Source organism: Poseidonocella pacifica, from assembly GCF_900111875.1.
Classification (GTDB): Bacteria; Pseudomonadota; Alphaproteobacteria; order Rhodobacterales; family Rhodobacteraceae; genus Poseidonocella; species Poseidonocella pacifica.
Genome location: NZ_FOJU01000002.1, coordinates 402,470 through 457,915 on the forward strand (window position 1 = coordinate 402,470; position 55,446 = coordinate 457,915).

Sequence of the window (55,446 nt, forward strand, 5' to 3'; positions counted from 1 at the left end):
TTGCTGAAGCGCGCAGCACCGGTGGATCTGATCTTCCAATCTGTCGCTGGTACCCAAGGGGCCAATGAGGGCTTCGGCGTTACTCTCGATATTCTGCAAGAGGCGTGGGAGGCTGGTTTGTCCGCGCAGCGCGGCACCATTGGCAACAACCTGATGTATTTCGAAACCGGTCAGGGAGCGGCGCTGTCTGCCGACGCGCATCACGGTGTGGATCAACAAACGCTGGAAGCGCGGGCCTATGCCGTTGCCCGCGCCTATGACCCTTTGCTCGTCAATACGGTCGTCGGGTTCATCGGTCCGGAGTATCTCTATGACGGGCGTCAAATCATCCGTGCCGGGCTGGAAGACCACTTCTGCGGCAAACTGCTTGGCCTGCCGATGGGCGTAGACGTGTGCTATACCAACCACGTTCAGGCGGATCAGGATGACATGGATGTGCTCGCCACCTTGCTGGCCAGCGCGGGGGTAAACTTCCTTATCACGGTCCCCGGCGCGGACGACGCGATGCTGGGGTATCAAAGCCTTGGATTTGAGGATCTCGCCTATCTGAGGGAGATAACCGGATCGCGCGCCGCTCCTGAATTCGAGGCATGGCTCGAGGCCGCCCATGCAGGGGGTGGCCTACTGGAAGGTCCCGGCGGCATTCTGGAAAACATGGGTTTGGTGGCATGACCCGGACCCTCTCCAAACTGTCGGAACTCACGCCCGCCCGCGTCAGGCTTGATGCGAAGGCGACCCCCTTGCCACTTCGTAACCTTCTGAACTTTCAGGAAGACCATGCCAGCGCACGGGACGCGATATTTGAAAAGGTGGATTGGACGCAACTCGAAGCGACCGTCGGCCCCTTGCACCACGTCAGGTCTCGGGCTCACTCCCGTGAGGAGTACCTGCGCCGCCCGGACCTCGGCCGGACACTTTCACGCGATGCATCGATTCCTTCAAGCAGGCCAAAATTGGCAATCGTGCTGGCGGACGGTTTGTCGCCGCCCGCTCTTGTCAGACAAGCCCCACTGGTGATCGCCGCCCTGCGGGAGCAGAATGAAGATGCCCGCGACGCCCCAGTGTTCGCGGCCTCTGAGGCCCGCGTGGCGCTTGGCGACGCGGTCGGCGAGGCCGCCGGGGCTGAAATGGTGCTTGTCCTGATCGGCGAAAGACCGGGCCTGAGCGTTTCAAGCAGTCTCGGCGCCTACCTGACATATGCTCCCCGTCCGGGCACCAGAGACAGCGCGCGCAACTGTGTCTCCAACATTCACGACAAGGGCGGATTGACAGCGGAAAAAGCGGCGTCGCGTCTCTCTTGGCTCATCGTGGCGGCCCAGAGAGCTGGCCAGACCGGAGTGGCCCTCAAAGACGAAAGCCCGGTCGATCCGTCGCTTCCCTCGCCCACGCAAGATATCAAAGAGACCTGATCCTCTGACGGGTCATACCAAGAGGGATCTCTCGATGCCGGCTCAAGGCTTGGCTCAATCGCTGACCAAGCCACAGATTCATTGATCCAACGATTTGGTATTAGACACCCAAGTCGTGCCCTCGGTTCGTCAGTCAGCCAGAGAAGATCGCCTCCTACGTCGCCCGAATCTTAAGGGCCTTACTCAGCCTGTCGCCCAAACCAATGGGTTCAGAGCCTCATCTCCCGAAGAAATCGCTCGGCTGAACCTCACGGCCCTTTCGGTCGGAACGTGATCCCGATCTACTGCCCTAGTGGGTCCAGGCGCCTCGGCGGTTGGTGGCGAAGTTTTCGCCATAGCCCATGGGCCGCACGTTAGGTTTGCGCCGCTTGGGTTCCATGACCTGAACCTCGATGCCGTTTTCCTTGGCATAGGTCAGCGCTTCTTCCTTGGTGTCGAAACGGATGCGCACCTGAGAATCCATGTCGCTGGAGGAGGTCCAGCCCATCAGCGGGTCGATATCGCGCGGCTCCTGCGGCGCGAACTCCAGGATCCATTGCCGCGTGCGGGCCATGCCCGATTGCATGGCGTTGCGGGAAGGCTGATAGATGCGCGCGTGCATGGCTGGCTCCTGCTCAAATGGACCTCGGCTGTTATCGGCAAAAACCGCCCGCGCGGCAAGGGGGTTCCACCGCTGCGGGAAGTTTACGGTTGAAGCCCGCCCGGAACGCCCCAATCTAGGGACAAACAAGGAACTCCGCCCATGCCCTATAGCCACTCCGACAAATCCATGCCGTTGATGCACGCCCCGGCGCCGGACGTGAAAGAGCGGGACAAGCTCGAAGGCGGCAAAGCGTTCGTCATGGCCACCGATTTCGAGCCAGCCGGCGACCAGCCAACCGCCATCACAGAGCTTGTGGCCGGCGTGCGCGACGGGGAGCGGGATCAGGTCCTTCTCGGCGCGACGGGCACGGGCAAGACCTTCACCATGGCCAAGATCATCGAGCAGACCCAGCGCCCCGCGATCATCCTCGCCCCTAACAAGACCCTCGCGGCCCAGCTTTATGGTGAGTTCAAGAACTTCTTCCCCGAGAACGCGGTGGAATACTTCGTTTCCTACTACGACTACTATCAGCCCGAAGCCTACGTGGCGCGTTCCGACACCTTCATCGAGAAGGAAAGCCAGATCAACGAACAGATCGACCGGATGCGCCACTCTGCCACCCGCGCCCTGCTGGAGCGTGACGACGTGATCATCGTGGCCTCGGTCTCCTGCATCTACGGCATCGGTTCGGTCGAGACTTACGGCGCCATGACGCAGGACCTGCACGCCGGCAAGGAATACGACCAGCGCCAGATCATCGCCGACCTCGTGGCCCAGCAGTACCGCCGCAACGACGCAGGGTTTCAGCGCGGCTCCTTCCGGGTGCGCGGCGACGTGCTGGAGATCTGGCCCGCCCACCTAGAGGACCGCGCGTGGCGCCTGTCGTTCTTCGGAGAGGAGTTGGAGGCGATCACCGAATTCGATCCGCTCACCGGCCAGAAGACCGGCGATTTCGACCGCATCCGCGTCTATGCCAACTCGCACTACGTGACCCCGAAACCGACGATGAAACAGGCCGTCGTGTCGATCAAGAAGGAGCTTCGCCAGCGTCTCGACCAGCTCGTGAACGAGGGGAAACTGCTGGAGGCCCAACGGCTTGAACAGCGCACCAATTTCGACATCGAGATGCTGGAGGCCACCGGCGTCTGCAACGGAATCGAAAACTACTCGCGCTATCTGACCGGCCGCGCCCCCGGCGAGCCGCCCCCCACCCTGTTCGAATTCATCCCCGATAACGCCATCGTCTTCGCCGATGAAAGCCACGTCTCCGTCCCCCAGATCGGCGCGATGTACAAGGGCGACTACCGCCGCAAGTTCACCCTCGCCGAGCACGGCTTCCGCCTGCCGTCCTGCATGGACAACCGCCCCCTCAAGTTCGAGGAATGGGACGCGATGCGCCCGCAGAGCGTCTTTGTCTCCGCCACCCCCGCCGCGTGGGAGCTTGAACAGACCGGCGGCGTCTTTACCGAACAGGTCATCCGCCCTACCGGCCTGCTCGACCCCCTTATCGAAATCCGCCCCGTAGAGACCCAAGTCGACGACCTGCTTGATGAGATCCGCAAAGTCACCGCGCAAGGCTTCCGCACGCTCGTGACCACGCTCACCAAGCGCATGGCCGAGGATCTGACCGAATACCTGCACGAACAGGGCATCAAGATCCGCTACATGCATTCCGACATCGACACGATCGAGCGGATTGAGATCCTGCGCGATCTGCGCCTCGGCGCCTTTGACGTGCTGGTGGGCATCAACCTGCTGCGCGAGGGGCTCGATATCCCCGAATGCGGGCTGGTGGCGATCCTTGACGCGGACAAGGAAGGCTTCCTGCGCTCCGAGACCTCTCTCGTCCAGACGATCGGCCGCGCCGCGCGCAACTCCGAAGGGCGCGTCATCATGTATGCCGACCGCATCACCGGCTCCATGGAACGCGCCATGGCGGAAACCGACCGCCGCCGCGAAAAGCAGATCGCCTATAACGAAGCGCACGGCATCACGCCCGCCACCATCCAGAAGAACGTCGAGGATATCCTGCAGGGCCTCTACAAGGGCGACGTGGATATGTCCCGCGTCACCGCCAAGATCGACAAGCCGCTGCACGGGGCCAATCTGGAGGCCGTGCTCGACGGGCTGCGCACCGATATGCGCAAGGCCGCCGAGAATCTCGAATTCGAAGAGGCCGCCCGCCTGCGCGACGAGGTCAAACGGCTCGAAGCAGTCGATCTGGCCATCTCCGACGACCCGCTGGCGCGACAACAGGCAGTGGAGAAGGCGAGCGAAGAGGCCACCAAGGGTCGCGGCCGCTCAACGGCCGGGCGGGCCGGGCAAAGGGGCGGGAACAAGAGGCGGGGGAGGTAAGGTAATGACCGACAAAGAAACCATTCGAGCCATTTCAGAAGCGTCAAAAGAAATTGCTAAAACAACCGGCAAAGCGTTTGAACTAGCTGCTAGCTTTGGTCAATTCCTTCATCGAGTTGTAGGCGAACCCGTCGAGGTTGCATCAAGCACATTTTTAACTGATCCCCTCAAAGAATATAAGGTCCGACGACTGCATAGACTGCAAATTCGAACTGAAGAGATTCTTTCCAGCAAAGCAATACACGAGACCCTCTCTGTATCACCCAAATTGGCAAATCGGATATTCGAACAAGCCTCGATTGAGGACACTGATGAAATCCATGATTTCTACGCAAAACTTCTTTCCGAGTCGATGATACCTGGCGGTGAGGATGTAGATATTCGGTTCATTTCAGCGGTCCGCGAGTTCACCCCGGAATGCGCGCGCATGGTAAAATACATTTACCAAAATAGATATGGTGGGCAAGATCACACCTTGGGCGAAAAAGAGATAGAAAAACGTTTCGATGAAGAATCATGGCGCCCATTTCGGCGAAGCGAATTCGTTAGAGAGGGTTTCGATGTTTCACATGCTGACTACTTGGTACGGTTGGGCATTCTGGAATACCCACATGGGCCAGTTGCGAATCCAGAAGTAGTCAGCAGGCAGCGTCATCCTGAGATAGAGGTCGTATTTAGAGTACCTCCAGACAACACGGATCGTGATACCTTTGACGTGGCTGATTTTGGTCGGAAATTGATTTCGGCACTGGAAAGCCCGTAGGTTACAATCGATCTGCCTCGCAACATTGTTGGCTTGGAGAGTTCTCTTATTGCCCGGGCGACCAGCCCGGGCCGCGCCCTCCCCTCCCCGCGGGAGGGCGCATGGCGATGCCGCGCACCGCTAAGCCCTCGTCCGGGGCTTTCGAGATAAACCGCTGACCACAGGCCGCTCGAAGCGCCCACCCCAGGTGAGGGCGCGCCCCTTTTCTCCCATGTCCAACTGCCCCCTGCGCTTCGCGCGCTCGAACCTCGATCCGTCCACAGGCCACCTCACCGCTGCGCGGACCGGCTCCCACCCCAAGCGAGGGCGCGGCCCTTTTCTCCCATGTCCAACCGCCCCCGCCCTTCCACGCGTTCCACCCTCGATCCGTCCACAGGCCACCTCACCGCTGCGCGGTCCGGCTCTCACCCCAAGTGAGGGCGCGGCCCTCGTCGCTCCGACCCAATCGTCCCCAGCGCTCCGTGCGTTCCACCCTCAATCCGCCTAAAGGCCACTTCGCCACCACGCGGGCGAACTCTTGCGATGACCCGGGCCGCCCCAGCGCCCCCTGACCACCGGCGCGGCGCTCTCTGCTCCCGCGCCCTCCCGGCCCTCCGCCCGCCCAGTTAACCCGCCCCGTGGCATACGCGGCGTGTGCACAGGAGTCATACAAATGTCATACGCGAGTCATACGCCCCGAAACGCCGCCAATCCCTTGTTAATCAAGGCGTAGCGCCGCGATTCGCCCCCGGCCCGCCCGGTCCCGGTGCGCCGCGTTTACCTTCCGAAAATTCGCCCTCTCGAAAAATTTCACGGCGCACTCAAATACCCACTTGAACGACTCGATGTTCGGGCGCATATGCGAAAAATCCGGCGCGTGAGGCTCCGCCCCGGAGGCCGCAAGGAGTGGTCCCCAAGGCGTCCCCTCGACATTTGGAACCCGCCCATGCGCGCCCTTCTCGCCGCTCTCGTTGCGCTTGCCGCCACCACCGCCACCGCCGATCAGACCACCGGCAAGGTCGTCTCCTTCGATGCCCGCTCCAAGGTGCTCGTCATGGCCGACAAGACCGTCTGGGAACTGGGTTCCGTGGCGCTTCTGCCCGAGGGCATCACCACCGGCGACACCCTGCAACTCACCTATGAGACAGCGGGCGAAGACGGCCTCACCTCCATCGATCTCGTGGAAAAGATCGGCGGCTGATCCCAGACGCCCACCCGGAGGCACGTTCTTGCCGAGCGCCACGGCCTCCGGGGATTTTTTCCGGCAAACTTGCACGAAACGGGAGGTTTTCCCGTGAAATTCCCGTGCATTTGGGGATTACAGACTCCATTCTGACCAAAACAGTAGGAGCGGCCCCATGAGTCGACACGATGTCGCGCTCACCTCAGGAAACTTCCTCATCGTGCTGCGGCAATTGCTCGTCGCCGAGGATATCGCCGACACGCTCTGCGACCGGTTCCCCGGCGCGCAGGTAGAGCGGACACGGGGCGCGGAAGAGGCGCTGCAGAGGATCGAGGCGGGCCTGCGCGCCGACCTCGCCTTTGTCGAAATGTCGCCCGCTGAATTCGACCGCTCAGACTTGAAGCAAGCCTTGCTGCTGCAAGGCGCGCGCATCATCCTGCTCGGGGACGCGGCCGAACTGGCAGAGGAGGCCGAGGGGTTTCCCGTGCTCAGGCGTCCGTTTTCAACGGTGGCTCTTCTGAGGGTGATTGACGGTCTGGATCTGCGCCGAGATCCCTGATCCGGCCTTCCCACTCGATGCGGGTCTTCTCCCACAGGATGAACATCTGCGGCAGCAACGGATCGATCCCCTCCCCGCCCGCCTTGCAGCAGGTTTCGATCTCCTTGAGCGCCTGATGAAACTTCAGGGCGCCGTACATCCCCGTCATACCGCCTACCGCATGGGCCCGGCTCGCCAGATGATCGAGATCGGAAGTATCCGTGAACTCCGGCAGCGCCTCTTCGACCTCCGCAATCACCAGTTTCAGGCGATCTACAAAGGTCTCCTCCCCCACCAGATCGATGAGATCGGAGAGTTGCCGCTCATCCAGCACCCCCTCCGCGGCCTTGGTCGCCGGGGCCGCGCTTTGGCCCGCAAAGACCTCCGCAAGGCACTTGGCCAGATCGGCGAGGCTGAGCGGCTTGCCAAGGAAATGATCAAGCCCTGCGGCCAGAAATTCGGCACGTTCCTCCGGCATCGCATGGGCGGTTACGGCAACCACCGGCGTGCGCTTGTTCGGCCCGTCTTCCGACCGGATCGCGCGGGTCGCCTGTATGCCGTTGATGCCCGGCATGGAGATATCCATCAAGATCACGTCGAAGGGCGTGCTGCGGGCCGCTGTAACGGCCTCCGCCCCGCCTTCGGCCAAGACCACCTCGTGGCCCTGACGATGCAGCATCGCCTCCAGCAACTCCCTGTTGATGGCGTTGTCATCGACCACCAGAACGGACTTCGAAGGAATCCGCGGGCTAGGAGAGTTGCGCGCCTCAGGCAGGGACGCCGGCGCGTTCGCAGGCTCCACCGGAAGAGCCACGACAAAGCGCGCGCCCCCCATTTCCGCCGCCTCACAGCACACCTCGCCGCCAAGCTGCTCGACCAGCCGCCGCACGATCCCAAGACCAAGCCCCGTGCTGCTCTCCCTCCGGTCGAGCCGCGCCTCCAGCGTGACAAAGTCCCGAAAGATACGCGTCCGGTCGGCTTCGGGAATGCCAGGGCCGTTGTCCTCGACCTCCAGCATCAGCAGCGGCTTTTCCCCTTCGGCCTTGTGACAGACAGCGCGCAGCTTGACCTGTCCACCGGGGGTGAACTTGATGGCGTTGCTCACGAGGTTGACGACGATCTGTTGCACGGCGCGCGGATCGGTCACCACGGTGCAGGCATCGATCCCGTCGGTCTCCACAGTCAGACGCGTCCCCGAGGTGCGCGCAAGTGGGTCCAGCACGTTCTGAAGCCCCGTCGTCAAAGCCTTGAGATCCACCGCCTTGGGCCGGACCATCGGCGCGCCCACCTCGTCACGCTCCAGCGTGAGCACATCAGTGATATGGTCGAGCAGGATCTCTCCCGAAGTGGTCGCCGCCGTCAGAAATCCGCGCTGTTCGGCATCCAGCGTGGTGCCCTCAAGCAGTTGCAGCGCTGAGAGCACCCCGTTGAGCGGGGTCCGCATCTCGTGGCTCATCACGGCGAAAAAACGTGATTTATCGCGATAGGCGGCAAGGGCGGCATCGCGCGCCATCATGATCTCGCCCTCGCGTTCCTTCTTCTCGGTAATGTCTCGGATATAGGACACGATCACCGGGCCAAGCGATGTGCGGGTGAAGGACATCGACAACTCGGCCGGGAACCGCGTCCCGTCCTGTCGAATCAGCTCGCCCTCGCGGCGGCCTCCTTCGGCATCCGTGCCGTCCCCCGCCCGCCGCAGACGCTGCAACCCGCGGGACCGGCCGATCCGCTGCGCTTCGGGCACGAACAGCTCGGCGAAGCTCCGACCGTACGCATCTTCCCGCCCGATACCAAAGATGTCTTCGGCAGAGCCGTTGAAATCGAGGATGCGGTCGTTCTCATCCGTCACGACAATCGCATCGAGCGAGGCCCGCAGCGTGGTCCGCTGGCGCAGCAGGCTCTGCTCCGCCTCGCCCGACGCGCGGTGCAGCGCCTTTGTCTGGACCCAGAGCCACAGAACCGCTCCGATCAGCGCGAGGGTCACCAACAGGATCACCGCCGCCAGAACCTTGACCAACCGGGCCACCCCGTGACGTTCCGCCTCCACCCGCTCGGCCCATGTGGCGATGGACGACAGTGCGATTTCGCGGGGCATGTCGGACACCCGCGCAATGGCCGCCGTCAAATCGTCGAACTGCGCCATCAGGCGGGCATCGCTGGAATCGATGATCGGGATCATCTCGTCGAGGGACCGGCGAAGCTGCAGGATGTCTTCGGAGTCGGAATCGGTCAAACCTTCGATGATCCGGGCGCGGCTGTAGAAAATGTCGAACCGCTTGCGCAATTCCTCCAGATCCTGCGTCACCCCGACCCGCGCCTGCGTCAACGCCTGTTCGAGCTTCAGGAAATCCACTTCCAGCTGCGAAAAGGCCCAATCGACGTTGTCGCGCGACGAGGTATCCAGCCACACCGCCCGCTGCCACAGCGCATTCCCGAGATAAAGCGAAAGCGCCACCCCGCCCACCAGCACGGCGACCAGCAGGTTCCGCAGCCAGATGCGCCCGGCGTCGCTGCCGGGTTTGGTATCGGGCTGAGGGGTCATTGCACGTCCAGACGTACCAGCTGCCAGATGGAGCGGCTGTAGATGGTTTCGGTCTGATAGGCCGGGATCATATCATAGGGATAGACGATCCAGAGCGGCCCCTTTTCGCGTCGGGGCATCGGCTCCCCGTCGATCTCATAGGCGATGATCGGACCGGGGGTGACGGCATCCTCCAGCGGTATGGTGATGTGATAGTCGTTGATTGCCGTCGCCAGAAGCTCACCCGTCACGATCCCCAGATGCGCCGCGAGATCCGCGAGCGACACGCCGGTGAACCTGTGCGACCCAACGGTCCAGATCGTGGAGGTTTCAAAGCTCGTCACCGGCAGCAACTCAAGCTGCGCCAACGTGAAGCGGTGTTCAGTCTCTCCGACCTGCACCGTCAGCAGGGCCTCGTCGGCCTGCACGCTCGACGCACCGATCCAGAGCGCCACCGCGATGAGCCCCGAACGGAGAAGTCTGGTCATCAAATTCATCTTGGTTCCTCGGCGTACGACAAGCAAGCGTTCGGGCCACGGCCCCGACATATCGGCCGAATTCTAACTTGTGGGTTGCAACTTGCCAGAAATCGGTAGCACATCACCTATATACGCAAGAATAGTGAGACATTCTGGCACACTAGGCCAAAGTTCCGTTTGCACCCGGCACCGCGGCCTGTGAGACTGATGTTCCGGACGGGGAGCCACGGGAAGCTGAGACGATGCTCAAGATCCTGATAGCGGATGACCATGACCTGGTACGCGAGACAATCGCCCTGTTTCTGGAAGCCGACGGCGGTTGCCAGACAGAAGCCGCGCGCGATCTTAAAGAAGCGCTGAAGACGATGGAGGCCGAGGGCCCGTTCGATCTTGTGCTGCTCGACTACACCATGCCCGGCATGAAAGGTCTCGAGGGGCTCGACGCCGCGCTCAAGGCCTCCGGGGGGCGTCCCGTGGGGCTGATCTCCGGTACCGCCACCCGCGATGTGGCCGAAGAGGCGCTGGCGCGCGGCGCGGCGGGTTTCCTGCCCAAGACCCTGCCTGCCCGATCATTGGCCAATGCTGTGAAATTCATGGCAGCAGGAGAGGTGTTCGCCCCGCTCAGCTTCATGTCCGCCGCCGAGGGCCCCGGGGAGACCCCCTTCGCCGAAGTGCTTTCCCCGCGGGAGAAACAGGTGCTTCGCGGCCTCATGAAGGCACAGTCCAACAAGGAAATCGCCCGCGACCTCGACCTGCAGGAAGTGACCATCAAGCTGCACGTCAAGACGCTCTGCCGCAAGCTGTCGGCCAAGAATCGGACCGATGCGGCCATGATCGCGCGGGACGCCGGCTTCGCCTGATCGTTCACGGTTGCGCGCGTGCCGGTGGACATTCGCCGTTCCAAGTGTATCTCCGAAAGCGACAGGAAAAGGAGCGCAACATGAGTGATACTGGCTGGACCCCGCCACGCATCTGGACTTGGGACGCGGAGAATGGCGGCGAATTCGCCAAGACCAACCGCCCCATCTCCGGACCGACCCACGACAAGGAGTTGCCCGTCGGCAAGCATCCGCTACAGCTTTATTCGCTGGCGACCCCGAATGGCGTAAAAGTCACGGTCATGCTCGAAGAATTGCTGGAGGCCGGTCACGACGCGGAATATGACGCGTGGCTCATCCGCATCGGCGAGGGCGATCAGTTCGGCTCCGGCTTCGTGGACATCAACCCGAATTCCAAGATTCCCGCCCTGATGGATCACGGCACCGGAACGCGGCTTTTTGAGTCGGGTTCGATCCTGCTCTACCTCGCGGAGAAGTTCGGCGCGTTCCTTCCCCAAGATCCCAAGGCCCGCACCGAGGCGTTCAACTGGCTCTTCTGGCAGATGGGATCGGCCCCCTATCTTGGCGGCGGCTTCGGGCATTTCTACGCCTATGCCCCTGAAAAGATGGAATACCCGATCAATCGCTTCACCATGGAGGTCAAGCGCCAGCTCGACGTGCTCGACAAGCGTCTGGCCGATAGTGAATGGTTGTCCGACAGCTATTCCATCGCCGATATCGCCAACTGGCCATGGTACGGACAGCTTGTGTTGGGCCGTCTCTACGACGCGGAGGAGTTCCTCGATGCCAAGAGCTACACCCATGTGAACCGCTGGGCGCGCGCGATCGACGAACGCCCCGCCGTGCAACGCGGGCGCATGGTCAACCGCACATTTGGCGAGCCTGAAACCCAGCTTCACGAGCGTCATTCCCCCGAGGATTTCAAGACGCGCACGCAAGACAAGCTCGACGCGGCGGAGTGATCCAACAGAATCCCTGTTGACACCGGGTGCCACACCTTTAGAAGGCGGGCTTCAGGATTTTCGGAACGGGCCACCGGGCCCGCGACCAGGAGAGTGACAATGGCGAAGCCGACGACCATCAAGATCCGTCTGAACTCGACCGCGGGCACGGGCCATTTCTACGTGACCAAAAAGAACGCCCGCACGATGACGGAAAAAATGTCGATCAAGAAATACGACCCCGTCGTGCGCAAGCACGTCGAGTACAAGGAAGGCAAGATCAAGTAAGCCTTCCTTGATCGACCGGATTTGAGGGCCGCGCCGAGGGTGCGGCCCTTTTCTCATTCACGCGCCAGCTTTATGATCGGTCCATGTCCCAGAACCCGCCCGACCTTCGCCCCGACCTTGCCCCGCGCGCCCGGATCACCGGCGCGCCTCGCTCCGGCCAGCCGACCATCGGCATGGTCTCTCTCGGCTGCCCCAAGGCGCTGGTCGACAGCGAACGCATCCTGACGCGCCTGCGCGCCGAGGGATACGGCATTTCCCCCGACTACACCGGGGCCGACGCCGTCATCGTCAACACTTGCGGGTTTCTCGACAGTGCCAAGGCCGAATCCCTCGATGCCATCGGCGAGGCGCTGACCGAAAATGGCCGCGTGATCGTGACCGGCTGTCTCGGGGCGGAGCCCGATTATATCCGGGAGCATCACCCCAGGATTCTCGCCGTGACCGGCCCGCACCAGTATGAGCAGGTGCTCGATGCCGTGCACGTGGCCGTCCCGCCAAGCCCCGATCCCTTCATCGACCTGTTGCCCGCCGCGGGCGTCAAGCTGACCCCGCGCCACTACAGCTACCTCAAGATCTCCGAGGGCTGTAACCACAAGTGCAAGTTCTGCATCATCCCCGACATGCGCGGCCGCCTCGCCTCCCGACCGGCGCGCGCCGTGCTGCGCGAAGCCGAAAAGTTGGTCGAGAGCGGCGTGAAGGAATTGCTGGTCATCAGTCAGGACACCTCCGCCTATGGCACCGACTGGAAAGACCGCGAGGCGAAATTCCCGATTCTCGACCTCGCCCGCGATCTGGGCCAACTCGGCGCGTGGGTCCGGATGCACTACGTCTACCCCTACCCCCATGTGCGCGAGTTGATCCCACTCATGGCCGAGGGGCTCGTGCTGCCGTACATGGATATCCCGTTCCAGCATGCCCACCCCGACACGCTCCGCCGCATGGCCCGCCCGGCCGCCGGATCGCGCACCCTTGATGAGATCGCCGCCTGGCGCGCGACCTGCCCCGACATCACCCTGCGCAGCACCTTCATCGTCGGCTATCCCGGCGAGACGGAAGAAGAGTTTCAGACCCTGCTCGACTGGCTGGATGAGGCACAGCTCGACCGGGTCGGCTGCTTCAAATACGAAAACGTCGAGGGCGCCCGCTCCAACGCGCTGCCCGACCACGTGGCCGAAGAGGTCAAGCAAGACCGCTGGGATCGCTTCATGGAAAAGGCGCAGGCCATCTCCGAAGCAAAGCTTGCCGCCAAGGTGGGCCTGCGTATGGAGGTACTCATCGACGATATCGACGAGGACGGCATCGCCACCTGCCGCACCAAATCCGACGCCCCGGAGATAGACGGCAACCTCTTCATCGACGAGGGCACCGAGGGACTCTCCGTCGGTGATCTTGTCACGGTCGAAGTGGACGAGGCGGGCGAATATGATCTGTGGGGTCGCACACACCGCTAAGCAAGCTGGTGGTTTTGTCTAGTTCTTCATCGTCTCTAGCTGCGTTCTTAAAGCGCGGATGCGCTCCTCAAGCAGCGTCTGAGAATAGGCATTGTCTCGCATTAGATGATCTGGTTGCATCACGAACTGCACTTCGACAGACGCGTCGTCTTTATCCTTGGCTAGTTGAACCAAACGCTGAATCTCACGAGCAGGTCGCCCCTTCAAGTAATCTAGCTCGATGCTTCCGTACGCGGTATCCCCGATACGATATACGTAGGTGTCAGACCCCGGTTCCATTGCAAGCTGCTCGAACCGCTCGAACAACTCACTCTCAACCCGCATGTTTGCCAGCCGCACAGTGAGGTTTTCAGTGGCTCCATCCAATTTCGAAAGTGCCATGACCACTTCGTCGGTTCTAGCTTCTAGCCCGCTGCCGACGATCGACTTAATCTCGCTCGAAAGCTCCGAAAAGGCAGTCTGCAAATCGTTACGCTCCCGAGACCCGACGGAGCTAATGCTCTCTATCTGGCCATCGAGTCTCGCTTCCGATGCTTCGATTTGAGCTTCAGAAATCAAGTAGTTGGAGCCTGTCACAGCCAACATCAAAGCGGCTAACGCTGCGTAGTCTCCTAATGAAAGATTGAACGCTGCCATTGCAAAAACCAAACGCAGGACTCTAAGTGTGTAGTAAACACCACGTTATGAATATGTGCAAGAGAGCCAAAATCACAACGGTTTGAAGGCCAAGTCTTGTCACTCTCAGTCTCCACGTCGGGATCAGGTTTAGTCTCACGAACTATCTGCGAAACTAGTTTACAGATTCTTACGACAACCGCGCGCCCTCTTAATCCCGGCTCCGATCATACGGGCGTGTGACACAAAGTCATACATATGTCATACGAAAGTCATACCCGCTTTTCAGCGACTTGGCCCATATTAACCTGACCTTCGGGCCGATTCGGGATGATGCCGGACGCGGCGGCCCGATCCGGCTCTATCCACCGCGACCTTGAGGCCACATATGTCTGTGATGAAGCCCTATCCGATCTACACCCGCGCCGAGCGGGTCGCCGATGTCGCCGTGCACCTGTTGGGGCTCGCAGGCGCGATCATCGGCATCATCCTCGTGTTCTCCCATCTGGGCGAGAGGATGGGCTGGGGCGCGCTGAGCGCCACGCTGGTCTATTTTGTTGGGCTTATCCTGATGATCAGCGCCTCCATGGCTTATCATCTGGGGGCCTATACCGCCGCCCGCCCGATCCTTCGGCGGCTCGATCATGCCGCGATTTATCTCAAGATAGCGGGCACATTCACGCCCCTTTCCGTCCTGCTCGGCACCGCCTTCGGCTATGCCGTTCTGGCCTGTGTCTGGGCCGCGGCGATCGTCGGTGTGGTCTTGAAATTCCTGACGGCCGCGCATCGCTTCGGGCATTCGTGGCTGCCCTATGTGGCACTCGGCTGGGCGGGGGTTCTGCTGTTCATCCCGCTGGTCCCGATCCTGCCGTGGTCAAGCCTCCTGCTGCTCTCTTCGGGCGGCCTGCTCTATACCGGCGGCGTCGTCTTCTATGTTGCTGAAAGCCTGAAGTTTTCCAACGCGATATGGCACAGCTTCGTCATCTGTGCCTCGGCCTGTTTCTTCCTCGGAATCGCCCTCGCGCTCGCCGCGCTTCTCTGACTGCGAGCCACCCTTTGACCATGCTTCAACGCAGCGCCTTTTGGCGGGCAGAGAAGGGCGCGTCGCCCCCTGAAGCAACACTCGGTTTACCATAGGTCAGGGTTTCCCGACCTGCGCCAATACTTGCTCTCGTGATATGGCTGTTCTTGTTTTCAGACCAATCAAATTCCCGGAGTCGCTAATGGCGCAAAATCTTTTCCCTCACGCGACCCTCTTCGAAGTCGCTGGCATGGTGGGTTTTTTCTGCTACGTGACGAATTACCTGCGCCTGACCTTCAACCGCGTGTCGAGCGCATCCCGCAGTTACTTCGCGCTCAACATCATCGCCTCGGCCCTCGTGCTCGCAAGCCTGACGGCGAACTTCAACCTGCCTGCAGCAATGCTTCAGAGCTTCTGGTTGGTGGTGTCGACCTTGGGTTTTGGGCTTCGCTCTCGGCGCGGCCCCGCGACCTAAAGCCCGCGCGCGGTTCTACGCACCGTATCCATCCGCGCCGCGTTGGGCGGATGGGTGCCGAGGAAGCGGTTGCCGGGATCGGGGATGCGCGCAAAATACTGGGCACCACGTACGGGATCAAATCCCGCATTATGGGCGATGATCGTGCCCAATGCATCGGCCTCTAGCTCGTAATCCTTTGAAAAGGTTCGAGCTCCGACCGTGGCACCAAGATCTTGCGCCGTCTTTACCGCGCTGGAATCCGCCCCCGTCGCGCTCGCGAGGCTGCCGAAAACGATGGCCCCGACTGTTGCGACACCTCGCTGCCGATCAATATGACCTGCGATATGGTGCGAGGCTTCGTGCCCCATGACAAAGGCCAACTCATCGACGTTCTCCGCCTCTGCGATCAACGCCTGCGTAAACGCGATCACCGGACGATCGTTGGCGTCACGCGTCTGATAGGCGTTCGCAGGCTGGTCCGGGCGACTGTCCACCACGATCTGGAAATCGCAGTTCACGTTGCGCGTGCGCGCTTCGCATTCCCGTTCCGCCACAGGCTCCATGATACGCACAACATCCGCAAACGTACGCGCAGAAGGACGGGTTGGAGTTGAGATTTGCGAACCGCTCTGGCTCGGCAGCGGAGCGGGAGAAGTGACCGGCACGCAGCCGCTCAGGGCCAGGCCGAAGAGGACGATGGGAGCGGTCAGACGCAAGAGTTTTCTCACTTTTCAAAATTCGGGCGCTTGCGCTCACACATAGTCCCTCCCTCCCGTCAAGACCAGTGCCGAGCAGATCTCCGTTTGCATCCGGCGCCGGCGCGCTTAGTCTGCAATCATGTTCAGCATCGAGCACGAATTTGATTCCACCGTTGTAACCCTCGTCGACGAAGGCCCCGCCCCCTTGCAGGAGGATGTGGCCATCAACGCATTTGAGGAATGCATCACGATTGAGCAATACGACCCGAGGACCGACAGGATGCAGAAGATCACCCTGTCGATGAGTCAGTTGCGAGATCTCGGAGCGGCGCTCGACCTGCCCGAAGGGGTTTACAAGTTCGCCGAAGCGGTGCGGTAGAGGCGGCGCTCACGCCGCAATTTTGTTTGGCCGCGACCCTCGCCAAGCGCCTGATCCGCCCCTGAAAGTCGAGAAATGGCCGCCACGCCTTGACGCCGCGCGGCCAACAGCCGACATCTCCCGCAGACTGATGAAAGGCTACCCATGACCAAGACCGGCTCAGACGCGCTCGATTTCCTGCTTACCCGTCGCTCCCGACCCGCCCGTATTATCGGGGCGCCCTATCCCACGAAAGAGGATCTGCTGCCACTTCTGACCGCTGCCGCCAGAAGCCCCGATCATGGCAAGCTGGAGCCTTGGCGCTTCATCGTGCTGAGCGGCGGCGCCCTGTCCCGCCTCGCGGATGAGGTGAAGGTCGCCGGCGAGCGTTTGGGGGAGCCTGCGGAGAAGATTGCGAAATCTGCCGAAGCCTTCTCGGATGCAGGCCTCGTGGTGGCCGTGATCGAGATCCAGAAGGAGTCCGACAAGGTTCCAGCGCTGGAGATGACCTACTCAACCGGTGCCGTTTGTCTCGCCCTGTTGAACGCTGCACTTGCGGCAGGTTGGGGAGCAAACTGGCTTTCCGGCTTCGCGGCCCACGACCGGGGTTTCGCGACCGCCGCGCTTGGCCTTGCACAAAACGAGCGCGTGGCGGGTTTCATCCATATCGGCACTGGCAAATCGGTTCCGCCGGACCGCCCGCGCCCGGAGCTTGACGCGATTACGGAGTGGGTGGAGGCATGATCCTCCGCGCGATCCTGCTCTCTCTGGGGCAGATCGGCGATCCACGCTTTAGGCGCGTGCTTTTCCTTGGCGTCGGGCTGACGCTGGCCCTGCTACTTGCCGCGTATCTGGCCGTTTTCTGGCTGGTGGGGTGGCTGGTGGGCGATGCGATCAGCCTGCCGTTTCTGGGGGAGGTGTCATGGGTCGACGACGCGCTGAGTTGGTCATCGCTCCTGCTGATGATCGTGCTGTCGCCGTTCCTGATGATCCCGGTCGCCTCGGCTTTCACGTCGATCTTCCTTGATGACGTGGCACAAGCGGTAGAGGACCGGCACTATCCCGGATTGCCGAAGGCGCGCTCTACCTCATTGAGCGCAGGAATTCGCGACTCAGTGGGGTTTCTCGCACTTCTGATCGTGGTCAACATCGCCGCGCTGATCCTCGCCCTGATCTTCGCGCCTTTCGCCCCGTTCATTTTCTGGGGCGTGAACGGCCTGATGCTCGGACGCGAGTATTTTCAATTGGCCGCCATGCGCCGGCTCGGACGCGAAGAGGCCCGCGCCCTACGCCGCGAAAATCAGATTTCGATCTGGATTCTCGGCACCCTCATGGCCGTCCCCCTGACCATTCCGATCATGAACCTCGTGGTTCCCATCATAGGCGCCGCAGCCTTTACTCACCTCATCCATCGACTGCCAGAGGCGCCATCCGCCCGAACCAATCCATATCCCGAACAGTGATCATTCCCGATAGGATGATCCATGCGATGATGACCCACAGCACCGTTGTCACGGCTGTCGTGACAATGGCCTTGCGGCGGATTTTCGGATCCGAAGGTGAGGAGGAATGTGTGCCGGGAACAATCTCTCCCGCTTCTCCTTGCGTCACGAGCCGCAGGGGAAGCACGATCAGAAAGACCATGAACCAGATCACGGCATAGAGGACGATTGCGGACGTAATTCCCATGAGAGATCCTTGTTGCTTGCCTCAGTCAATTGTGTCCGATTGCACCCCGGCGCAACCCCGTCAAACCTCTTCCAACTCGACAAGACACCCCTGAAAGTCTTTTGGATGGAGAAACAATACTGGTTTGCCATGCGCCCCGATCTTCGGCTCCCCGCTCCCCAGGACACGCGATCCGCTCGCCACAAGCTGATCGCGGGCGGCGCGGATATCGTCCACTTCGTAACAGATGTGGTGAATGCCTCCCGATGGGTTCTTCTGTAAAAACCCGTTGATCGGGCTGTCCTCGCCCAAGGGATGCAAAAGCTCGATCTTGGTGTTGGGCAGCGTGATGAAGACGACCGTGACCCCATGCTCTGACTCGTCCTGCGCAGGGCCGACCTCCGCACCAAGCGTGTTGCGATATTGCTCTGCCGCGGCCTCTAGGTCAGGCACCGCGATCGCCACGTGATTGAGCCGTCCGATCATTTTCATCTCTCCCCTGCCACCCGTCTCTTATCCTGTCAGAGACCTGTTGTGGCAAGCGGACACAAGGCCGCGTCAGGTAACGTTAACGGCTCGTTAGGCATGGCGGGATACCTCTTGAGTCGTAACCTTGTTTGAGGACTGTGCCATGGACGATCTCGATCCACTCGCCCTTACCCGTACGCCGACCCCCGCTCGCCCGCTTCTCGGGCTCACGGTCCTCGTCGTCGAAGACAGCAGGTTCGCTTGCGAAGCAATGCGCCTGCTCTGCCTACGAAGCGGCGCACGGATCAGGCGGGCCGACAGCCTCACCTCCGCCCGGCGCCACCTTCAGGTCTACCGTCCTTCGGTCGTTATCGTGGATCTCGGCCTCCCGGACGGCGCTGGCGAGGATCTCATCGAAGAGATGGCCTCCATGCCCGGCCGGACCTGTGTCATTCTGGGGATCAGCGGTGACGAAAGCGGATCGACCCGCGCCATGAGTGCTGGTGCCGATGGGTTCCTCGCGAAACCGGTCAAGAGCCTTGCGGTTTTTCAGGAAGCCGTTCTTGCCCATATCCCCGCAGAGCATCACCCCCGCGGCCCGCGCGTCATCAGTGAAGATGTCATCTCGCCCGATCCCATCGCCTTTCAGGACGATATCGCCCACGCGGCTGAGGTCCTTTCGGGTGCGGATGGAGAATACGTCGTGGACTACGTCTCTCAATTCCTCGCGGGCCTCGCGCGCACGGCGGAGGATGCCCCCCTCGCCAATGCTGTTGCCCAGCTCGAAGAAAAGCGTCAGGCCGGACAGCGATCCGGTCAGGATGTTGAGTTGTTCGCATCCTTCCTCAAATCCCGCCTTGATCGCAAGATCGCGATCTGAGGCTAGCTGAAGTCGGGATAGGTCGCGAGGATTTCATACTCCGCGCCTTCCCGCCTCAGATGCGATCGATAAAGCGCGATCTCTGCAATCTCCGTCGCAGATAGCGATACATCCCCGAACGCTTGAATATCCCTGCCGACCCGTTGTTGTTGCTCTGGTGTCGCCGCGCTACTCATGCGGGCGACGGTCACGTGCGGGCGAAATCGCCGTCGGGGCAAATCGACTCCCGCCATACGGACCGCCTGCGCGACGCGCCCTTGCAGCGCCACGAGGCCCGGACCCGCGGTTGCACGCAATGCAACCGCGGGCCCGAACAGATCAAGCCCGCCAAGCTGCAACGTGATCGGGTATATCGCAAGGCTGCGAAGCATCTCATCGACGTCCTGCGCCAGCGGAATTGAGCACTCCCCGAGAAAGGCCAGGGTCAGATGCAGGTTGTCTTCGTCAACTGGCCGCCCGCCACGGAGCCTGCTTTGGAGCGCAACGACAGGCTGCAACAGCTCTTCGGGTAGCGGCAGACCGACGAAGAGCCGCAAATCACCCGATCCCCGCTGCCGTCAATCGCGCCGAAAGACGCAAGGCATGAACCGGGTCATCTGTCACGCCGGGCAGAACCGGATCGTACGCCGCCCGCAGTAGCGCGGCAATGTCCGGGCGCAAAACCTCGTTCCCTTCGAAGCGACCCAACGGTGATCGTTTTTCGAATGCACCTTCGGACCACAGAAGCAACACCTGCGCGACCTGCGACAGGGCAAGCGCGTGGACGGGTATGCGCGCCAACGCCCCCTCCATTCGCAGGAACACAAAGCAAGCTCGGATTGCCCCGTCTTCATCGAAGCGGAACAGCCGATACTGATGCGCATTCTGCGATTCGAGCCGAACCACGAGCGGACCCAGATCGGGGATCATCGCACTCAGATTCGGCAGCTCCAGCAATTCGCTCCACTCGCGGAAGAAAAATACCATGACATTGGCGCCAAGCTCCGGATCAGTTTCCGCCATTGTGTGGCCTGCGAAGCCGACCACTGTTTCGAACGCCCCTTTCACGACATTCAACGTGGCATCCTCCACACCGAAAACCACCGGAGAGATCGGCCGGCCCCAGCGGGCGAAACGATAGCTGCCGTCAGGCTGGGTGAAATGGGCGGCAATCTCTTCAGGTGTCATGGGAACAAGTCCCCCTGCCCCGGCGCCTTTGGCGCGGCAAGTCCAAGATGGCTCCACCCCCCGGCGGCGAGCATCCGTCCGCGCGGGGTACGCTGGATGAGCCCCTGCTGCAGCAGGAACGGCTCGATCACCTCTTCCAGCGCGTCGCGGCTCTCACTCAAGGCCGCCCCGAGAGTTTCGATCCCGACAGGGCCGCCGCCATAATGCTCCGCGATCAACCTGAGGTATCGACGGTCCGCTCCATCTAGCCCGAGGTGGTCAACCCCAAGTCTGGTCAGCGCGTTGTCCGCAAGATCCCGCGTGATGCGGCCGTCTCCCTCCACAACGGCAAAGTCGACCACCCGCCGCAAAAGGCGCCCGGCAATCCGGGGCGTACCCCGCGCCCGGCGGGCGATTTCCCGCGCTCCGGCCTCTTCGACCGGAATGCCCAGCTTGCCGGAATTTCGCGAGACGATGAGGTTGAGTTCCTCAACGGTATAGAACTGAAGCCGCGTCGGAATACCGAACCGATCCCGCAAAGGCGTCGTCAGAAGACCAAGGCGGGTTGTGGCCCCGACAAGCGTAAAGGGCTGCAACTCGATCCGCACGGTGCGCGCCGCCGGTCCCTCACCGATCACAAGGTCGAGTTCGAAATCCTCCATCGCTGGATAAAGCACCTCTTCCACCACGGGATTGAGCCGGTGAATCTCGTCGATGAACAGGACGTCGTTGGCCTCTAGATTGGTCAGGATCGCGGCGAGATCCCCCGCCTTGGCAAGAACCGGGCCGGAGGTCATGCGGAACCCCACACCCAGTTCGCGCGCCATGATCTGTGCGAGCGTCGTCTTCCCGAGCCCGGGAGGGCCGTAAAACAGGGTGTGATCCATTGCCTCGCCGCGCTGACGCGCGGATTCGACGAAGATCCTCAGATTGGCCCGCGCCTCAGCTTGGCCGATGAATTCATCGAGTCCTTGCGGGCGAAGAGCGCGATCTGCATCCTCGGGCAACGGGGCGGGCCGGAGCGTCGGGTCGGATTCTGCCATGGCTTATCCTTTCGGCGCGAGGAGCTTCAACGCGCCGCGAATGAGACCTGCGGTATCCGCCTCGGGCAGATCAGTGGCCGCTTGCGCCACGGCGCTGGCCGCTTCACTCGGCGCATAGCCCAGATTTCCCAGTGCCGATAAGGCTTCGGCCTGCGCCGAGCCGCCCGCGGATGGGGTCATTGGAACATCCGGCATCGCCGCCGGGACGGTCCCCGCGGCCTCGGAGAGGGATCCGCCCAACGCCATGACCCCGGGGGCCTTTTCCTTGAGTTCATGCGCAATGCGCTGTGCGGTCTTCGGCCCGATACCTTTGGCCGCTTTGATCGAGGTGATGTCGCCAAGCGCGATCGCGCGGCCCACGCCTTCGGGGCCAAGCGCACTGAGAATGGCGAGGGACGCCTTCGCCCCCACTCCCTGCACAGTCATCAAAAGCCGGTGCCATTCCTTCTCCAGCAGCGTCGGAAACCCGAAAAGCTGCAACAAGTCCTCCCGGACCAGCAAATCGGTGTAGAGCGCGACCGCCTCTCCCCGCCCCGGCAGGGTCTGAAGGGTCCGGTCACTACAATAAACGAGATAGCCCACCCCGCCCACGTCGATCAGCACATGATCAGTGCCCCGGTGATCCAGTCGCCCTGTAATCTTACCTATCATCGCCGCGCCTCCCCGATGGCGGCGGCAAGCCGCGATGCCGCCCCGCCATGATGCGCATGACAAATCGCAATGGCCAAGGCGTCCGCCGCGTCCGCGCTATCGAAGTGGCACCCGGGAAGCTGCATGGCGACCATGTGCTGAACCTGCCGTTTGTCCGCATGACCGACACCGACGACAGTCTTCTTGATCTGGTTCGGGGCATATTCCGCGACCGGCACTCCCGCCTGTGCCGGTACCAACAGGGCGATGCCCCGCGCCTGCCCTAGCTTGAGCGTACCTGCGCCATCCTTGTTTACGAAAGTCTGCTCCACCGCGGCCATTGTCGGCATATAGGCACGGAAAACTTCGGTGAGTTGCTCATGCAAAGACAGCAGACGCCCCGCAAGGTCGTCCCCCACGGAGTGGCAAACGCCATTCGCGACATGGCTCAGGCGGGATCCCGACACCTCGATCACCCCCCAACCCATGTTCCGCAGGCCCGGATCGATCCCCAGAACGCGCATACCTGCTCCTCGCTCGATTATTTTTTTGAGATCTAGCACGAAAGGCGAACAAAGGCCAATGCCCCCACCTTGGGGCATACCCTCACATTAAGGATGTTTTGCGACGCCGGATCGACTGTTTGCGACAGAATCGCGCTTGGATTTTATGAAGTCTTTACAGGGTATTGACGCGCGCCCGACCCATGCTTTGCGGGCATGACACCCATGCGAATTTGCCAATTGCCGGATCAACTGCGCCTGACTAAATGGCGCGCTGAACAAAAAGAACACGACCCGGAAGGACTTCAACATGACCAGCTACGTCGCACACCGCAACACGACCTTCGACCTCGGCATCGCCGCGGCCGCCTATCGCATCGTCACCAAGATCGCGGATTGGCGCGATGCCCGCGTGACCCGCCGCGCACTTTATGCGCTGTCGGACCACGAGCTTGAGGATATCGGCTTGTCACGCAGTGACATTCAGTTGGTTGCCAGGCGCTCCAACCGCGCCTGAAGCGATCGATCCGCGCGCCGGAGGGTCAGCGTGCACCAATCGCCGATATCTTCGCGATGGTGCACCGCGACACCCACGTCCGCGTAACGGGAAATGACGTCCTCCGCCTGATCGGTCAGCAGGCCGCTCAGGATCGCGTATCCGCCGGGCCGTAGCGCCCCTGAGAGCTCCGCCGCGAGATCGATCAACGGACCCTTCAGAATATTGGCGAAGATGAGATCGAATGGCGCCGCTGCGGCCAGCACGGGGTGATCGAAGCCCGTGGCTTCGACGCAATCGACTTTACCGTCCAAACCGTTGGCGATGACATTGGCGGCCGCGACCTCAACCGCCACAGGATCGATATCGCTTGCGACGATTGTCCCTGAGTAAATTCGGGCAGCCCCCATGGCCAGCACGGCGGTGCCGCACCCGATATCGGCAACAGCTTCCGCGACAAACCCATCATTCGCCAATCGGTCCAACGCCCGCAAACAGCCGAGCGTTGTACCATGGTGACCGGTTCCGAACGCCATCGCGGCTTCGATCAGCAATGGCTCGGCGCCGACCGGCACCTGATCCGCATCATGCGAGCCATAGACAAAGAACCGCCCCGCCTCGACCGGGCGCAACTCCCGGCGAACCTTGGCGACCCAATCAGTCTCTGGCAATTCAGACACCACAAAGGGTCTTGCGCCCATGGCCGCCGCAAGCAGATCCAGCGCCACGCCGTCGGGCTGCTCGGTGAAGTAAGCGCCGATTTCCCACAAGCCGGAGCCGTCTTCCATCTCGAACACCCCGACACCGGTCGGTTCCGGCTGCAGGGTCTCCATGGCCTCTCCCAGTCGCTCCGCTGCTTCTTTGCCCGGAAGCGTTGTCAGCGCCGTGAATGTGGCCATGGTCTCTCGCTCTTCATGCTGTAAAGGATCGCCGTCAGCCAGATCTTCAGGCCGTCGCGCGGGTCACGCAGGTTGTTTCATGGAAGGCAAAGCGTCGCAAGCAATCTCAAAAGCGCGGATCTGCCGGCGCTCCGTTATTGAGCGGGGGCCGGGACTACGCCCGAGAAGATCGTCTCATATCCTGGCACCGGATGCCTTGGCACCATGAGCGCGAGAAGAAGCGACACGGCGGCCATGCCCGCGGCCAACAGGAAGACCGCACCCGGCGAGACGAGCCAGAGGTATCCAAGCGCCGCAGGCAGGAATACAGCGGCAATATGGTTTATGGTGAAAGCCACGGCCGCGGTCGGCGCGATATCGCCCGGATCGGCGATCTTCTGGAAGTAGGTCTTGAGGGCAAGGGCTAGGGCGAAAAACAGATGATCCACCACATACAAGATCGCCGCCAGAACAAGCCCCCAGCCGAAGTAATAGATCCCGCCATACGCAAGGAAGACGGCAATCAGGCCAATGTACTCAAAAGCCAGCGCCTTTCGCTCCCCAAAGACACGCACCGCGCGCCCCATGATCGGAGCAAAGAGAATGTTTGACACGAGGGTGGCGAGGAACAGCAACGTGATCTCATGCACGTCAAAGCCAAAGCGCTCAACCAACATGAACCCTGCAAAGACGACAAAAATCTGACGGCGCGCGCCGGACATGAATTGTAGCGCGTAATAGAGCCAGTATCGGCGGCGCAGAACCATGCGTTTGACCTGCGGGTTTGGCGAGGCAAACTGCGGATAGGCCAGCAGGGCAAAGAGCGCGACCAGCGCCGTAATGCCCCCCGATACGAGGTACACGATGTTGTACGTCAGGCCGAGCGCGTCCCAACTCAGAATGATGACCCCATAGGCAACCAATGTCGCAGCCGAGCTTGCGGAGAGGATCCAGCCCAGCATCTGCGGCGCCCGCTCCCGGTCGAGCCATTGAAGTTGCAGCGACTGGTTCACGGTTTCGAAATAGTGGAACCCGATCGAACTCAGCATGGTGATCGTGAGAATGCCGCCCATCGAGGGGAAGTGTGCGGTGAGGGCTGTCGCCACCCCCAGTAGGATCAATGCGACAAGCCCCAGAACCTGCTCACGCACGAAAAGGAGGATCGCGATGACGCCCACCGCGAGAAATCCAGGGACCTCCCGCACGGTGTGGAGCCAGCCGATGTCAGATCCATCGAAGCCCGCGACCTCCACGACGAAGTTGTTGAGAAGCGCGGACCACGTGGCGAAAGCGATGGGCATGGCCGCCGCCATCACGAAGAGAAGTGTGACCGGCCGCCGCCAAAAGGGCAAATGCGCCGCGTCTGAGAGGGGAAAAACTTGCGTCATATCTCGCATTTACGGCCAACCCGCGGCGGGGGCGAGAAAAATCTGCCGCCGCGGGGTATTTCTGTGCTCTGCCGATTTCAGGGGATAATTCGGCTGTATTTTGTGCCTTCAAGTGTCGCGCCAATGCGCAGCCCGGCTTGACCGAAGACAACGGCGATCACCGGCGCCGAGGTCGTATTGGTATCGGCGCGCATATTTTCGCCCCGATCCTGCACCACATATTCCACATCCGCGCCGAGCGCCCATCCCGGTGAGCGGCGGAATCGCATCAACGCCTCGTCTGTCATGAAAAACAGGACGTGAGCATATTGCTGGGCCCCGACCTGAAGGCCGAAGTTGGCGGTTGTCGCAGAGTAATAGTCGACCGTGGTTCCGCCCACGCGCAATGCACCGCGGCCAAAGCTGCCACCGATCCCGAGGCCGGCTTCGGTCACCAGCGGCATCACGAGTTGACCCGCTGACTTGTCGCCGAGATCGCGCGTTCCAGGGAATTTGGAGTAGAGGTAGGACAGGGTGGAGTCGACGCGCGCGTCGAGCGAAGCTGCGCCGGGGGCGCCCACGCCATTGTTGCACGCGGCCAATAGGCCCGCCATGCCCAAGGTGCCAAGGGTAAAGCTGCGCCGGTTCAGTCTGCTCATGAGTTTGCCTTTTCGTTGGATAGGGAAATGCCTCGACACACGCCGGGCCCGTAGCCCGATCTTGGGTTCAACCATACCGGTATCGCGCGGCGCTGTCACGGCCCCGCGATTCGCTCGGCAGCCCCTTGCGGGAAACGCTTGCCAACCTTCGAGGCTTACCCTATACGCGCGACATTCACTTCGCAGGTGCGGGCGGGCTGCCCGGGGGAGACATCCCCGGCGGTCCACCGGTTGGCGCATTCCGCGCTACACCCCGCACCGAGGCGCAAACCGGAAAGGATACGGACATGGCTCTTCCAGAGTTCTCCATGCGTCAGCTGCTTGAAGCTGGCGTTCACTTCGGCCACCAGACGCAGCGCTGGAACCCCCGCATGGGCGAGTTCATCTACGGCGGCCGCAATGGCATCCACATCATCGACCTGACCCAGACGGTCCCGATGCTCGACGCGGCGCTCAACGCGATCCGCGACGTCGTCTCCCGCGGCGGTCGCCTTCTCTTCGTCGGCACCAAGCGTCAGGCGGCACAGCCCGTCGCGGATGCAGCCGAGAGATGCGCCCAGTACTACATGAACCACCGCTGGCTCGGCGGCACTCTGACCAACTGGCAGACCGTGTCCAAGTCGATCAACCGTCTCAACGAGATCGATGAGAAGCTGGCCGGCGGCGCCGAAGGTCTCACCAAGAAAGAGCGCCTCGGCATGGAGCGTGATCAGTCCAAACTGCAGGCCTCGCTCGGCGGGATCCGCGAAATGGGCGGGCTGCCCGACATGCTGTTCGTCATCGACGTTAAGAAAGAAGCACTCGCGGTCGCCGAAGCCAACAAGCTCGGCATCCCGGTTGTTGCCATCGTCGACACCAACTGCTCGCCCGACGGCATCGACTATATCATCCCCGGTAACGATGACGCGGCGCGCGCAATTGCGCTTTACTGCGATCTGGTGAGCCGCACGGCACTCGACGGTACGGCAGAGCAGCTTGGCGCCGCAGGCGTTGACATCGGTGCGTTCGAAGAGGCCCCTGCTGAAGAGGCCATCGCCGAAGAAGCCCCCGCAGAGGCCTGAGCCGAGGCGTCATCGAACCGTCACAGGGCGCGGCAATAACCAGTCGCGCCTGACACCCGTAAGACATCGAGGAGAGCCGAGATGGCGATCACTGCTGCACTTGTAAAAGAACTGCGCGACACGACTGGCGCAGGCATGATGGATGCGAAAAAAGCGCTGACCGAAACCGATGGTGACATGGAAGCGGCCGTCGACTGGCTGCGGACCAAGGGTCTCGCGAAGGCGGCGAAGAAATCCGGGCGCACCGCGGCCGAAGGTCTCGTGGCCGTAAAGGTCGACGGAACGGTTGGTGTGGCTGTCGAAGTCAACGCCGAAACCGATTTCGTGGCCAAGAACTCCGAATTCCAAACGATGGTCGCGCAGATTGCCGACGCCGCCCTTTCCGTGAAGGACGTCGACGCGCTGAAGGCAGCCGACCTTGGCGGCAAGACTGTCGAAGACACGATCACCGCCAAGATCGCAACCATCGGCGAGAACATGGGGCTTCGACGCATGGCGCGCCTCGAGGGGGAAACGGTCGTTTCCTATACTCACAACGCCGCCGCCGAAGGCATGGGCAAGATCGGCGTTCTCGTCGCGCTCAAGGGCGGTGACGAAGCGTTTGGCCGTCAGGTCGCAATGCATATCGCGGCTGTGAACCCGGCCTCCTTGTCCGAAGCGGACCTTGATCCGGCAATCGTCGAGAAAGAACGTCAGGTTCAGATCGAAATCGCCCGTGAATCCGGCAAGCCCGAGCAGGTCATCGAAAAGATGATCGTGGGCCGCATGAAGAAGTTCCTCTCCGAAGTGACGCTTCTGGGTCAGGACTTCGTCGTGAACCCCGATCTGACCGTGGGCAAGGCCGCCGAAGAAGCTGGCGCCGAAATCCTCGGGTTTGTTCGGCTTGAAGTCGGCGAAGGCATCGAAGTCGAGAAAGAAGACTTCGCGGCAGAGGTTGCAAAGGCCGCTCAAGGCTGATCGACCCCAATACCATTTTGGAAAGGCGCGCCCCCGGGCGCGCCTTTTTCATTTTCTGACCACGTGATCCAGAATTGCCGCGAGCCCGGCTGGATCGGCAAAGAAAGGGGAGTGCCCCACCGGCATCTCGCTTATATCCTGCCGGGGCCAATCCGCGGTCATCTCCTCCTGAAACTCCGGCGGAATGGTCCGGTCATCCGTGCATCGGACGTAGTGGCGGGGCACATGGATACCGCGCGGATCAAATGCCGTCTCCTGTGGTAAAACCGCCTGCGGACCGAGGCGCGGGATGGCGTAGGCCACGGCCTCAGACGGGCAATCGTGGTAGAACACCGCCTCGGCCTTTTCCGGATCGATGGTGAAACTCCGACGATCATCAGACAGGCGCACTGCGTGCATGAGCGGTTGGCGCGGAGCCTCGCGGCGGCGCTCCGCCAGCGTCAATCCCGCTTTTGGCACATAGGCGCAGAGATAAACGAGCCCGGCGACGTTCGACGCATCAAGATCCGCCGCCCGCGTGATTGGATAGCCCGCCATGGAATGCCCGACCACAACCGAAGGCCCCTCCATCGCGCCAAGGATTGCCTGCGCATAGCGGTCGAGCGTCACGTCCGCGAGGGGCGTTGTGTCCTCCCCATGGCTGGGCAGGTCAATCGCACGGGCCCGATGGCCGAGCGCTTCGAGTTCGGGGATCAGATCGCGCCAACACCACGCGCCGTGGCACGATCCGTGTACCAGGAGAATCTCAGCCATTCGCGTGGCCGACGGCCGCGATGAACTCCGACAGAATGCGCGCGTATTCCTCTGGCTGTTCGACACACGGCAGATGCCCTGCCCGCCGGATGAGCGCAAATTCGGCCCCGGGTATGAGATCGACGGTTTCCCGCACAAGATCGGGTGGGGTTGCGCCATCTTCGGACCCGGCGATTCCAAGCGCCGGAAGTCGAAGGCCCGACGTGGGGGTCAGGAAATCGGCCCCCTGAATTGCGGCGCAGCACCCGGCGTACCCTTCAACCGGTTGGCGAACCAGCATGTTACGCCAAGCATGGAAAGGTGCCGTTTCGCGGAACTCTGCGGAAAACCACCGTTCCATGGTTCCATCGGCCAGCGCTTCGATCCCCTCATTCCGAACCCCGTCGATCCGGCTCTGCCACATCTCGCGCGTGCCGATTTTGGCCGCCGTGTTCGACAGAACCAGCGCGCGCACGAGGTCCAACCGTTTGGCGGCCAGCCCCTGTCCGATCATGCCCCCGATGGAGAGCCCTACGAAAAGCACATCCCGCAGACCAAGATGATCGATCAACCGCTCGGCATCGGTGACAAGTCCGCCCATCTTGTACGGACCCGGCGGGCAGGACGAGAGCCCGTGCCCCCGCTTGTCGTAGCGGATGAACTTCAGCCCCGCAGGCAGCAACGGCAAGACTTGGTCCCATAGCCGCAGGTCGGTACCGAGTGAATTGGAAAACACTACTGGCGCACCATCGGGATCACCATCGATGCGATAGTGCAGTTTCACCTCGCCAAGGTCGGCAATCAGCATGGGTTTGTCCTTTCGCTTGATCTCAGTCTCTCGGAGAGGGTTTTCGGGTTTGTTCCCAGCCCCCTGACCCGCCCCGTCTGACGTCGTCCGAAGCGTCATACAAGATCAAGCGCCCTGCGAAAGACATCCGGATCGACATTTCCGCCAGAGAGTGTCGCGATTGCGGTATGCCCTTCAAAGGCTTCTGGCCGGAACAAGGCCGATGCCAAAGCCACCGCGCCGCCCGGTTCGACCACGAGGCGCAAGTGGCGGAACGCAAGGGCCATCGCCCTGAGCACTTCGTCATCCTCCACCACAAGGCCGGGTCCGCACAGACGGGAAAGGATCGGAAGGGTGAGCGTGCCGGGTGTCGGGGTCAGAATGGCGTCGCAAAGGCCGCCGCCGGTCTGGGCGTTGAACTGCTTGCTGCCGGAGGCGAGGGAGCGGGCGACATCGTCAAACCCGGTCGGCTCGGCGGGGCGTACGCGCATTTCCGGTGCATGTGCCTCGAGCGCCAAGGCGATGCCGGACGTAAACCCACCGCCGCCGCAGCAGACGACGACCTCAGCCTCACGCACGCCCATCTCTGCTGCCTGTTCGGCGATCTCCAGCCCCGCAGTCCCCTGGCCGGCAATGACCTCTGGATGATCATATGGCAGGATCAGCGTCAAACCGCGCTCTTCAGCGATGCCTGCCCCAAGCGCCTCTCGGTCGCCGGTTGCCCGGTCATAGAAAACCAGTTCCGCCCCATAGGCTCGCGTCCCGTCGATTTTTGATCGTGGGGCGTCAGAGGGCATGACGATCACTGCGTGAACCCCAAGCGCCCTTGCTGCGCGCGCTACCCCCTGCGCATGATTGCCGGACGAATAGGCAATGACCCCGCATGCCCGTTCTTCTGCTGTGAGGGCCGAGATCGCGGCCCAGCCCCCGCGTGCCTTGAAGCTGCCCGTATGCTGCAGGCATTCGGCTTTTACCAAGACCCGCCGCCCGGCGATTGCATCCAATGCAGCCGATGACAGCAATGGCGTGCGGCGAACGTTGCCCCGAAGGCGTTCGGCAGCGGCCTCGATTCTGGTGATATCCAAGGCGGCGCTCCTTATGTCAGCCGGTCGATCCATGCCCGCAGCGCAGCGAGCGACGTTGGTTCGTCGAGAAACGGCACATGCCCGCGCCCTTCTACCTCGGCAACGATCATATCCGGTCTGCGGCGGCGCATCTCGGCCAAGGTCTCAGTAGACAGGATGTTGGAATTTGCCCCCCGAATGCAGGCAACCGGAATGGGCCCGAACATGTCGAACAAGGGCCACAGATCCACCGGCGGCGCGTCGAATGCAGCGAGTATGGGTTCTTTCAGCCGGGGATCATAGCGCAGGGCAAGACCGCCCTCCCTCTCCTCAAAGAGGTGTTCGACCTCCGCCCGCCACCGCTCCGCCGGGACATCGACGAACCCCGGCAACGCGGCGGCACGGGCGCTCGCGGCATCTTCGTACGAGGTCCAGACCGGCGCGCGGCCGATATAGGCGCGAATGGCCTGAAGTCCCTCCTCCTCGATCTTTGGACCAATGTCGTTGAGCGCGACCCCCATCAAACGATCCGGTGCCGTGGCCGCGAGGACATGTGCGACAAGACCGCCCCGCGACGTGCCGAGGATCGCCGCGCGCTCGATCCCAAGATGGTCAAGCAATTCGAGCACATCGCGCGCTTCGACCGGAATGGAGTAGGTCGCAGGATCGGCATGATCCGATTGGCCGCGCCCCCGCGCATCGAGGCGCAGCAGGCGAATGTCCCGAAGGTGCGGCGCGACGAAATCAAAATCGCGCCCGCTGCGCGTCAGCCCCGGAAGCGCGAGGACAGGGAGGCCCGATCCTTCGTCCTCGTAATGCAACGAGATCCCATCGGATGTCACGAACCGGGGCATCAGCCGAGCAAATCCGGCAACGCGCCAAGATCGTCCAAGATGTGCGCAGGCCGTCCGGGGAGCCGGTCCACAGGCTCGTTCCGGCGATTTACCCAGACCGTGTTGAATCCGAACAGCGATGCCCCCGCCGCATCCCAGCCATTCGAGGAAACGAACGTAACCTCTCCCCGCTCACAACCAAATCGGTCCAGAACAAGCTGATAGGTTTTTGCGGCGGGTTTGTAGATGCCGACCGCCTCCACCGACAGAAGATCGTCCAGCAGATCACCGATCCCCGCGCTTGCGGTCGCCGACGACAGCATCTCCGGAGCGCCATTTGACAGGATCGCGCAGGTCTGTCCTCTTTCGCGTAATTCCGTCAAGGTGGTGCGAACTTCAGGATACGCCTCCAACTCAAGATACAGGGTCAGAAGGCGCTCACGCAGTTCGGGATCCTCGTGCAGGCCGTGCCGCTCCAGCGCCCAGTCGAGGCTCTCTTGCGTCACCTGCCAGAAATCCGCGTGCTGGCCCACGATGGCGCGGTGCCACGTGTATTGCAGTTGCTTGAGGCGCCAATCCTCGGCCAGCGCCATCCAGCAAGCTGCCAGTCCATCCCGCCCCGGCTCCTCTGCAGCGGCACGGGCAGCGGAGCCCACGTCGAACAACGTCCCATAGGCATCGAATATGACAACTTTGCACGCCATGGCGATCTCCGTCGAGTGACATCCCTTTGCGGCGCAACGTGGCATGCTCGGCGCGCGGAGAAAAGAGCGCTTGGTTTGCATCGGGCGGACCGAGCCCCTAAGTTAGGGGCACGATCTCATGAGGGAGCACCCGCGATGGACAGTCGGCCTCCCCAAACTCATCCCCGAAAAAGCTGAAAGGAACGCACGATGGCGGAAGCCAAGACAGGCGACACGGTTCGCATCCACTACACCGGGACACTCCGCGACGGGACCACATTCGATACGAGCGACGGGCGCGATCCGTTGGAATTCACCGTGGGTTCCGGCCAGATCATCCCCGGCCTCGACAAGGCGATCGAAGGCATGGCCGTCGGCGACAAACAGACCGTTGAAGTCCCCTTTGCCGAGGCGTATGGCGAATCCCGCCCCGAGGCGCTTCAGGCAGTGCCACGTCAGGAAATCCCCGCCGAGATCCCGCTCGATCCCGGCACGCAGTTGCAGGTCCAGACTCCTGATGGCCAGACCCTGCCGGTTACGGTCGTTGAAGTCACCGAATCCGAAGTGACACTTGATGCGAACCACCCGCTCGCAGGCAAAGACCTCATTTTTGACGTCGAACTCGTCGAGATCGCCTGATCTCCGATCCGCCCCCGGAAACTGATGGATCAGTTTCCGGGGAGCAGGATCACTTCAACGCACGCAGCCGCTTTATGAGTGACGACGTATCCCAACGCCCCCCTCCCATCGACTGCACGTCCTTGTAGAACTGATCCACGAGCGCCGTGACGGGCAGCGAGGCGCCCGTCTCATCCGCAGTTTTCAGACAGATCGCCAGATCCTTGCGCATCCAGTCCACGGCAAAACCGTGTTCGAATTCATCCGCGAGCATCGTCTCATACCTGTTCGACATCTGCCAGCTTCCCGCCGCACCTTGGCTAATGACGTCCACGACCGACTTTCCGTCCAGTCCGGCGCATTCCGCGAAATTGAGCGCTTCGGAAAGGCCCTGAACCAGCCCGGCGATAGCAATCTGGTTACACATCTTGGTCATCTGGCCCGCGCCGCTTTCGCCCAGACGGCGACAGATCCGCGCATAAGCCCCGATCACCTCTTCCGCGCGGGCGTAAGGCTCTGCCTCGCCGCCGCACATCACGGACAACGCGCCGTTTTCCGCGCCAGCTTGCCCGCCGGACACCGGAGCATCGATGAAGGCGATACCGCGCTCCGCCGCGGCGGCGTGCAATTCGCGGGTCACTTGCGCCGAAACGGTCGTATGATCGACGAAAATCGAGCCCGTCTCCATTCCAGCGAAAGCACCATTCTCGCCGAGGCAAACGCTTCGCAGGTCGTCATCATTGCCAACGCAGGCCATCACAAAAGCCTTGCCACGTGCCGCGTCGCGCGGCGTAGTGGCAGCGGTGCCCCCATGTTGCGTGGCCCATGCCTCTGCTTTGCTCGTCGTGCGGTTATAAACTGTCACCGCATGGCCCTTCGCCGCAAGATGCCCCGCCATGGGATAGCCCATCACCCCCAGCCCGAGAAACGCAACGTCTGACATCGAAATCCCCTTCCCCTGTTCCCTTGTCCCCCCGTAGCCGATTGGATACCAAACCGCTACCCCTCCGCCGCCAACCGAAAGGCCGCGCATGCCCATTCTGTTTCGTTGGTTATTTCGCATTGCGACAGGTCTTGTCTTCCTCGTCGCGCTGGCCGTCGTGGGGGCCGTGTACTTCGCCTCGCGCTCCTTGCCGGACTATGACCGGGATGCCGAAGTTTCGGGATTGGCGGCGCCGCTGGAAATCGTTCGAGACACGGCAAACGTTCCCCATATCTTCGGGGAGAACGATCGGGACGTCTTCTTCGGGCTTGGCTATGCCCATGCACAGGATCGCCTCTGGCAGATGATGACGATGCGGCGCACGGCGCAGGGTCGACTTTCGGAGTTGTTCGGGCCGGAAACGCTGGAGATCGACACCTTTCTGCGACGGCTGGATCTCTACGGTCTCGCGGTGCAATCGGTCGCGGTTCAGGACGAGAAAACGCTCAACCTGCTCAAATCCTATTCCGATGGGGTCAACGCGCGTCTTGCGCAAATCAATGAGGAAGCGCTCGGACGCGGCGCGCCGGAGTTCTTTCTCTTTTCCACCGAAATCGCACCCTGGACCCCGGCGGACTCCCTCGCGGTGCTCAAACTCATGGCATTACAGCTTTCGGGCCAGATGCATCAGGAGGTGATCCGCGCCCGGATCTCCCTAGTACTGCCCGAGGAACGGGTACGCGATGTACTGCCGGATGCGCCGGGGACCGGGCTGACCGAGTTGCCTGAATATGCGGCACTTTTCCCGGGAGAAGACCTGCCCCGCTTCGCGCAGCATACCAACGAGGCGCGCCATCCGCTCATGCCGCTCGCTCCTCGCGGGCTGGGCGGCGCGTCGAATGTCTGGGCCGCCTCCCCCTCCCGCTCCGCAGCGGGCGGAACTTTGCTCGCCAACGACCCTCACCTCGGCTTCACTGCGCCCTCCACCTGGTATCTTGCACGGCTGGAGCTTGCGACAGGAGGGGTGATCGGCGGTACGATCCCGGGGCTGCCTGTGATCCTGACGGGGCGCAGCGCCGACCTCGGCTGGGGCCTGACCACCACCTATCTGGACGATCAGGATATCTTCATCGAGAAATTGAACCCGGACAATCCCGACGAATACCTTACCCCCAAAGGCTACCGTCCCTTCCGGACACGGGCCTCGATCGTGCAAGTCAAAGACGCCGAGCCCGTGACACTGACCTTGCGGTGGACCGAAAATGGCCCCGTCCTGCCGCCAGATGCCTTTGATCTGGGCAAGATCACCCCGAAAGGCCACGTGACCAGCCTTGCGTGGACGGCGCTTTCCAACCGAGACACCTCCTTCATGTCTGCCGTCGCCATCATGCGGGCCAAATCCGTCCAAGACGCGATTGATGCAGGCGAAGGGTTCATCGCACCGGCGCAGAACCTCGCACTTGCCGATACCCGCGACATCGCCCTGAAGGCCATCGGTGCCATGCCGCGTCGGCGTGCGGAACATCAGAGCAAGGGCCGGCTCCCCTCACCCGGCTGGCGTGAGGAAAACCGTTGGGATGGGTTTCTGGAATACGCCGACAACCCGGAGTTCATAGCGCCCCCGGGCGGAATCCTCGGGAACACCAACAACAAGCTGCTGGATCGGCCATTCCCGGAGCATGTCACATTCGATTGGGGCGACAGCCAGAGGGTCCAACGCTGGGAACGGCTGATGCAATCGCGCGAAGTTCACACCCGCGAAAGCTTCATCGAAGCGCAACAAGATACCGTGAGCATCACCGCACGTACCTTGCTTCCCCTCATCGGCGCGGATCTGTGGTTCACGGGTGAGGCCGCACCGGAAGGCACACCACAGAGGCAACGACAGCGCGCTCTCTCGCTGCTTGCCGAGTGGAATGGGGAGATGAACGAGCACCTGCCCGAGCCTCTGATCTATGCCGCGTGGATTCGCGCGCTACAGGATCGGTTGATCCGCGATGAGCTTGGGCCACTCGCGCATGAATTCACCCATGTCGAGCCTCTGTTTATCGAGCGGGTCTATCGCAATGTCGACGGCGCGGGGATCTGGTGCGATGTCCTCCAGAGTGCGGAGAAGGAAAGCTGCACGGAAATCGCCCGTGCAGCGCTTGATGACGCGCTGGTCTGGATCGCAGAGCGATACGGCACTGCGCTGGAATCACTTCGCTGGGGGGATGCGCACGAGGCGACGCACGACCATCAGGTGCTTGGGGGCGTCCCGATCCTGCGTCATTTCGTGAACATCCGCCAATCGACAAGTGGCGGCGACAACACCTTGCTGCGCGGTCGCACGCGCGGAACGGGACCGGACCCCTTCACCAACGTACACGGCGCAGGGTACCGGGGCGTTTATGATTTCGCCGATCCCGACAGTTCCGTCTTTGTCATAGCGACGGGCCAATCGGGGCACCTTTTGTCGCGGCACTATGACGATCTGGGGGAACTCTGGCGTCGGGGGGAATATGTGCCCATGTCGCTTGATCCCGACCTTGCCCGCGCGGGCGCCACCGGCATCACCCGGCTGACCCCGCGATAGGCCACGCGGTCAGTCGATAACACCGACCGTGGAGAAGCCACATTGCTCGGCGATCTTGCCGTAGGCCGCAGTGAACCCTGCGAGAGACGCTTGATAAAGTACCACCCCGTCCGCGGTGATCCAGAGCGTCGATGCGTCGCGCATGGTAGAGAGCATCGCGCGGGCATCACCATGATGCGGCTGCACCGTCGCCCAAGCCAACCCCTCGTAGTTGTATCCGCCGCTCGCGTAGCCTTCGGTGTACCAATTCGTATCGAACTGGAACAGCACCCGCTGGCCGTTCTGCATCACCGTCGCATGACCGCGTGGGGCATACTCTTCCATCATCGGAGCGGGATAATAATAAGGCGGCAGCGCATCGCCGTTGGAGACTTGGAGTTTCACAACCGGCATGCCGTCGCCACCGGTCCACGCCTGACATGTGACGCGATAATCCTCGCCGGTATCAACCGCCTCGACCATGACCTGCCAGTCGCCATAGGACCAATAGCTGCCCTGCGCCTGCAGTAACCCGGGCAAGACGCCCAGAACAATTGTCATCAAAATCCGCATCGTCATCCCCAATCGCTTACGCTTCAGGGGGTTAGGGCTAGGATCTGATCGTGAATATCCGGTTCACAGCCGATATGCGAAGACGTTCAGAGATCGCGATAACGGCGCTCTTGCAATGCGGTCCATGTCACGTCGATTTCCACGCTGTCCTCACCCCGCCGCTCGGCATCCACCACGCCCTGCTCAAAGAGCCAAGCGCGTCGGCGACCATCCGAATGCGGAAGGACGAGGGTCTGCGAGGTCTTGGCCCCCTCAAGTGCGACGGTGACCCGTTCCAGCAGAGCCTCCATCCCTTCGCCGGTCCAAGCGGAGATGGCTACAACGTCATCCTGACGCGCGGCGGCGGTGCGCAACGTCGCGATCTGATCCTCGTCGAGCCGGTCCATCTTGTTCCAGACCTCGAAGATCGGTGTCTCTTCAGCGATTCCCAGACCACGAAGGATTTCATTCACATCCTCGGCCTGCTCCTCCGCCTCGTCGTGCGAGATATCGCGGACATGCAGGATCAGGTCCGCAGAAAGGACTTCTTCGAGTGTGGCGCGGAAGGACGCGACCAGCTCCGTCGGCAGGTCGGAGATGAACCCCACCGTATCGGATAGGATGACTTCCGGCCCATCGGGCAGCTTCACGCCGCGCATGGTCGGGTCCAGCGTGGCAAAGAGCATGTCCTTGGCCAAGACCTCCGCCCCGGTCAGACGATTGAACAGGGTCGATTTGCCCGCGTTGGTATAGCCCACCAGCGCGACGATCGGATAGGGCACTTTAGCCCGGGCATCGCGATGCAGCTTGCGGGTCCTGACCACCTTGTCGAGTTGGCGGCGCAAGCGAACGAGTTGCTCGTCAATCGCGCGCCTGTCCGCCTCGATCTGGGTTTCGCCGGGGCCGCCGACAAAACCGAGCCCGCCGCGCTGACGTTCAAGGTGGGTCCAAGCCCGTACGAGGCGGGTACGCTGGTAGGAAAGCGCGGCCATCTCGACCTGAAGCACACCCTCGCGGGTGGCGGCGCGGTCGGAGAAGATTTCGAGGATGAGTCCCGTCCGGTCGAGGAGTTTGACCCCCCAAGCCTTCTCCAGGTTGCGCTGCTGTACGGGGCTGACTGGCCCGTCAACCAGTACAAGATCGACCTCCTCGGCCTCAATGCGTGTTTTCAGCTCCTCAATCTTGCCGGAGCCGAACAACATGCCGGGATGAGGTTTCTGGAGGCGAATGATATCCGCGGCCACGATTTCCAGCCCGGGAAGCGCGGCGGCAAGCGCGACAGCTTCCTCGAGCGCAGGCGCGGCATCGCGGCGCTGCGTGTCGGACTTGATGTCCGGGTGAAGGACGAACGCGCGGGTGTCGGGCGTTCCGGTGTCTGTGAGGCTCAATTGCCCTCTTCTGAATCGTAGAGGTTGATGGGTTGGGACGGCATGATGGTCGAAATCGCGTGCTTATACACGAGTTGCGACTGGCCGTCGCGACGCAATAGCACACAGAAGTTGTCGAACCAAGTGATCACGCCCTGTAGCTTTACCCCGTTGATCAGAAAGATCGTCACGGGGATCTTGGTTTTGCGGACGTGGTTGAGAAATGCGTCCTGCAGGTTTTGCTTGTCGGAAGCCATAAAAGTTTGCCCTTTTTTCTTGCCTGTCGCGGACCCGTCCCTGATTCACGAAATTATGGAGTGCGGATGCGGGAGATTCCACCCTAAAAAACAAGGTCTTTTCCGAATCGGGCGTGGGCGCCTCACCTAGCGTCGCCAGAAGTTGGGATTGAAGAGCGCAATGATGGCCAACGTCTCCAGCCGGCCCAGCACCATCGCCGCACCAAGAAGCAGCTTTGCAGGGTCGGTCAGAGCCCGGTAAGAGAGCCCTGTCTCGGACGCGACCTCAAGCAGCGGCCCCGTCGTTGACAGGGTTGCGACGGCGAGGATCATCGCGTCGTCAAGCCGCACCCCCGTGGTGGCCAGAGCAAGCACCACCGCCGTGATGGATAGCGCGAAGAGCATGAAGAAGATCCACGCGATAAAGGCGCCCTGCCGCCGGATTCTCCGACCCAATCGCCCCCCGGCGGCCACAGAGGACGGATGCACCAGCCGGTCGATTTCCCGCAATCCATGCAGATAGAGCGCAAAGACCCGCAGCAGTTTCACACCGCCCGCAGTGGTGGCGACCCCGCCGCCGATGAGCGCAAGCCCCACGAGAATAAGACCCGGCGTGGGAAGACCGGACCACCCCGAGGCGGTCTCCCACTCGGTCGACACGAACCCGGTTGTCGTCAGAAAGGAGAGCGCGGTAAAGAGGCTCCCCCAAAGAGCACGCAGGCCGCTCACGGCATCGGCACCCTCGTTGACTTCGATCGCGCCGAACCAATGGCGCAGGAAAAGGGCTCCGGGAACCAGCAGCAGCAACCCGATTGCGAAGCGAAATTCCGGGTCGGCATAAAGTTGCCTCGGCAAGGTATGCCCTGTTTCGCGCCCCGCGACCAAGCGTGTGACGCCAAAGAAAAGGAAGACGAACATAAACGCCTCTCCCACAAGGCCCGATGCCCCAAAGCTCAGCCCGCCCTGCGGGGAGATGCCGGAGGTCGACACAGTACTCATCGCATGGCAGAGCGAAACGAGGGGACCGTCGCCTGCGATCAGCAGCAGCACCCACAGCGCCAAGGTGATGGCGAGATAGATCGGTGTAAAGCTGCGGATGGCGCGCCCCATGCGGCCCATCGCGTCGCGTGACCCACTTTCCCGCGCGAGGCTGGTAAGCGTCTCGCCGGGCTCGGCCGCGGAGGTGATTTCGAAACCGCCAAGGTTCATCGGGGCCAGCAGGGCCACTGCAACCACCCAGATGAAGAACCCGCCCAGCCACGCAACCATAGCCCGCCAAAGATGCAGGACGGGAGGAAGCCGTTCCGCGCCTTCAAAAAGGGTCGCCCCGGTTGTCGTGAGGGAGGAAACCATTTCAAAATAGGCGTTGAGAAAGGTGGTTGATCCTACGGCCTCATGGAATGGCACCGCGAGCAGTCCGGGGAGCAAGACATAAGTGCCAAGGAGCGTCAGCAACTGATCACGCGGCCGAAAAACCGAAGCGCGAGGCCCGAGAGCCACGGCGATGAAGGTGGTGAGGATGAGCGTCAAGATAGCCGCGTAGAAGAAACTGCGCGAAATATGATGCTCTTCCTGAACCAGCGCGATCGCGGCGGGCACCAGCATCGCAAGCGCACTGCCCCCGACGAGCAGGAGGAAAAGCGGCAGCGCTGCGATCCGGGTCCACATCCGGTCAGAAGAAGTCGATCGAGACCTGAAGCAGCCGTTCGACCTCAGGTACATCCGCCGACAGGGCAAAGATCGCGACCACATCGCCCTCTTCGATCCGCGTATCCCCGTGGGGCCGCACGACCTTGTCGCCCTTCAGAATACCCCCGATGAGCACGCCTTCGGGAAAATCGACTTCCTGAATACGCTGGCCGGAAAGGGGCGAGGTCGACAGCACCTGCGCTTCGATGACCTCCGCCTCGGCATCACCGATGGAATAGACGCCCCGCACCCGACCATGCCGGATATGCCGAAGGATCGACGAAACCGTTGTGGCACGCGGGTTGATATAAGCGTCGATGCCAAGCGGCTCCATCAGCGGGATCAAGGTCGGATCATTGACGAGGGCAATGGCCATCGGACAACCCGCCGACTTCGCGCGAACCGAGGCCAGAAGGTTGGTTTTGTCGTCATCCGTCACGGCCAGCACCGCATCGGCCCGCTCGATACCCGCCTCGCTCAGCAACTGAGAGTCCAGCCCGTCTCCGTGCAGAACGATCGTGCGTTCCAACGCATCCGCGGCACGTTCGGCGATCTTGCGGCTCTTCTCGATCACCTTGGCGCGAATGCGGTTGACCCGCTCCTCCAGAGATTTCGCAACGGCAAGGCCGACGTTGCCGCCGCCGATGACCACGACACGCTCCTGCTTGCGCTGCGTTTTTCCGAAAATTTCCATCGTGCGGGGAACGTCATCGTTATGGACAAAGACATAAGCCGCATCGCCGGGAAAGAGTTGGTCGCCGGGTTCGGGAACGAAAAGAGTGCCCTTCCGGCGCACTCCGACGACGATGGCGCGCAGCGTGGAGAAGAGATCCGTGAGTTGCCGGAGCGGCGTGTTGATGACCGGACAGTTCTCTTCGATCGTGATGCCGATGAGTTGCGCCTTGTTGTCGAGGAACTGTTCGATATCGAAGGCGGCCGGCGCTGAGAGACGCTGCAACGCGGCCTCCGCAACCTCGCGTTCCGGGCTGATGACCACGTCAATGGGCATGTGGTCGCGGCGGTAAAGATCGGAGTAGATCGCATCAAGGTAGGACTGGCTGCGAAGCCGTGCGATCTTGCGTGGCACCGAAAAGACCGAATGGGCGACCTGACAGGTCACCATGTTGACCTCATCGGAATAGGTGGCGGCAATGACCATGTCGGCATCGCGCGCACCCGCACGGTCCAAAACGTCGGGATAGCTGGCAAAGCCGGTGATCGCCTGCACATCAAGGGTATCCGTGGCACGGCGCACGAGATCGGGGTTGTTGTCCACCACGGTGACGTCGTTACGCTCACCTGCCAGATGGCGCGCGATTTGCCATCCAACCTGACCCGCCCCGCAAATGATGACCTTCATGTCTGCTTTTCCCGGTCGTTGCGAACCTGATGGATGGCAGAAGGGTCCGGGGCGGTCAAATCAATTGTCCCTAGCTGCCGAACGCCTCTTCGGGTTCTGCCTCAAGGCGGGCAATTCGGCCCCCGCCCTTTGCTGCGGTGACCACTCCGAGGGATTTGAGCTTGCGGTGCAAGGCGCTGCGTTCCATCCCGACGAACTGTGCCGTCCGAGAGATATTCCCGCCGAAGCGATTGATTTGGGTCAGAAGGTACTCCCGCTCAAACGCCTCGCGCGCTTCGCGCAATGGCAACGTCGCGAGGGACCCGGAAAGCACCACGCGCTCGTCACCGTCCTCGGTGTCGGGCGCGCCGGAAAACTCCCGCGGCTCGATCGGCCCGACGCCATCGCCAAGGATCAGGGCCCGCTCGATCATGTTGCGGAGTTGGCGCACGTTGCCCGGCCAGACCATCGTCTGGAGCATGGCGCTGGCCTCTTCGCCAAGCTCGCGCAGGGGCAATCCTTGGGTCTTGTGAAAGTCCACGATGAAGTGTTCGGCCAGAACGGGAATGTCCTCCCGTCGCTCTTCCAGAGAAGGCACCTCAATGGGCACCACGTTAAGCCGGTGATAGAGTTCCTGCCTGAAATGCCCTTGGTCGATTTCCGCAACGAGATCGCGGCTCGTGGCGCTTAGCACGCGCACATCGACCCGAACCTTGTCGCCACCGCCAACACGTTGAAAGGTTTGGTCGACGAGCACCCGCAAAATCTTGGATTGGGTGCCGGGGGGCATGTCGGCCACCTCATCAAAGAAGATCACGCCACCATGCGCTTCTTCGAGCAGGCCCGGCTCAACCCCACGGCCAGAGCTTTCGCGCCCGAAAAGCACTTCTTCCATACGCTCCGGCTCTATCGCCGCGCAGTTGAGGGTCACGAAGGGGGCATTGGCGCGCGCCGAATTGGTATGGATATACCGCGCGGCGATTTCCTTGCCGCTCCCCGACGCGCCGCGCAGCATCACCCGCCCGTTGGACCGCGTTACCTTGTCGAGTTGGCTCTTGAGCGTTTTGAACGGCGCGCTTCGACCGATCATTTCCGCGCTGATCACCTCACGGCGGCGCAGCGCAAGGTTTTCGCGCCGCAAGCTGGAGGTTTCCATGGCGCGGCGAATGACGACAAGAAGTTGTTCGATGTTGAAGGGCTTCTCGATGAAGTCATAGGCCCCTTGCTTGATTGCCGCCACGGCGATCTCGATATTGCCGTGCCCCGAGATGATCACGACCGGAATATCCGGGTTGTCGCGCTTCACGGTCTTGAGAATGTCGATCCCGTCCATCCGGCTGTCTTTCAGCCAGATGTCCAACACGATCAACGAGGGTTGCTCCGCATTTATCGCGTTCATGCACTCGTCCGAATTTCCCGCAAGACGGACGGCATAGCCTTCGTCTTTCAGGATATCCCCGATCAATGCGCGAATGTCGCGCTCGTCGTCCACGATCAGAATGTCACTCATGATGCCTCTCTGCGCTCGTATTCTTTTAGGTCCAGGCTATTCAGCGGCAGCGTGATCACTGCGCGCGCTCCAGGTTTTGCACTCTCGTCAAATGGCTCTGCATCCTCCAGAAGGAGGGTCCCGCCATGCTCTTCGATGATCTTGCGGACGATGGGCAGGCCAAGCCCGGTCCCCTTCTCCCGCGTTGTCACGTAGGGCTCGAACAGCCGCGCCCTGTCCTCGGGGAGTCCGATCCCGTTGTCCGATACCGTGATCACGACCGCATCCGGCCTGCGCAAGAGAGCCACCCGTATTTCCGGCTTATGCCCCTCGGGCGCACCGGCCATACGCAGACTTTCGATGGCCTCACCGCCATTCTTGATCAGGTTCGTCATTGCCTGACGCATCATCGTCTCATCCAGAGACGCCGTCATGCCCATTTCCGGCAGTTCCGCTGATATTCTAACCCCCGGCTGGCCCGCCTGTTGCAGCAGTACCGCCTCGCGCACGAGATCGCCCAGATCGACGCGCCGCCGATCCGGCTCGGGCATACGGGCAAATTCCGAAAACTCGTCCACGATACGGCGCAGATCGCCCGTCTGGCGTATGATCACTTCGGTCATCGCCTCAAGGCTTTCGCCGTCTTCCCCCAATCTCGAGACAAACTTGCGCCGGATGCGCTCCGCCGAGAGCTGAATCGGGGTGAGCGGGTTCTTGATCTCATGCGCAATCCGCCGCGCAACATCACCCCATGCGGCCATCCTCTGCGCACTCACGAGATCGGTCACATCGTCGAAGGCCACCACGTATCCTTCGAGCCCTCCATCCTCCGCACGCCGCGTCGACATGCGCACCAGAAGATGCTCAAGCTGGCCAGCCCGTGTCACCTTGATCTCCCGCTGGATCCCCTCCTGCTTGGTACGGCGCAGTTCCTCGAAGAGATCGTCGAACTCCGGCACGGCCACTTGCAGCGGAGCTTCGCGCGGCCCGTCTTCGAGTTGGAGCAGCCGTTCGGCAGATCGGTTTACGAAGGTAATCTTGCCACTCGCATCGACGCCCACGACCCCGGAGGTCACTGAAGACAGAACGCTGTCGAACAGACGGCGGCGGCGCTCAATCTGGCGGGTGTTGTCCAATAGGGTTTGACGCTGGCCCTTCAACTGCTCTGTCATGCGGTTGAAATAGCGGCCCAGAAGGGCAATCTCGTCCTCTCCCTGATCTTCGGGGACCCGCACGTCGAGATTGCCCGCGCCCACCTCCTGCGCCGCGCCCGCAAGACGCCCCACGGGGCGCGCAAGACGTTCGGCGAACCAGAGCCCGACCCAGATCGCCGCGAGAACAAGGATCAGCGAGAACCCGAGATACAGCACGCCAAACTCGAACAGCAGCCGACCGCGATCGCTTTCGAGTTGCTGATACAGCGACACCGTTTCCTGCGTGTCGTCCAGCAGGCTGAGCAACTCCCCATCGACCGTTCGGCTCACATAGAGATATCTGTCGACAAAAGCTTCCAGCGGCACAAGGGCGCGGAATTCGTTATTGTCCCAGTCCTCGATTACCGCCACGCCGTTTTCGGACGCGGCGGTGAACACCTCTGCTGCGGGTTCTTCGTAATCGAAAAGATAAGAGCGTTCTCCGCGCGCGCGGATTTCGCCGGTGCCGTCAATGACGAAGGCCTCACGGAGGCCGCGCTGCACCTGGCTTTGACCCTGCCCGAGGACCTGTCTGATCGTTCCGTCAGACATGAAGTAGGTGTTTCGCCGCATGGCATCGATGAATCTCGCAAGCGCAAGCGAGTCTTCCGAAAGATCCTCGCGCTGCTCCTCTTCATAGGCCTGAGCGGCGGCGAGCGATGCGCCGACCACTTGTCGCACACGATCAGAGAACCACCCTTCCAACCCAAAATTCACCGTCACTGTCGCGAAAATCGCCACCGTCACTGTTGGTAGAAGGGCGAGAAGGGCAAACACCCGCATAAGGCGAAGGTGCAGATGAGAGCCGGAGGCGCGATCACGCCGGGCAGCAATCATCCGGACCACACGTTGCGCCACCAGCGCGGCAACCACGATCACATAGACCATGTCCGCCAGCAGAACGACCCGCAGGCCGCGGGACGCATGCCCCAGATCCATCGGACCCAGCACCAAAAAGGTCGCAATGACAAGCGCCGGGCCAAGAAGAACCAGCCCAACCGTCACCGCCGTCCGGAGACGCCGGATGCGAAGAACTCGGTCCCACGTCCAGCGGGAGCGTGCGCGTCGTGTCGCCAGTGTCACGTTCGCGTGCCTCTTGATAAGGTCTGCCAGTGGCGTATTCACGCCACATGTTGTGGCTATACCTTATAAGATGCTCTTGCGCCACTATTACTGTTGCGCGAATACATCATCCTTCCGCTAGGTCAGCTTTCGCCGCCGGGTGACCTGTATATCAAGCTCCGTGATCTTCTTGCGCAGGGTGTTGCGGTTGATCCCAAGCAGTTCCGCGCAGCGCGCCTGATTACCGCCGGTGGCATCCAGCGATATCTCGATCAGCGGAAGTTCGATTTCCCGCAGAATGCGATTGTAGAGACCAGCGGGCGGAAGCACGCCGCCATGCAGGTCAAAGTAGCGCTTGAGATGCTGAGCAACCGAAACGGAAAGCTTCTGGTTGTCGGCGCTCCCGATCAGGGGCTCCATCGCAGGTTGATTGCCAAGCACGGTTTCGACTTCGGCCCGGCTGATCGTTTCCTCGCGGGAGGTCGCGACGAGACGCTTCACGGCGTTCTCGAGCTGGCGGACGTTGCCGGGCCAGCTATAGGCACGCATGAGTTTGTCCGCGTCCTCAGAGAGCAGGCGCGTGGAGGCGCCGTCCCGTTCCGACCGGCTCAGGAAAAATTCAGCTAGGAGCGGGATGTCGTCCACCCGTTCACGCAGCGAAGGCACCGAGACCGTCACCCCGGACAGCCGGAAGTAGAGGTCCTGCCGGAAACGTCCGTCCTCGAGCTTGTCATTGAGATCGGTCAGCGAGGTCGCCATGACGCGCGGGGCATTCTCTCCGAGGCTGTCGAGCATACGGACGATGCGAATCTGGCTCTCGCTATCGAGATCCCCCACCTCGTCAAACAGAAGTGAGCCGCCTTTGACACGGGCGAGGACCTGCGCGGGGCCTTCCAACGTCTGCAAATCCCCGGCAGTAACGGTGACGAAGGGTTGGGTCCGCCTGTCGGAGAAATCGTGGATTGCCCGCGCGATGAGGCTCTTGCCCGTTCCGCTTTCACCCGAGATGAGCACCGGCAGATCGGTGTTCATGACCCGCGCGACGAGACGATAAAGTGCCTGCATGGCCGGAGTGCGCCCAACAAGCGGCAATTCATCGGGGCTGGAATCGTCCTCCACCTGATCGCGGCGCGGAATCCTGCGACGGGTCTCCAGCGCCTTGGCGGTCCGTTTCATCAGATCGGGCAGGTCGAACGGTTTTGGCAGATAGTCGTACGCCTCCGCCTCCGCCGCCTGAATCGCCGTCATGATTGTGTTCTGGGCCGAGATGACGATCACGGGCAGTTCCGGTCGCTCCTGGCTGATCTTGGGCAACATTTCCAGCCCGTTGCCGTCCGGCATCATGACGTCCGAAATCACCACATCGCCTTTCCCCTCTCCGACCCAACGCATCAGCGTGGTGAGCGAAGAGGTCGCATGTACCTTGCAGCCTGCCCGGGTCAGCGCTTGCGTGAGCACTGTGCGGATCGTGCGGTCGTCGTCGGCGACCAATACCGTGCCGTCCATATCCTATTCCTTTTCCTTGGGCACCGTTGGCAAGGACAGCCGAAAGACCGTCTTGCCGGGCACAGAGTCCACACCGACCCAGCCATCGTGGTCGGCCATAATCTTGCTAACGAGCGCGAGCCCAAGGCCCGTGCCATTTTCACGCCCCGAAACGAACGGATCGAAGATATCGCCCGCGATGTCCTGCGGAAGACCCGGCCCGTCGTCGATGATCTCAAGTTGCAGCGGAAGGGGGTTTCCGGTGCCGTCCCTGCGGCGCAACCGCAACGAGTATTGATAGAAAGTCCGAAGCCGAATGGTACCACCGGATTTATTCGCGGCCTCGCTGGCGTTCTTGAGAAGGTTGAGCACCACCTGCAAAAGCTGATCCGAGTCGCCCCAAGCCTCCGGGAGGGAGGGGTCATAATCCTCCACGAAGGTCATGTGCGCGCCAAAACCCACCATTGCCGAACGCCGCGCCCGGTCGAGCACATCGTGCAGGTTCACCGGCGCAAGCGATGGGGGACGAAGGTTGCCGAACTGCTCCACCTGTTCCAGCAGGCTCACGATCCGGCGGCTCTCCGCGACAATAAGATCCGTAAGCTCCTGATCCTCGTTCGACAGGTTCATCGACAGCAATTGCGCGGCCCCGGTGATCCCGGCCAGCGGATTCTTGATCTCATGGGCCAGCATTTCGGCCATACCGATTGCGGATTTCGCCGCAGACTTCACCGAATTGGAGTGCGATATCCGCCCGGCGAATTCACGGGGGTGGATCAGAAAGAGCATATGTCCCGGCTGATCCTGCAGCGGAGCGATCTGAAGGTTGCACTGGATCGGCGCACGCTCCCCGCTGCCCACGTCTACGTCGTTGACATATAGGGTCGAACTGTTGGCCCGTGCGCGATCAAAGGCCGCCTCCAAAGGAGAGTCGATTGCGATCTTGTCCCAAAGCGGTGCCCCCTTCAGGGCGCGTTCGGACAGATTGAGGAACCCCTCGGCCGCCGGATTGCTTTCGCGGATCAGGTCCTGCTCATCGACCATGAGACAGGGGACTGGTAGCGAGCTCCAGAGTTGGGTCCAGTTCATGCGGCCGGCTCCCATTCACCGGCGAGCGCCGCATCCAGTTGGCCCAAAACCTTGGCAGGGTCGCGCTCCGTCAGGATCGCGCGCCGCAGGCCCTTTGGCGTTCCAGCTTCATCCATATACCACCCCAGATGTTTCCGAGCGACACGAAGACCCAACTCCGCGCCGTAGAAGCTCAGCATTTCTTCGTAGTGTGACCGCGCCATCTGGGCGAACTCGGCGCCCACGGGTTTCTGCGGTGCCTTCGTCCCATAGAGCGCGTGGGCAACCTCGGCGAGGATCCACGGCCGCCCCTGCGCGCCCCGCCCGATCATCACCCCGTCACCTCCCGAGAGGCGCAGAGCAGTCTCCGCCGATTGCGCATCGATGATGTCACCGTTTGCGATGACGGGGATCGTGATCGCGTCCTTTACTGCCCGGATCGCGGCCCAGTCCGCCCGCCCCTTGTAAAATTGACAGCGAGTCCGCCCGTGAATGGTAATCATACGGATACCGGCACCTTCGGCGCGGCGCGCCAGTTCGGGCGCATTCAAAAGATCGTCGTCCCAGCCGAGACGGGTTTTGAGCGTCACCGGGATATCCACCGCTTCCACCACTGCCTCGATAAGCGTCAGCGCGTGGTCCAGATCACGAAGCAGCGCGCTTCCCGAATAGCCGTTGGTGACCTTCTTGGCGGGGCATCCCATGTTTATATCGATGATCTTGGCGCCACGGCCCGCAATCACGCGGGCGGCCTCAGCCATCCAATGGGCTTCGCGGCCCGCGATCTGCACCGATGTTCCTTCGACCTCGACACCCAGTTCCGCGCGCTCACGAACGCCCGGCTTGGCCTGTACCATTTCCTGACTTGCGACCATCTCGCTCACGACCAGTCCTGCGCCGAAGCGGCGCACCAGATTGCGGAACGGCAAATCCGTGATTCCGGCGAGCGGAGCAAGGAATACCGGGGGAGTCAGCGTTTCGTTTGCCACTGCAATGGCCAAGTGATTATTCCTTGTGCAGATAGGCTCGGGGTATAACCCCCCACCCTCGGGCGCAACGTTTCAGCGACCATCTGCGGCCAATTCTGACGCGACCGCCCAATTTTTGTGCGCCGCTGGCCAATACGTTGTGCATTCCTGAACTGCGACCTAGAACCAAGGGCAAGCAACCAGGGGATGAAATGAGCACAGCAGCGTTGATCATGGCAGCGGGCCGCGGCACTCGTGCAGGGGGAGCGAAGCCAAAGCAATGGCAACGGCTAGGCAACCGCCGAGTCGCGGATTGGACATTGGCCGCCTTCGCCGATCACCCTGCAATCGACCGCATTCTTCTGGTGATAAACCCCGAGGATGCCGCCGAAGCCCCGGACGGGATCGACTGGGTGCCCGGCGGCGCCACGCGGGATGCTTCCGTACGTGCGGGCCTTGAGGCGCTCGCGGATGAGGATGTTACCGCCGTGCTGATTCACGATATCGCGCGCGCTTGCGTTTCGGCGGATCTCATCACCGCAGTGGCTGGCGCCTTGGAAGCGCATCGTGGCGCGGCCCCCGGCTTGCCCGTGGCGGATGCCCTGTGGTCCGGTACAGAAGAAGCCCAAGTTAGGGGGATCGTGCCGCGGGACGGCCTCTATCGCGCGCAGACCCCTCAAGGGTTTCGCTTTGCGGACATTCTCGCCGCCCACCGCGCGCACCCCGGGGGCGCTGCGGATGATGTCGCGGTGGCCCGCGCGGCAGGGCTGGACGTCGCCATCGTTTCGGGCGATCCGGACAATATCAAGATCACCACCCCTGCGGATTTTTCCCGCGCAGAACGCATCCTCGGAGCGCGCATGGATATCAGACTAGGCAATGGCTATGACGTGCATCGCTTTGGCGAAGGAGACGCCGTGATCCTGTGCGGGGTCCGCATTCCATTCGACCGCGGCCTCGACGGGCATTCGGATGCCGACGTCGGGATGCACGCGGTGACGGATGCCATCTATGGCGCGCTGGCCGAGGGCGATATCGGTCGACACTTCCCGCCGAGTGACCCGCAATGGAAAGGTGCCCCAAGCGAGATTTTTCTGCGCCATGCGGTGCAACTCGCCGAACAGAAGGGATACCGTGTCGGGAACGTGGATTGCACCTTGGTGTGCGAAGAGCCCAAGATCGGGCCGCATGCCAGCGCGATGATGGAAAAAATGGGGGATATCATGGGTCTTGCCCCTGATCGCATCTCGATCAAGGCGACCACGTCAGAGCGGTTGGGATTTACCGGCCGCGGTGAGGGGATCGCCGCGCTTGCCACCGCCACGTTGGTGCAGCCATGACACGGCTTATCGCGCTTTGGTTTGGCGTCGGCCTATTGCGCCCTGCACCCGGAACATGGGGATCGCTTGCCGCCCTTCCCTTCGCATGGGTGCTGCACACGATCGGAGGGTTTCCCCTGCTGGCGCTATGCACATTCCTGCTGCTTGCGATCGGCTGGTGGGCCGTGAGGGAGGAAACGCGGGGCGCTGCGGACGAAGACCCATCGGAAATCGTCGTGGATGAGGTGGTCGGTCAGTGGCTTGCGCTCTGGACGGTGTCTTGGGGCGCGTGGCACGTGGGAATGCCTGTCCTCGCCCTCTGGCCCGGGGTCATCTCGGCTTTTGTGTTGTTCCGTGCCTTCGACATCTGGAAGCCCGGACCGGTGGGCTGGGCGGATCGCAAGGGTGGGCCATTCGGCGTGATGCTCGACGATGTGATCGCGGGTGTCTTCGCCGCTGTCGGCACCCTATTGCTCGGTGCGTTTTATCACGTGGTGCTCATGTGACCACGCTGGCCGAAGATACGCTGGCGGCGGCTCGCGCTGCCGGCCTGAAGATCGCAACTGCCGAAAGCTGTACCGGCGGGATGATCATAGCGGCCCTGACGGATGTCGCGGGATCGTCGGATGTGGTCGACCGCGGCTTCGTCACCTATTCGAACCAAGCCAAAATCGACATGCTTGGCGTCCGGGACGAGACGCTGGAGCGGTTCGGAGCAGTATCCGAAGCCATCGCGCGCGAAATGGCTGATGGCGCGTTGGCACGATCAGGTGCAGGCCTCGCCGTCGCGGTCACCGGTATCGCGGGTCCGGGCGGATCGGAGCACAAGCCCGAGGGGCGCGTATGCTTTGGACTTGCGCAGAAGGGCAAGACCACCCTTGTCGAAACGCAGGAATTCGGGCCGATCGGACGAGGCGCCGTACGCCGCGCCACCGTCGAGCACGCCTTGCGCCTGCTAAACTCTGCGGCAAACGGGCCCGGCCAATAACAGCCGGACCCATTCTCGTTCAGCTTGGCGTCTTGGTGGTCCGAAGATAGGGCAGAACCGTCGTGAACTCCCCAAACTTCGCCTTGGCATCTTCATCGCTGACCGTCGCGGGAATGATGACGTCAGAGCCGACCTGCCAGTTTGCCGGCGTGGCCACAGTGTGTTTCGCAGCAGTCTGTAGCCCGTCCAAAGCGCGCAGCACTTCGGCAAAATTGCGGCCCACATTCATCGGGTAGGTCATTGACAGCTTCAGCTTCTTGTCAGGCCCGATGATAAAGACAGCGCGGACGGTCGCGGTGTCATTGGGCGTGCGCCCGTCGGGCAAATAAGCCTCTGAAGGCAACATGTCGAATGCCTTCGAAATCGCAAGATCCGTGTCCGCAATGATGGGGAAACCCGCAGCTTGGCCCGCGACCTTCTCGATGTCTCCCTTCCATTTCTTGTGGTCTTCGACGCCATCGACGGAAACCCCGATCACCTTGGTTCCTCTTGCCTTCCATTCGTCGGCAAGCTGCGCAACCGCGCCAAACTCCGTGGTGCAGACCGGAGTGAAATCCTTCGGGTGGCTAAACAGGATGGCCCAGCTGTCACCGATCCAGTCGTGAAAGCTGATGTCACCCTGATCGGTGCTGGCCGTGAAATCGGGGACGGTATCGTTGATGCGAAGGCTCATGGTCCTCTCCTGTGCTCAGGTTTCGTTCCTTCTGATATCGGTGTTCGGAGGCCAGAATAAAAGCCCATCTTGCAGCGCCTCTGGGCCGGTGACATTCTGCCGCCAACTTGGAAATGGGTGACACAATGCTGGACAGACGCAACTTCTACATCAATGGCGAATGGGCCATGCCGGACGGCGCTCCTACGCTGGATGTCATCGACCCGGCCACTGAGGATGCCGTGGCCACGATTTCAATCGGACGCACCGAAGATGCCGATCGCGCGGTCGCCGCCGCCCGCGCCGCGTTTCCCGACTGGGCCGCAACACCGGTGGCAAAGCGCATCAAGCTGCTGCGACGTCTGGAAGAAATCTATCATGACCGACGCGATGACATGGCCGAGGCGATCAGAATGGAGATGGGCGCCCCCATCGACTACGCCCGCAACAACCAGTGGGGGGCCGGTTCATGGCACATGGGTGGATTCTTTGACGCCCTCGAGAAATTCGCCTTTGAGGAGCGCTTTACCGATGAGGAGGTGCATGTTTACGAACCGATCGGTGTCTGCGGGCTGATCACACCGTGGAACTGGCCGATGAATCAGGTGGTGCTGAAGGTCATACCAGCGCTGGCCATGGGCAACACCGCCGTGCTGAAACCATCCGAGATCGCGCCGCTGTCCTCTCTGCTCTTTGCGGAGATGGTCGATGCTGCCGGCTTTCCCGACGGGGTGTTCAATCTTGTGAACGGTGACGGCGCAGGCGTTGGCGCACGCCTGTCGGAGCATCCGGATATCGACATGGTTTCCTTTACGGGATCCACCCGGGCCGGACGGCTCATTTCCCAAGCCGCCGCAGGCAATCTCAAACGTGTCAGCCTCGAGTTGGGGGGCAAAGGGGCGAACATCGTTTTCGCTGATGCGGACGCAGATGCGGTAGCACGCGGCGTGCTCAACTGCATGTCCAATTCGGGCCAATCCTGTAACGCGCCGACCAGAATGCTGGTAGAGCGGAGCCGCTACGACGCCGCCGTCGAAGAAGCCCGAGCAACCGCCGAGAGCATCGCCACCGGACCAACGACGGAACACGGTGACCATATCGGCCCGGTCATCTCGGAGCTCCAGTTCGACAAGATTCAGGGCCTGATCGAAACAGGCATCGCCGAAGGCGCTCGTCTCCTGGCTGGCGGCGCGGGTCGCCCCGAGGGGCGCAATCGGGGGTTCTATGTGCGGCCCACGGTTTTCGCCGATGTAACGCCGGACATGACGATCTTTCGCGAAGAGATATTCGGTCCTGTCCTTTCGATCACGCCGTTCGACACCGAGCAGGACGCCATCGACCTCGCCAACGACACTGCCTACGGTTTGACCAACTACATTCAAACCGAAGACACCGAAAAGCGTATCCGCGTGGCCAAAGCCGTACGCGCCGGCATGGTCGAAACCAATGGCATCGAACACGCTCAGGGCAGCCCCTTTGGCGGTTACAAGATGTCGGGCAATGGCCGCGAGGGCGGCGTTCACGGCCTGCGGGAATTCAGTGAAGTCAAGGCCATCACCGGCTGGCCGGCATGATCAACCCGCGCTCCATGGCGATAACGTGGGGCGCGGACCCTCATGAACGACAAAAGCCCGGCGACAAACCGGGCTTGCTTCAAAACTGACTTTCCAGAAAATGGTGCGCTCAGTCGGACTGAGTTCGAACGAGATTTTCGAGGAGCTGGAGCGGTGGAATGCGATTCTTGAACCGCAGAAAGACGAGCTTCGGGCGGTGCTGCGCCGGGGGCCACGGCCATGAGCGGGGGGCTGAAGTTCAAGCGGAAACGCGCCGCGCCGTTCTCTATTCGTTTCACCGATGCGGAACGCGAGCGGGTAGAGGCACAGGCCGGGAAAATGCCGGTCGGGGCCTATATCAAGTCGGTCGTGCTTGCCGAGGATGCGCCGCGCTATCGCAAGCGGCGAGCCCTGCCGGAAGAGGACCAACGGCTGCTTGCGGAAATCCTCGCTCGGCTGGGTGCCAGCCGCACGGCGAACAATCTCAATCAGATCGCCAAGCATCTGAACCAGGGCACGCTGGTGATTGATGATGAGTTGGAAGCTGATATTAGGCGCGCCTGCGCCGAGGTAGCCTGGATGCGCGCGACATTGATTGAAGCGCTCGGGCTTAAGGGCAAGCGCCAATGATCCTGGTCGGTTCACAACGCAGCGGTGCCATCGCGCTCGCCAATCATCTGATGAACGCCCGTGACAATGATCATGTCACGGTGTTGGAGATTGACGGCTTCATGGGCGAGGATTTGCATGAGGCCTTCCAGGAAGCGCAGGCCATCGCCAAGGCGACAAAGTGCAAACAGTATCTCTTCTCGCTGAGCCTTAACCCGCCGGAAGATGCCATCGCCTCAGAGCAAGACTTTATCGACGCCGCCAATCGCGCGGGGCGAAAGCTCGGTCTCGACGGCCAGCCCCGCGCCATCGTGATCCACGAGAAGGAAGGGCGGCGGCATGCGCATGTGGTGTGGTCTCGGATCGATGCGGATGAGTTAAAAGCGATCAACCTGCCCCATTTTAAAGCGAAGCTGCGCGATGTGGCGCGCGATCTGTTTCTCGAACATGGATGGGAGATGCCGGAAGGCTTGGCCAATTACGGTCATCGCAATCCGCTAAACTTCACCCTGGCCGAATGGCAGCAAGCGATGCGCCACAATACCGATCCTCGCGAGATCAAGGCGGCGCTGCGAGAAGCCTGGGCGCAATCGGATGATGCCAAATCTTTGAATGCGGCCCTGGAAGAACGTGGCTTCTATCTTGCGAAGGGCGATCGCCGTGCGGCGGTCGTGCTCGATATCAACGGCAATCTCTATGCGCTTGGCCGTTGGTCCGGCGTGAAGGCCAAAGAGGTCAAGGCGCGGCTTAGTGATCTTAATTCCCTGCCATCCGTGCAGGAACGGCAAGCCGATCTCAAAGTCAAAATGACCGCCCAGGTCAGGGATTATATCGAGAGCGTCACCGGCAAGCATGTCTCGGAGATGCAGCCCTTCCTGGACAGAAAAGCGGAGCTGACCCGTCACCAACGCGATGAACGCCAACAGCTCAAGGCCAAGCAAGAGGAGCGCTGGCGCAGTGAGACAAAAGCGAGGATGGATCGGCTCAATAAAGGTCTTCGCGGGCTCTTCGACCGCCTGACCGGCAAGGCGAAGTCGATCCGAGCCGACAATCAGAAAGAGGCTCTGGCCTGCGTCCGGCGCGATCAGCGCCAACGGGATGATCTGGTCGAAGCGCAGATGAAGGACCGCAAGGCACTGCAAATCGAGATGCTAAGCATCAAGCGCAAACAAAAGCAGGAAAGGTCGATCCTGGCGCGGAATATCCGTGATTATCTCCGCCGCCAGTCTCAGGATCATTTCCCACCGGATCATGAGCGCGAGCGGCGTCGATCGCGCACGCGTGGGCTCGATCTGAACCGCTGAGCTTTCGCATTACCCGTTGATACCCGCGCTCTACCCGCGCGGGCGGGTCGAACATGTCCTTAGTGACGAGGTCACTTGCAACCTCCACATGAAAGGACATGTGACAATGCGGTGGACATATCTCATTCCAACCGGCGGCCCGGTGC

The 55,446-nt window shown here is 61.7% G+C and carries 59 protein-coding genes (1 of these 59 running past the window's edge); 27 read left to right on the forward strand and 32 right to left on the reverse strand.

Annotation, left to right across the window (positions count from 1 at the left end):
* Together eutB and eutC are read left to right on the forward strand one after the other, a co-directional pair.
* Window positions 1–672, forward strand: the 3' portion of a protein-coding gene (eutB, locus tag BM234_RS07060; RefSeq protein ID WP_092062377.1) for an ethanolamine ammonia-lyase subunit EutB. 702 nt of this gene lie to the left of the window's left edge; only the last 672 of its 1,374 coding nucleotides appear in the window; the start codon falls outside the window, past its left edge; its stop codon occupies window positions 670–672.
* On the forward strand, window positions 669–1,409 hold the full coding sequence (eutC, locus tag BM234_RS07065) for an ethanolamine ammonia-lyase subunit EutC (protein ID WP_092062380.1): 741 nt from the start codon (window positions 669–671) through the stop codon (window positions 1,407–1,409). Before eutB ends, eutC begins: the two co-directional genes overlap by 4 nt.
* 289 nt (window positions 1,410–1,698) lie before the next feature.
* Here eutC and BM234_RS07070 read toward each other — a convergent pair whose 3' ends face one another.
* Window positions 1,699–2,010, reverse strand: a complete 312-nt coding sequence (locus tag BM234_RS07070) for an ETC complex I subunit (RefSeq protein ID WP_092062383.1) — start codon at window positions 2,008–2,010, stop codon at window positions 1,699–1,701.
* A gap of 141 nt (window positions 2,011–2,151) precedes the next feature.
* Between BM234_RS07070 and uvrB the strand changes: the two genes are divergently transcribed.
* From uvrB to BM234_RS07085, 4 genes are all read left to right on the forward strand, one after another.
* Complete coding sequence (gene uvrB / locus BM234_RS07075; protein ID WP_092062386.1) at window positions 2,152–4,347, forward strand: excinuclease ABC subunit UvrB; 2,196 nt, start codon at window positions 2,152–2,154, stop codon at window positions 4,345–4,347.
* 4 nt (window positions 4,348–4,351) lie between these two features.
* Window positions 4,352–5,110 carry an Abi-alpha family protein gene (locus BM234_RS17245; protein ID WP_139226775.1) on the forward strand — a complete coding sequence of 253 codons (759 nt, stop codon included), beginning with the start codon at window positions 4,352–4,354 and terminating at the stop codon, window positions 5,108–5,110.
* Between the two features lie 925 nt (window positions 5,111–6,035).
* Window positions 6,036–6,290: a hypothetical protein gene (locus BM234_RS07080; protein ID WP_092062389.1), complete on the forward strand. Its 255-nt coding sequence runs from the start codon at window positions 6,036–6,038 to the stop codon at window positions 6,288–6,290.
* A 157-nt stretch (window positions 6,291–6,447) separates the two neighbouring features.
* The gene (locus BM234_RS07085) at window positions 6,448–6,831 is read left to right on the forward strand and encodes a hypothetical protein (protein WP_092062392.1); all 384 of its coding nucleotides are present in this window, start codon (window positions 6,448–6,450) and stop codon (window positions 6,829–6,831) included.
* Here BM234_RS07085 and BM234_RS07090 read toward each other — a convergent pair.
* A complete protein-coding gene (locus tag BM234_RS07090) occupies window positions 6,761–9,352 on the reverse strand; it encodes a response regulator (RefSeq protein ID WP_092062395.1) in 2,592 nt (863 codons plus the stop codon). The genes BM234_RS07085 and BM234_RS07090 overlap by 71 nt on opposite strands.
* Window positions 9,349–9,819, reverse strand: coding sequence for a putative pterin-binding protein (locus BM234_RS07095; protein WP_092063264.1), 471 nt, complete (start codon window positions 9,817–9,819; stop codon window positions 9,349–9,351). Before BM234_RS07095 ends, BM234_RS07090 begins: the two co-directional genes overlap by 4 nt.
* Window positions 9,820–10,052: 233 nt before the next feature.
* Here BM234_RS07095 and BM234_RS07100 point away from each other — a divergent pair, with 233 nt between their 5' ends.
* From BM234_RS07100 to rimO, 4 genes are all read left to right on the forward strand, one after another.
* Complete coding sequence (locus BM234_RS07100; protein WP_092062398.1) at window positions 10,053–10,670, forward strand: response regulator; 618 nt, start codon at window positions 10,053–10,055, stop codon at window positions 10,668–10,670.
* 80 nt (window positions 10,671–10,750) lie between these two features.
* On the forward strand, window positions 10,751–11,611 hold the full coding sequence (gene yghU, locus BM234_RS07105) for a glutathione-dependent disulfide-bond oxidoreductase (RefSeq protein ID WP_092062401.1): 861 nt from the start codon (window positions 10,751–10,753) through the stop codon (window positions 11,609–11,611).
* A 99-nt stretch (window positions 11,612–11,710) separates the two neighbouring features.
* The gene (gene rpmG / locus BM234_RS07110) at window positions 11,711–11,878 is read left to right on the forward strand and encodes a 50S ribosomal protein L33 (protein ID WP_089276079.1); all 168 of its coding nucleotides are present in this window, start codon (window positions 11,711–11,713) and stop codon (window positions 11,876–11,878) included.
* A gap of 83 nt (window positions 11,879–11,961) precedes the next feature.
* The gene (rimO, locus tag BM234_RS07115) at window positions 11,962–13,329 is read left to right on the forward strand and encodes a 30S ribosomal protein S12 methylthiotransferase RimO (protein ID WP_092062404.1); all 1,368 of its coding nucleotides are present in this window, start codon (window positions 11,962–11,964) and stop codon (window positions 13,327–13,329) included.
* An 18-nt stretch (window positions 13,330–13,347) separates the two neighbouring features.
* Here rimO and BM234_RS07120 read toward each other — a convergent pair whose 3' ends face one another.
* Window positions 13,348–13,965, reverse strand: coding sequence for a hypothetical protein (locus BM234_RS07120; protein ID WP_139226776.1), 618 nt, complete (start codon window positions 13,963–13,965; stop codon window positions 13,348–13,350).
* 367 nt (window positions 13,966–14,332) lie between these two features.
* On the opposite strand from BM234_RS07120, the gene trhA reads away from it, so the two are divergent.
* Window positions 14,333–14,986: a PAQR family membrane homeostasis protein TrhA gene (gene trhA, locus BM234_RS07125; RefSeq protein WP_092062410.1), complete on the forward strand. Its 654-nt coding sequence runs from the start codon at window positions 14,333–14,335 to the stop codon at window positions 14,984–14,986.
* A gap of 181 nt (window positions 14,987–15,167) precedes the next feature.
* Complete coding sequence (locus BM234_RS07130; RefSeq protein ID WP_092062413.1) at window positions 15,168–15,440, forward strand: CBU_0592 family membrane protein; 273 nt, start codon at window positions 15,168–15,170, stop codon at window positions 15,438–15,440.
* Here BM234_RS07130 and BM234_RS07135 read toward each other — a convergent pair.
* Window positions 15,437–16,150, reverse strand: coding sequence for a M48 family metallopeptidase (locus BM234_RS07135; RefSeq protein WP_425439231.1), 714 nt, complete (start codon window positions 16,148–16,150; stop codon window positions 15,437–15,439). The genes BM234_RS07130 and BM234_RS07135 overlap by 4 nt on opposite strands.
* Window positions 16,151–16,259: 109 nt before the next feature.
* On the opposite strand from BM234_RS07135, the gene BM234_RS07140 reads away from it, so the two are divergent.
* From BM234_RS07140 to BM234_RS07150, 3 genes are all read left to right on the forward strand, one after another.
* Window positions 16,260–16,499, forward strand: coding sequence for a hypothetical protein (locus BM234_RS07140; RefSeq protein WP_092062415.1), 240 nt, complete (start codon window positions 16,260–16,262; stop codon window positions 16,497–16,499).
* A 144-nt stretch (window positions 16,500–16,643) separates the two neighbouring features.
* Entirely contained in the window at window positions 16,644–17,222 is a 579-nt protein-coding gene (locus BM234_RS07145) for a nitroreductase family protein (protein ID WP_092062418.1), read from the forward strand.
* Window positions 17,219–17,941, forward strand: coding sequence for an EI24 domain-containing protein (locus BM234_RS07150; RefSeq protein ID WP_092062421.1), 723 nt, complete (start codon window positions 17,219–17,221; stop codon window positions 17,939–17,941). Before BM234_RS07145 ends, BM234_RS07150 begins: the two co-directional genes overlap by 4 nt.
* On the opposite strand, the gene BM234_RS07155 is transcribed toward BM234_RS07150, so the two are convergent.
* Both BM234_RS07155 and mce read right to left on the reverse strand, forming a co-directional pair.
* The gene (locus BM234_RS07155) at window positions 17,883–18,167 is read right to left on the reverse strand and encodes a DUF1467 family protein (protein WP_092062424.1); all 285 of its coding nucleotides are present in this window, start codon (window positions 18,165–18,167) and stop codon (window positions 17,883–17,885) included. The two genes, BM234_RS07150 and BM234_RS07155, sit on opposite strands and share 59 nt — an antisense overlap.
* Window positions 18,168–18,227: 60 nt before the next feature.
* Window positions 18,228–18,632 carry a methylmalonyl-CoA epimerase gene (mce, locus tag BM234_RS07160; protein WP_092062427.1) on the reverse strand — a complete coding sequence of 135 codons (405 nt, stop codon included), beginning with the start codon at window positions 18,630–18,632 and terminating at the stop codon, window positions 18,228–18,230.
* Between the two features lie 145 nt (window positions 18,633–18,777).
* Here mce and BM234_RS07165 point away from each other — a divergent pair, with 145 nt between their 5' ends.
* Window positions 18,778–19,494 (forward strand): response regulator, encoded by a 717-nt coding sequence (locus BM234_RS07165; protein ID WP_092062430.1) that lies wholly within the window; start codon window positions 18,778–18,780, stop codon window positions 19,492–19,494.
* Between the two features lie 2 nt (window positions 19,495–19,496).
* Here the strand turns inward: BM234_RS07165 and thpR are convergent, their stop codons facing one another.
* From thpR to ruvC, 5 genes are read right to left on the reverse strand one after another with little or no spacing between them, the layout of a single operon-like run.
* Window positions 19,497–20,030: an RNA 2',3'-cyclic phosphodiesterase gene (gene thpR, locus BM234_RS07170; protein ID WP_092062433.1), complete on the reverse strand. Its 534-nt coding sequence runs from the start codon at window positions 20,028–20,030 to the stop codon at window positions 19,497–19,499.
* Between the two features lies 1 nt (window position 20,031).
* The gene (locus BM234_RS07175) at window positions 20,032–20,661 is read right to left on the reverse strand and encodes a hypothetical protein (protein WP_092062436.1); all 630 of its coding nucleotides are present in this window, start codon (window positions 20,659–20,661) and stop codon (window positions 20,032–20,034) included.
* Complete coding sequence (gene ruvB / locus BM234_RS07180) at window positions 20,658–21,683, reverse strand: Holliday junction branch migration DNA helicase RuvB (protein ID WP_092062439.1); 1,026 nt, start codon at window positions 21,681–21,683, stop codon at window positions 20,658–20,660. The genes BM234_RS07175 and ruvB overlap by 4 nt, the downstream gene beginning before the upstream one ends.
* A 3-nt stretch (window positions 21,684–21,686) precedes the next feature.
* Entirely contained in the window at window positions 21,687–22,334 is a 648-nt protein-coding gene (ruvA, locus tag BM234_RS07185) for a Holliday junction branch migration protein RuvA (RefSeq protein WP_092062442.1), read from the reverse strand.
* Complete coding sequence (gene ruvC / locus BM234_RS07190) at window positions 22,331–22,837, reverse strand: crossover junction endodeoxyribonuclease RuvC (protein ID WP_092062445.1); 507 nt, start codon at window positions 22,835–22,837, stop codon at window positions 22,331–22,333. The genes ruvA and ruvC overlap by 4 nt, the downstream gene beginning before the upstream one ends.
* 289 nt (window positions 22,838–23,126) lie before the next feature.
* Here ruvC and BM234_RS07195 point away from each other — a divergent pair, with 289 nt between their 5' ends.
* Window positions 23,127–23,333: a DUF1127 domain-containing protein gene (locus BM234_RS07195; protein ID WP_092062448.1), complete on the forward strand. Its 207-nt coding sequence runs from the start codon at window positions 23,127–23,129 to the stop codon at window positions 23,331–23,333.
* Here the strand turns inward: BM234_RS07195 and BM234_RS07200 are convergent.
* From BM234_RS07200 to BM234_RS07210, 3 genes are all read right to left on the reverse strand, one after another.
* A complete protein-coding gene (locus BM234_RS07200; protein WP_092062451.1) occupies window positions 23,300–24,211 on the reverse strand; it encodes a 50S ribosomal protein L11 methyltransferase in 912 nt (303 codons plus the stop codon). The two genes, BM234_RS07195 and BM234_RS07200, sit on opposite strands and share 34 nt — an antisense overlap.
* Window positions 24,212–24,345: 134 nt before the next feature.
* Entirely contained in the window at window positions 24,346–25,578 is a 1,233-nt protein-coding gene (locus BM234_RS07205) for an MFS transporter (protein WP_092062454.1), read from the reverse strand.
* Between the two features lie 77 nt (window positions 25,579–25,655).
* A complete protein-coding gene (locus BM234_RS07210; RefSeq protein ID WP_092062457.1) occupies window positions 25,656–26,216 on the reverse strand; it encodes a lipid-binding SYLF domain-containing protein in 561 nt (186 codons plus the stop codon).
* Between the two features lie 287 nt (window positions 26,217–26,503).
* Here BM234_RS07210 and rpsB point away from each other — a divergent pair, with 287 nt between their 5' ends.
* Window positions 26,504–27,277, forward strand: a complete 774-nt coding sequence (gene rpsB / locus BM234_RS07215; RefSeq protein WP_092062460.1) for a 30S ribosomal protein S2 — start codon at window positions 26,504–26,506, stop codon at window positions 27,275–27,277.
* 81 nt (window positions 27,278–27,358) lie between these two features.
* Complete coding sequence (gene tsf, locus BM234_RS07220) at window positions 27,359–28,234, forward strand: translation elongation factor Ts (protein WP_092062463.1); 876 nt, start codon at window positions 27,359–27,361, stop codon at window positions 28,232–28,234.
* 48 nt (window positions 28,235–28,282) lie between these two features.
* On the opposite strand, the gene BM234_RS07225 is transcribed toward tsf, so the two are convergent.
* From BM234_RS07225 to BM234_RS07245, 5 genes are all read right to left on the reverse strand, one after another.
* Window positions 28,283–28,987 carry an alpha/beta fold hydrolase gene (locus BM234_RS07225; RefSeq protein ID WP_092062467.1) on the reverse strand — a complete coding sequence of 235 codons (705 nt, stop codon included), beginning with the start codon at window positions 28,985–28,987 and terminating at the stop codon, window positions 28,283–28,285.
* Window positions 28,980–29,774: a 3-oxoadipate enol-lactonase gene (gene pcaD, locus BM234_RS07230; protein WP_092063270.1), complete on the reverse strand. Its 795-nt coding sequence runs from the start codon at window positions 29,772–29,774 to the stop codon at window positions 28,980–28,982. The genes BM234_RS07225 and pcaD overlap by 8 nt, the downstream gene beginning before the upstream one ends.
* A 95-nt stretch (window positions 29,775–29,869) precedes the next feature.
* Complete coding sequence (locus BM234_RS07235; RefSeq protein ID WP_245752540.1) at window positions 29,870–30,838, reverse strand: threonine ammonia-lyase; 969 nt, start codon at window positions 30,836–30,838, stop codon at window positions 29,870–29,872.
* Window positions 30,839–30,849: 11 nt separating this feature from the next.
* On the reverse strand, window positions 30,850–31,671 hold the full coding sequence (locus tag BM234_RS07240; RefSeq protein ID WP_092062473.1) for an alpha/beta fold hydrolase: 822 nt from the start codon (window positions 31,669–31,671) through the stop codon (window positions 30,850–30,852).
* The gene (locus BM234_RS07245; RefSeq protein WP_092062476.1) at window positions 31,671–32,354 is read right to left on the reverse strand and encodes a haloacid dehalogenase type II; all 684 of its coding nucleotides are present in this window, start codon (window positions 32,352–32,354) and stop codon (window positions 31,671–31,673) included. Before BM234_RS07245 ends, BM234_RS07240 begins: the two co-directional genes overlap by 1 nt.
* A gap of 189 nt (window positions 32,355–32,543) precedes the next feature.
* Here BM234_RS07245 and BM234_RS07250 point away from each other — a divergent pair, with 189 nt between their 5' ends.
* On the forward strand, window positions 32,544–32,972 hold the full coding sequence (locus BM234_RS07250; RefSeq protein WP_092062479.1) for an FKBP-type peptidyl-prolyl cis-trans isomerase: 429 nt from the start codon (window positions 32,544–32,546) through the stop codon (window positions 32,970–32,972).
* A 49-nt stretch (window positions 32,973–33,021) separates the two neighbouring features.
* Here the strand turns inward: BM234_RS07250 and BM234_RS07255 are convergent, their stop codons facing one another.
* A complete protein-coding gene (locus BM234_RS07255; protein WP_092063273.1) occupies window positions 33,022–33,894 on the reverse strand; it encodes an NAD(P)-dependent oxidoreductase in 873 nt (290 codons plus the stop codon).
* 88 nt (window positions 33,895–33,982) lie between these two features.
* Between BM234_RS07255 and BM234_RS07260 the strand changes: the two genes are divergently transcribed.
* Entirely contained in the window at window positions 33,983–36,448 is a 2,466-nt protein-coding gene (locus BM234_RS07260) for a penicillin acylase family protein (protein ID WP_092062482.1), read from the forward strand.
* Window positions 36,449–36,457: 9 nt separating this feature from the next.
* Here BM234_RS07260 and BM234_RS07265 read toward each other — a convergent pair whose 3' ends face one another.
* The 10 genes from BM234_RS07265 to dusB all read right to left on the reverse strand — a co-directional run bounded on the left by BM234_RS07265 (window position 36,458) and on the right by dusB (window position 48,908).
* The gene (locus BM234_RS07265) at window positions 36,458–36,988 is read right to left on the reverse strand and encodes a hypothetical protein (RefSeq protein WP_139226777.1); all 531 of its coding nucleotides are present in this window, start codon (window positions 36,986–36,988) and stop codon (window positions 36,458–36,460) included.
* Window positions 36,989–37,086: 98 nt separating this feature from the next.
* A complete protein-coding gene (gene hflX / locus BM234_RS07270) occupies window positions 37,087–38,367 on the reverse strand; it encodes a GTPase HflX (RefSeq protein WP_092062488.1) in 1,281 nt (426 codons plus the stop codon).
* Window positions 38,364–38,603 carry an RNA chaperone Hfq gene (gene hfq, locus BM234_RS07275; protein ID WP_092062491.1) on the reverse strand — a complete coding sequence of 80 codons (240 nt, stop codon included), beginning with the start codon at window positions 38,601–38,603 and terminating at the stop codon, window positions 38,364–38,366. Before hfq ends, hflX begins: the two co-directional genes overlap by 4 nt.
* Before the next feature lie 126 nt (window positions 38,604–38,729).
* Window positions 38,730–40,250 carry a TrkH family potassium uptake protein gene (locus tag BM234_RS07280; protein WP_092062494.1) on the reverse strand — a complete coding sequence of 507 codons (1,521 nt, stop codon included), beginning with the start codon at window positions 40,248–40,250 and terminating at the stop codon, window positions 38,730–38,732.
* Between the two features lie 4 nt (window positions 40,251–40,254).
* A complete protein-coding gene (gene trkA, locus BM234_RS07285) occupies window positions 40,255–41,631 on the reverse strand; it encodes a Trk system potassium transporter TrkA (protein WP_092062497.1) in 1,377 nt (458 codons plus the stop codon).
* Window positions 41,632–41,701: 70 nt separating this feature from the next.
* Window positions 41,702–43,120 (reverse strand): nitrogen assimilation response regulator NtrX, encoded by a 1,419-nt coding sequence (gene ntrX / locus BM234_RS07290; protein ID WP_092062500.1) that lies wholly within the window; start codon window positions 43,118–43,120, stop codon window positions 41,702–41,704.
* On the reverse strand, window positions 43,117–45,369 hold the full coding sequence (locus BM234_RS07295) for a sensor histidine kinase NtrY-like (RefSeq protein WP_245752555.1): 2,253 nt from the start codon (window positions 45,367–45,369) through the stop codon (window positions 43,117–43,119). Before BM234_RS07295 ends, ntrX begins: the two co-directional genes overlap by 4 nt.
* A gap of 123 nt (window positions 45,370–45,492) precedes the next feature.
* Window positions 45,493–46,860: a response regulator gene (locus BM234_RS07300; RefSeq protein WP_092062503.1), complete on the reverse strand. Its 1,368-nt coding sequence runs from the start codon at window positions 46,858–46,860 to the stop codon at window positions 45,493–45,495.
* Between the two features lie 3 nt (window positions 46,861–46,863).
* Window positions 46,864–47,928, reverse strand: a complete 1,065-nt coding sequence (locus BM234_RS07305) for a two-component system sensor histidine kinase NtrB (RefSeq protein ID WP_092062506.1) — start codon at window positions 47,926–47,928, stop codon at window positions 46,864–46,866.
* Entirely contained in the window at window positions 47,925–48,908 is a 984-nt protein-coding gene (dusB, locus tag BM234_RS07310; protein ID WP_092062509.1) for a tRNA dihydrouridine synthase DusB, read from the reverse strand. Before dusB ends, BM234_RS07305 begins: the two co-directional genes overlap by 4 nt.
* 179 nt (window positions 48,909–49,087) lie before the next feature.
* Here dusB and BM234_RS07315 point away from each other — a divergent pair, with 179 nt between their 5' ends.
* The 3 genes from BM234_RS07315 to BM234_RS07325 are packed head-to-tail and all read left to right on the forward strand — an operon-like array spanning window position 49,088 to window position 51,182.
* The gene (locus tag BM234_RS07315) at window positions 49,088–50,215 is read left to right on the forward strand and encodes a bifunctional 2-C-methyl-D-erythritol 4-phosphate cytidylyltransferase/2-C-methyl-D-erythritol 2,4-cyclodiphosphate synthase (RefSeq protein WP_092062512.1); all 1,128 of its coding nucleotides are present in this window, start codon (window positions 49,088–49,090) and stop codon (window positions 50,213–50,215) included.
* Window positions 50,212–50,700 (forward strand): phosphatidylglycerophosphatase A family protein, encoded by a 489-nt coding sequence (locus tag BM234_RS07320; protein ID WP_092062515.1) that lies wholly within the window; start codon window positions 50,212–50,214, stop codon window positions 50,698–50,700. The genes BM234_RS07315 and BM234_RS07320 overlap by 4 nt, the downstream gene beginning before the upstream one ends.
* 5 nt (window positions 50,701–50,705) lie before the next feature.
* On the forward strand, window positions 50,706–51,182 hold the full coding sequence (locus tag BM234_RS07325; RefSeq protein WP_092063278.1) for a CinA family protein: 477 nt from the start codon (window positions 50,706–50,708) through the stop codon (window positions 51,180–51,182).
* A gap of 19 nt (window positions 51,183–51,201) precedes the next feature.
* On the opposite strand, the gene BM234_RS07330 is transcribed toward BM234_RS07325, so the two are convergent.
* Window positions 51,202–51,855: a peroxiredoxin gene (locus BM234_RS07330; RefSeq protein ID WP_092062518.1), complete on the reverse strand. Its 654-nt coding sequence runs from the start codon at window positions 51,853–51,855 to the stop codon at window positions 51,202–51,204.
* Window positions 51,856–51,980: 125 nt separating this feature from the next.
* On the opposite strand from BM234_RS07330, the gene BM234_RS07335 reads away from it, so the two are divergent.
* The 3 genes from BM234_RS07335 to BM234_RS07345 all read left to right on the forward strand — a co-directional run bounded on the left by BM234_RS07335 (window position 51,981) and on the right by BM234_RS07345 (window position 55,300).
* Complete coding sequence (locus tag BM234_RS07335; protein WP_092062522.1) at window positions 51,981–53,408, forward strand: aldehyde dehydrogenase family protein; 1,428 nt, start codon at window positions 51,981–51,983, stop codon at window positions 53,406–53,408.
* A 219-nt stretch (window positions 53,409–53,627) separates the two neighbouring features.
* Window positions 53,628–54,017 carry a plasmid mobilization relaxosome protein MobC gene (mobC, locus tag BM234_RS07340; RefSeq protein ID WP_245752541.1) on the forward strand — a complete coding sequence of 130 codons (390 nt, stop codon included), beginning with the start codon at window positions 53,628–53,630 and terminating at the stop codon, window positions 54,015–54,017.
* Window positions 54,014–55,300: a relaxase/mobilization nuclease domain-containing protein gene (locus tag BM234_RS07345; RefSeq protein WP_092062524.1), complete on the forward strand. Its 1,287-nt coding sequence runs from the start codon at window positions 54,014–54,016 to the stop codon at window positions 55,298–55,300. The genes mobC and BM234_RS07345 overlap by 4 nt, the downstream gene beginning before the upstream one ends.
* The last annotated feature ends 146 nt before the right edge of the window (window positions 55,301–55,446 follow it).

Coding starts and splice junctions, on each gene's coding strand:
- BM234_RS07150 (WP_092062421.1), top strand. CDS start 17,219: ATGATCCTCCGCGCGATCCTGCTCTCTCTGGGGCAGATCGGCGATCCA.
- BM234_RS07225 (WP_092062467.1), bottom strand. CDS start 28,987: ATGGCTGAGATTCTCCTGGTACACGGATCGTGCCACGGCGCGTGGTGT.
- BM234_RS07210 (WP_092062457.1), bottom strand. CDS start 26,216: ATGAGCAGACTGAACCGGCGCAGCTTTACCCTTGGCACCTTGGGCATG.
- mce (WP_092062427.1), bottom strand. CDS start 18,632: ATGATCGGACGGCTCAATCACGTGGCGATCGCGGTGCCTGACCTAGAG.
- BM234_RS07345 (WP_092062524.1), top strand. CDS start 54,014: ATGATCCTGGTCGGTTCACAACGCAGCGGTGCCATCGCGCTCGCCAAT.
- BM234_RS07155 (WP_092062424.1), bottom strand. CDS start 18,167: ATGGGAATTACGTCCGCAATCGTCCTCTATGCCGTGATCTGGTTCATG.
- tsf (WP_092062463.1), top strand. CDS start 27,359: ATGGCGATCACTGCTGCACTTGTAAAAGAACTGCGCGACACGACTGGC.
- eutC (WP_092062380.1), top strand. CDS start 669: ATGACCCGGACCCTCTCCAAACTGTCGGAACTCACGCCCGCCCGCGTC.
- BM234_RS07300 (WP_092062503.1), bottom strand. CDS start 46,860: ATGGACGGCACGGTATTGGTCGCCGACGACGACCGCACGATCCGCACA.
- BM234_RS07315 (WP_092062512.1), top strand. CDS start 49,088: ATGAGCACAGCAGCGTTGATCATGGCAGCGGGCCGCGGCACTCGTGCA.
- BM234_RS07085 (WP_092062392.1), top strand. CDS start 6,448: ATGAGTCGACACGATGTCGCGCTCACCTCAGGAAACTTCCTCATCGTG.
- BM234_RS07205 (WP_092062454.1), bottom strand. CDS start 25,578: ATGACGCAAGTTTTTCCCCTCTCAGACGCGGCGCATTTGCCCTTTTGG.
- BM234_RS07195 (WP_092062448.1), top strand. CDS start 23,127: ATGACCAGCTACGTCGCACACCGCAACACGACCTTCGACCTCGGCATC.
- ruvA (WP_092062442.1), bottom strand. CDS start 22,334: ATGATAGGTAAGATTACAGGGCGACTGGATCACCGGGGCACTGATCAT.
- mobC (WP_245752541.1), top strand. CDS start 53,628: ATGAGCGGGGGGCTGAAGTTCAAGCGGAAACGCGCCGCGCCGTTCTCT.
- yghU (WP_092062401.1), top strand. CDS start 10,751: ATGAGTGATACTGGCTGGACCCCGCCACGCATCTGGACTTGGGACGCG.
- BM234_RS07140 (WP_092062415.1), top strand. CDS start 16,260: ATGTTCAGCATCGAGCACGAATTTGATTCCACCGTTGTAACCCTCGTC.
- BM234_RS07255 (WP_092063273.1), bottom strand. CDS start 33,894: ATGTCAGACGTTGCGTTTCTCGGGCTGGGGGTGATGGGCTATCCCATG.
- BM234_RS07145 (WP_092062418.1), top strand. CDS start 16,644: ATGACCAAGACCGGCTCAGACGCGCTCGATTTCCTGCTTACCCGTCGC.
- rpsB (WP_092062460.1), top strand. CDS start 26,504: ATGGCTCTTCCAGAGTTCTCCATGCGTCAGCTGCTTGAAGCTGGCGTT.
- BM234_RS07335 (WP_092062522.1), top strand. CDS start 51,981: ATGCTGGACAGACGCAACTTCTACATCAATGGCGAATGGGCCATGCCG.
- rpmG (WP_089276079.1), top strand. CDS start 11,711: ATGGCGAAGCCGACGACCATCAAGATCCGTCTGAACTCGACCGCGGGC.
- trhA (WP_092062410.1), top strand. CDS start 14,333: ATGTCTGTGATGAAGCCCTATCCGATCTACACCCGCGCCGAGCGGGTC.
- BM234_RS07200 (WP_092062451.1), bottom strand. CDS start 24,211: ATGGCCACATTCACGGCGCTGACAACGCTTCCGGGCAAAGAAGCAGCG.
- BM234_RS07280 (WP_092062494.1), bottom strand. CDS start 40,250: ATGTGGACCCGGATCGCAGCGCTGCCGCTTTTCCTCCTGCTCGTCGGG.
- BM234_RS07240 (WP_092062473.1), bottom strand. CDS start 31,671: ATGCCCCGGTTCGTGACATCCGATGGGATCTCGTTGCATTACGAGGAC.
- rimO (WP_092062404.1), top strand. CDS start 11,962: ATGTCCCAGAACCCGCCCGACCTTCGCCCCGACCTTGCCCCGCGCGCC.
- trkA (WP_092062497.1), bottom strand. CDS start 41,631: ATGAAGGTCATCATTTGCGGGGCGGGTCAGGTTGGATGGCAAATCGCG.
- BM234_RS07175 (WP_092062436.1), bottom strand. CDS start 20,661: ATGACACCTGAAGAGATTGCCGCCCATTTCACCCAGCCTGACGGCAGC.
- BM234_RS07080 (WP_092062389.1), top strand. CDS start 6,036: ATGCGCGCCCTTCTCGCCGCTCTCGTTGCGCTTGCCGCCACCACCGCC.
- BM234_RS07095 (WP_092063264.1), bottom strand. CDS start 9,819: ATGACCAGACTTCTCCGTTCGGGGCTCATCGCGGTGGCGCTCTGGATC.
- ntrX (WP_092062500.1), bottom strand. CDS start 43,120: ATGAGTGACATTCTGATCGTGGACGACGAGCGCGACATTCGCGCATTG.
- BM234_RS07330 (WP_092062518.1), bottom strand. CDS start 51,855: ATGAGCCTTCGCATCAACGATACCGTCCCCGATTTCACGGCCAGCACC.
- BM234_RS07265 (WP_139226777.1), bottom strand. CDS start 36,988: ATGACAATTGTTCTGGGCGTCTTGCCCGGGTTACTGCAGGCGCAGGGC.
- BM234_RS07260 (WP_092062482.1), top strand. CDS start 33,983: ATGCCCATTCTGTTTCGTTGGTTATTTCGCATTGCGACAGGTCTTGTC.
- ruvC (WP_092062445.1), bottom strand. CDS start 22,837: ATGCGCGTTCTGGGGATCGATCCGGGCCTGCGGAACATGGGTTGGGGG.
- BM234_RS07165 (WP_092062430.1), top strand. CDS start 18,778: ATGGACGATCTCGATCCACTCGCCCTTACCCGTACGCCGACCCCCGCT.
- uvrB (WP_092062386.1), top strand. CDS start 2,152: ATGCCCTATAGCCACTCCGACAAATCCATGCCGTTGATGCACGCCCCG.
- BM234_RS07120 (WP_139226776.1), bottom strand. CDS start 13,965: ATGGCAGCGTTCAATCTTTCATTAGGAGACTACGCAGCGTTAGCCGCT.
- pcaD (WP_092063270.1), bottom strand. CDS start 29,774: ATGCTGATTGCCGACCTTGGCGAGGTGAAACTGCACTATCGCATCGAT.
- BM234_RS17245 (WP_139226775.1), top strand. CDS start 4,352: ATGACCGACAAAGAAACCATTCGAGCCATTTCAGAAGCGTCAAAAGAA.
- BM234_RS07090 (WP_092062395.1), bottom strand. CDS start 9,352: ATGACCCCTCAGCCCGATACCAAACCCGGCAGCGACGCCGGGCGCATC.
- BM234_RS07130 (WP_092062413.1), top strand. CDS start 15,168: ATGGCGCAAAATCTTTTCCCTCACGCGACCCTCTTCGAAGTCGCTGGC.
- BM234_RS07250 (WP_092062479.1), top strand. CDS start 32,544: ATGGCGGAAGCCAAGACAGGCGACACGGTTCGCATCCACTACACCGGG.
- BM234_RS07320 (WP_092062515.1), top strand. CDS start 50,212: ATGACACGGCTTATCGCGCTTTGGTTTGGCGTCGGCCTATTGCGCCCT.
- BM234_RS07245 (WP_092062476.1), bottom strand. CDS start 32,354: ATGGCGTGCAAAGTTGTCATATTCGATGCCTATGGGACGTTGTTCGAC.
- BM234_RS07100 (WP_092062398.1), top strand. CDS start 10,053: ATGCTCAAGATCCTGATAGCGGATGACCATGACCTGGTACGCGAGACA.
- hfq (WP_092062491.1), bottom strand. CDS start 38,603: ATGGCTTCCGACAAGCAAAACCTGCAGGACGCATTTCTCAACCACGTC.
- BM234_RS07305 (WP_092062506.1), bottom strand. CDS start 47,928: ATGAACTGGACCCAACTCTGGAGCTCGCTACCAGTCCCCTGTCTCATG.
- ruvB (WP_092062439.1), bottom strand. CDS start 21,683: ATGGCAGAATCCGACCCGACGCTCCGGCCCGCCCCGTTGCCCGAGGAT.
- BM234_RS07070 (WP_092062383.1), bottom strand. CDS start 2,010: ATGCACGCGCGCATCTATCAGCCTTCCCGCAACGCCATGCAATCGGGC.